Annotated in this window: 37 protein-coding genes and 1 pseudogene (1 of these 38 running past the window's edge); 5 read left to right on the top strand and 33 right to left on the bottom strand. The window is 62.5% G+C overall.

Annotated features, from left to right (window positions below; all coding sequences use genetic code 11):
• Positions 1 to 32: 32 nt before the first annotated feature.
• Together H6650_13250 and H6650_13245 are read left to right on the top strand one after the other, a co-directional pair.
• Positions 33 to 9,380 (top strand): AMP-binding protein, encoded by a 9,348-nt coding sequence (locus tag H6650_13250; protein MCB8952968.1) that lies wholly within the window; start codon positions 33 to 35, stop codon positions 9,378 to 9,380.
• Positions 9,381 to 9,519: 139 nt separating this feature from the next.
• Complete coding sequence (locus H6650_13245) at positions 9,520 to 10,257, top strand: 4'-phosphopantetheinyl transferase superfamily protein (protein ID MCB8952967.1); 738 nt, start codon at positions 9,520 to 9,522, stop codon at positions 10,255 to 10,257.
• Positions 10,258 to 10,350: 93 nt separating this feature from the next.
• Here the strand turns inward: H6650_13245 and H6650_13240 are convergent, their stop codons facing one another.
• From H6650_13240 to H6650_13230, 3 genes are all read right to left on the bottom strand, one after another.
• Positions 10,351 to 10,926 (bottom strand): hypothetical protein, encoded by a 576-nt coding sequence (locus H6650_13240; protein MCB8952966.1) that lies wholly within the window; start codon positions 10,924 to 10,926, stop codon positions 10,351 to 10,353.
• Positions 10,927 to 10,937: 11 nt separating this feature from the next.
• On the bottom strand, positions 10,938 to 12,047 hold the full coding sequence (locus H6650_13235; protein ID MCB8952965.1) for an aromatic ring-hydroxylating dioxygenase subunit alpha: 1,110 nt from the start codon (positions 12,045 to 12,047) through the stop codon (positions 10,938 to 10,940).
• A gap of 87 nt (positions 12,048 to 12,134) precedes the next feature.
• Complete coding sequence (locus H6650_13230) at positions 12,135 to 13,511, bottom strand: FAD-binding oxidoreductase (protein MCB8952964.1); 1,377 nt, start codon at positions 13,509 to 13,511, stop codon at positions 12,135 to 12,137.
• Between the two features lie 631 nt (positions 13,512 to 14,142).
• Here H6650_13230 and H6650_13225 point away from each other — a divergent pair.
• Complete coding sequence (locus H6650_13225; GenBank protein MCB8952963.1) at positions 14,143 to 14,460, top strand: nucleotidyltransferase domain-containing protein; 318 nt, start codon at positions 14,143 to 14,145, stop codon at positions 14,458 to 14,460.
• Positions 14,461 to 14,520: 60 nt separating this feature from the next.
• Positions 14,521 to 14,865, top strand: a complete 345-nt coding sequence (locus H6650_13220; GenBank protein MCB8952962.1) for a hydroxylase — start codon at positions 14,521 to 14,523, stop codon at positions 14,863 to 14,865.
• Positions 14,866 to 15,136: 271 nt separating this feature from the next.
• On the opposite strand, the gene H6650_13215 is transcribed toward H6650_13220, so the two are convergent.
• The 30 genes and pseudogenes from H6650_13215 to H6650_13070 all read right to left on the bottom strand — a co-directional run bounded on the left by H6650_13215 (position 15,137) and on the right by H6650_13070 (position 55,475).
• A complete protein-coding gene (locus H6650_13215) occupies positions 15,137 to 15,652 on the bottom strand; it encodes a hypothetical protein (protein ID MCB8952961.1) in 516 nt (171 codons plus the stop codon).
• Between the two features lie 5 nt (positions 15,653 to 15,657).
• Positions 15,658 to 19,218 carry a hypothetical protein gene (locus H6650_13210; protein MCB8952960.1) on the bottom strand — a complete coding sequence of 1,187 codons (3,561 nt, stop codon included), beginning with the start codon at positions 19,216 to 19,218 and terminating at the stop codon, positions 15,658 to 15,660.
• Between the two features lie 15 nt (positions 19,219 to 19,233).
• Positions 19,234 to 22,506: a hypothetical protein gene (locus H6650_13205; GenBank protein ID MCB8952959.1), complete on the bottom strand. Its 3,273-nt coding sequence runs from the start codon at positions 22,504 to 22,506 to the stop codon at positions 19,234 to 19,236.
• A 24-nt stretch (positions 22,507 to 22,530) separates the two neighbouring features.
• Positions 22,531 to 24,699, bottom strand: a complete 2,169-nt coding sequence (locus H6650_13200; protein ID MCB8952958.1) for an ATP-binding protein — start codon at positions 24,697 to 24,699, stop codon at positions 22,531 to 22,533.
• A 317-nt stretch (positions 24,700 to 25,016) separates the two neighbouring features.
• Positions 25,017 to 25,440: pseudogene (locus tag H6650_13195) on the bottom strand (GxxExxY protein).
• Positions 25,441 to 25,486: 46 nt separating this feature from the next.
• On the bottom strand, positions 25,487 to 27,046 hold the full coding sequence (locus H6650_13190) for a hypothetical protein (GenBank protein ID MCB8952957.1): 1,560 nt from the start codon (positions 27,044 to 27,046) through the stop codon (positions 25,487 to 25,489).
• Positions 27,047 to 27,090: 44 nt separating this feature from the next.
• Complete coding sequence (locus H6650_13185; GenBank protein ID MCB8952956.1) at positions 27,091 to 27,963, bottom strand: glycosyltransferase; 873 nt, start codon at positions 27,961 to 27,963, stop codon at positions 27,091 to 27,093.
• A complete protein-coding gene (locus H6650_13180; GenBank protein MCB8952955.1) occupies positions 27,963 to 30,221 on the bottom strand; it encodes a hypothetical protein in 2,259 nt (752 codons plus the stop codon). The genes H6650_13185 and H6650_13180 overlap by 1 nt, the downstream gene beginning before the upstream one ends.
• A gap of 168 nt (positions 30,222 to 30,389) precedes the next feature.
• Positions 30,390 to 33,278 carry a hypothetical protein gene (locus H6650_13175; GenBank protein ID MCB8952954.1) on the bottom strand — a complete coding sequence of 963 codons (2,889 nt, stop codon included), beginning with the start codon at positions 33,276 to 33,278 and terminating at the stop codon, positions 30,390 to 30,392.
• A gap of 431 nt (positions 33,279 to 33,709) precedes the next feature.
• A complete protein-coding gene (locus tag H6650_13170) occupies positions 33,710 to 35,677 on the bottom strand; it encodes a hypothetical protein (GenBank protein MCB8952953.1) in 1,968 nt (655 codons plus the stop codon).
• Positions 35,664 to 38,003 carry a putative baseplate assembly protein gene (locus H6650_13165; GenBank protein ID MCB8952952.1) on the bottom strand — a complete coding sequence of 780 codons (2,340 nt, stop codon included), beginning with the start codon at positions 38,001 to 38,003 and terminating at the stop codon, positions 35,664 to 35,666. The genes H6650_13170 and H6650_13165 overlap by 14 nt, the downstream gene beginning before the upstream one ends.
• A 57-nt stretch (positions 38,004 to 38,060) precedes the next feature.
• Positions 38,061 to 38,447, bottom strand: coding sequence for a GPW/gp25 family protein (locus tag H6650_13160; GenBank protein MCB8952951.1), 387 nt, complete (start codon positions 38,445 to 38,447; stop codon positions 38,061 to 38,063).
• A gap of 72 nt (positions 38,448 to 38,519) precedes the next feature.
• Positions 38,520 to 38,936 carry a DUF4150 domain-containing protein gene (locus H6650_13155; GenBank protein ID MCB8952950.1) on the bottom strand — a complete coding sequence of 139 codons (417 nt, stop codon included), beginning with the start codon at positions 38,934 to 38,936 and terminating at the stop codon, positions 38,520 to 38,522.
• Between the two features lie 77 nt (positions 38,937 to 39,013).
• Positions 39,014 to 40,321, bottom strand: a complete 1,308-nt coding sequence (locus H6650_13150) for a DUF2169 domain-containing protein (GenBank protein ID MCB8952949.1) — start codon at positions 40,319 to 40,321, stop codon at positions 39,014 to 39,016.
• Positions 40,322 to 40,389: 68 nt separating this feature from the next.
• A complete protein-coding gene (locus H6650_13145) occupies positions 40,390 to 40,899 on the bottom strand; it encodes a phage tail protein (protein ID MCB8952948.1) in 510 nt (169 codons plus the stop codon).
• The gene (locus H6650_13140) at positions 40,896 to 42,059 is read right to left on the bottom strand and encodes a phage late control D family protein (GenBank protein ID MCB8952947.1); all 1,164 of its coding nucleotides are present in this window, start codon (positions 42,057 to 42,059) and stop codon (positions 40,896 to 40,898) included. Before H6650_13140 ends, H6650_13145 begins: the two co-directional genes overlap by 4 nt.
• Positions 42,060 to 42,109: 50 nt before the next feature.
• Positions 42,110 to 42,796, bottom strand: a complete 687-nt coding sequence (locus tag H6650_13135; protein MCB8952946.1) for a LysM peptidoglycan-binding domain-containing protein — start codon at positions 42,794 to 42,796, stop codon at positions 42,110 to 42,112.
• A gap of 7 nt (positions 42,797 to 42,803) precedes the next feature.
• Entirely contained in the window at positions 42,804 to 42,989 is a 186-nt protein-coding gene (locus tag H6650_13130) for a hypothetical protein (GenBank protein MCB8952945.1), read from the bottom strand.
• 76 nt (positions 42,990 to 43,065) lie between these two features.
• The gene (locus tag H6650_13125) at positions 43,066 to 43,575 is read right to left on the bottom strand and encodes a phage tail protein (GenBank protein MCB8952944.1); all 510 of its coding nucleotides are present in this window, start codon (positions 43,573 to 43,575) and stop codon (positions 43,066 to 43,068) included.
• A gap of 66 nt (positions 43,576 to 43,641) precedes the next feature.
• Positions 43,642 to 45,786, bottom strand: a complete 2,145-nt coding sequence (locus H6650_13120; protein ID MCB8952943.1) for a phage tail sheath subtilisin-like domain-containing protein — start codon at positions 45,784 to 45,786, stop codon at positions 43,642 to 43,644.
• Between the two features lie 1,020 nt (positions 45,787 to 46,806).
• A complete protein-coding gene (locus H6650_13115; protein ID MCB8952942.1) occupies positions 46,807 to 47,238 on the bottom strand; it encodes a phage tail protein in 432 nt (143 codons plus the stop codon).
• Positions 47,239 to 47,374: 136 nt separating this feature from the next.
• Positions 47,375 to 49,846: a phage tail sheath subtilisin-like domain-containing protein gene (locus H6650_13110; GenBank protein MCB8952941.1), complete on the bottom strand. Its 2,472-nt coding sequence runs from the start codon at positions 49,844 to 49,846 to the stop codon at positions 47,375 to 47,377.
• 136 nt (positions 49,847 to 49,982) lie between these two features.
• On the bottom strand, positions 49,983 to 50,663 hold the full coding sequence (locus H6650_13105; protein MCB8952940.1) for a carboxypeptidase regulatory-like domain-containing protein: 681 nt from the start codon (positions 50,661 to 50,663) through the stop codon (positions 49,983 to 49,985).
• 4 nt (positions 50,664 to 50,667) lie between these two features.
• Positions 50,668 to 51,264 (bottom strand): DUF4255 domain-containing protein, encoded by a 597-nt coding sequence (locus H6650_13100; protein ID MCB8952939.1) that lies wholly within the window; start codon positions 51,262 to 51,264, stop codon positions 50,668 to 50,670.
• Positions 51,265 to 51,283: 19 nt separating this feature from the next.
• A complete protein-coding gene (locus H6650_13095) occupies positions 51,284 to 51,568 on the bottom strand; it encodes a hypothetical protein (GenBank protein MCB8952938.1) in 285 nt (94 codons plus the stop codon).
• 257 nt (positions 51,569 to 51,825) lie between these two features.
• Positions 51,826 to 52,707: a hypothetical protein gene (locus H6650_13090; GenBank protein MCB8952937.1), complete on the bottom strand. Its 882-nt coding sequence runs from the start codon at positions 52,705 to 52,707 to the stop codon at positions 51,826 to 51,828.
• Positions 52,708 to 53,115: 408 nt separating this feature from the next.
• Entirely contained in the window at positions 53,116 to 53,853 is a 738-nt protein-coding gene (locus H6650_13085; protein MCB8952936.1) for a hypothetical protein, read from the bottom strand.
• 110 nt (positions 53,854 to 53,963) lie between these two features.
• Positions 53,964 to 54,560, bottom strand: coding sequence for a DUF3105 domain-containing protein (locus H6650_13080; protein MCB8952935.1), 597 nt, complete (start codon positions 54,558 to 54,560; stop codon positions 53,964 to 53,966).
• 360 nt (positions 54,561 to 54,920) lie between these two features.
• Entirely contained in the window at positions 54,921 to 55,148 is a 228-nt protein-coding gene (locus tag H6650_13075) for a heavy-metal-associated domain-containing protein (GenBank protein ID MCB8952934.1), read from the bottom strand.
• Positions 55,149 to 55,196: 48 nt separating this feature from the next.
• Complete coding sequence (locus tag H6650_13070; protein MCB8952933.1) at positions 55,197 to 55,475, bottom strand: metal-sensitive transcriptional regulator; 279 nt, start codon at positions 55,473 to 55,475, stop codon at positions 55,197 to 55,199.
• A gap of 670 nt (positions 55,476 to 56,145) precedes the next feature.
• On the opposite strand from H6650_13070, the gene H6650_13065 reads away from it, so the two are divergent.
• On the top strand, positions 56,146 to 57,671 hold the 5' portion of the coding sequence (locus tag H6650_13065) for a hypothetical protein (GenBank protein MCB8952932.1). It continues 1,027 nt past the right edge of the window; only the first 1,526 of its 2,553 coding nucleotides appear in the window; its start codon is at positions 56,146 to 56,148; its stop codon lies beyond the right edge, outside the window.

Here is a 57,671-nt window from a genome sequence, read left to right as displayed (position 1 = left end):
CCTACAACCAGGACCCCTCGGAGTCTGATTGTATGCAGGAACCCAACCGCAATCCGCCCCCTAATTTTAGTACACTGGTCGAGGCTCTACGCTGGCGTGCTACGCACCAGGCGGCACAGCCTGCCTACACGTTCCTCGCCGATGGCGAAACGGACGAACAACGCCTGACGTATGCGGAACTGGACCAGGCGGCGGGCGCAATTGCGGCGCAATTACAGCAAATGACCGCGCCCGGCGCGCGCGTGCTGCTACTTTACCCGCCCGGACTGGCATATGCGGCGGCGTTTTGGGGATGTTTGTACGCGGGGATGGTGGCTGTGCCGGCATATCCGCCCCATCCCAATCGCCCCCTCTCCCGCATCCAGGCCATCGTCGCCGACGCCCAAGCCACCATCGCCCTCGCCTCCGCCCCCATCCTCCACGAAATCACCCGCCGCCTCCCCGACCTCCCCGACCTCGCCGCCCTGCGCTGGCTCGACGCCGCCACCCTCCCCGCCGCCCCAGCCTGGCACCCCCCCGCCATCACCCCCGACACCATCGCCTACCTGCAATACACCTCCGGCTCCACCGCCACCCCCAAAGGCGTCGTCGTCACCCACGCCAACCTCCTCTACAACCTCGCCTACATCTACACCGGCTTCGCCCTCGGTCCCCACAGCGTCTCCGTCTGCTGGCTGCCCCCTTTTCACGACATGGGCCTTATTGACGGCCTGCTCGAACCCGTCTACGGTGGCTTCCCCGGCATCCTCCTTCCCCCCACCACCTTCTTGCAGCAGCCCATCCGCTGGCTGCAAGCCATCTCCCGCTACCGCGGAACCCACAGCGGCGGACCTAACTTCGCTTTTGCCCTTTGTGCCGGCAAAATCACTCCCGCCCAACACGCCACCCTCGACCTTAGCTGCTGGGAAACCGCCTACAACGGCGCCGAACCGGTGCGCCACGACACCCTGACCCAATTCGCCACCACCTTCCGCGACGCCGGCTTCCAATCCCGCTTCGCCTACCCCTGCTACGGCCTCGCCGAAGCCACACTTATGGTCAGCGGCGGCCACGTCGCCGTCGAACCCATCATCCGCCACATCTCCGGTCCCGCGCTGGAGCAGCACAAAGTCACCCCCACCCCCGCCGCCGACCCCGCGGCGCGGACACTGGTCAGCTCCGGGCGCGTCTTCCTGGACACCACCGTGCGGATTGTCCACCCGGACACGCGCACCCCCTGCGCGCCGGACGAAATCGGCGAAATCTGGATCGCCGGCCCCACGGTAGCCCGCGGCTACTGGCAGCGCCCGCAAGAGACAGAAGAGGTTTTCCACGCCCGCCTGGCGAATGACGATGATGGCCCCTTCTTACGCAGCGGCGACCTCGGTTTCCTGCACGATGGGGAGTTGTTCGTCACCGGACGCATCAAGGACCTGATCATCGTGCGCGGGCGCAACCATTATCCCCAGGACATTGAGTTTACGGTGGAACGGAGCCATCCCGCCGTGCGCGCTGGTTGTGTCGCCGCCTTTGGTCTGGAAAATGCCGGCACGGAACAACTGGGCATCGTCGCCGAACTGCGGCGGAACACGGCACAACCGGACCACGCCCCCATCATCGACGCCATCCGCGCCGCCATCGCCGCCACGCACGACATCACCCCCCAGGCCATTACCCTCCTCCCCCCCTCCACCATCCCCAAAACCTCCAGCGGCAAAATCCAGCGACACGCCAGCCGCGCCGCCTTCCTAAACAACACCCTCCCCGCCCTGGCCACCTGGCAGGAGGAAACCACGCCCGCCCCATCACCCGCCCCGCGCCCCACGCCCCTCGTCTCGTGGCTGGTGCAGCGGCTGGCGCGCCAGTTCGGCATCGGTCCCCAACAAATGCGCGTAGACACCCCGCTGGCCGACTACGGGCTGGACTCCGTGACCGCGGTTGGGCTGTCCGGCGAGTTGGAAACATGGTTGGGACGTAAACTCCCTCCCACCCTCCTCTACGAACACCCCACCATTGCCGCGCTCGCCCGCGCCCTGGCCGGCGACGCCCCGGAGCCGCCGCCCACGCCAGTCACGGAATCCTCCGACGCGGTGGCGATTGTCGGCCTGGGCTGCCGTTTCCCCGGCGCGGATGGCCCGCAAGCGTTCTGGGACCTGCTGGCAAACGGGCGGGACGCCATCACGGAAGTGCCCGCCACGCGCTGGGATGCGGCGACATTTTACGCGGCGGAAACGCAGCCGGGGAAGATGACGACCCGCTGGGGCGGGTTCTTGCCGGCAATTGACCAGTTTGACGCCTCCTTTTTTGGCATTTCGCCGCGCGAGGCGGAGCGGATGGACCCGCAGCAACGGCTGTTGTTGGAAGTGGCGTGGGAGGCGTTGGAAGATGCCGGCATCCCCCCCCACCAACTCAGCGGCACATCCACAGGCGTCTTCGTGGGCATCTCTGGCATGGAATACGGCCAGATGCAGCTCAACGACAGCCAGATCAGCGACGCCTACATTGGCACAGGCAGCGCCCTCAGCATCGCCGCCAACCGCCTCTCCTACTTCCTCAACCTGCACGGCCCCAGCCTGGCCATCGACACCGCCTGCTCCGCCTCCCTCGTCGCCCTGCACTACGCCCGGCACAGCTTGCAGCAGGGCGAGTGCCGGTTAGCCCTCGTCGGCGGCGTCAACCTCATCCTCTCCCCCACCGTCACCGTCAATTTCAGCCAGGCCGGCTTCATGGCCCCCGATGGCCGCTGCAAACCGTTCGACGCGCGCGCCAACGGGTATGTGCGCAGCGAGGGCGCGGGCGTGGTGGTGCTGAAGCCATTGGCCCAGGCGCAGGCAGATGGCGATACGATTTACGCGGTGATTGCCGGCAGCGCCGTGAACCAGGACGGACGCAGCAACGGCCTCACCGCGCCCAACCGCGCCGCTCAAGAAGCCGTACTCCGCGCCGCCTATGACAATGCCGGCATCCCCCCGCAACGGGTGCAATACGTGGAAGCCCACGGCACGGGCACGGCGTTGGGCGACCCCATCGAAGCCGCCGCGCTGGGCCAGGTGCTGGGGCGCGACCGCACAGCGGACAAACCCTGCCACATCGGTTCGGTGAAAAGCAATCTGGGACATTTGGAGGCGGCTGCCGGCATTGCCGGCATCATCAAAGTCGCCCTCGCCTTGCAAAACGGCCAGATCCCCCCCTCGCTGCACTACCGCGAACCCAACCCGGCCATCCCCTTCACTAACCTGCGCCTGCGCGTGCAAGACACACTCACCCCCTGGCAGCCGGACGAGAATGGAAAGCGAATTGCCGGCATCAGCGCCTTCGGCTTCGGCGGCACAAACGCCCACGTCGTCCTCCACGCCCCCATCCCACAAGACGCCCCACGCCCCACGCCCCACACCCCACACCCCACCCTCCTCCCCCTCTCCGCCCGCGACCCACAAGCCCTGGCCGACCTGGCCCAACGGTACGCCCACCTCCTACAAACCGAACCCGACCTGACCACCGTCGCCGCCGCCGCCAGCCGCCGCCGCGACCACCACGACCACCGCCTCGCCCTCGTCGCCACCGACGCCGCCGCTGCCATCACTCACCTGCGCGCCTTCGCCGCCGCCCCCGACACCCCCGCCGCGCCACCCCTGTTCCGCGACGAAAAACACCCCAACCGGCAGGCGCGGCTCGTCTTCGTCTGCGGCGGACAGGGGCCACAATGGTGGGGCATGGGGCGGCAGCTATTGGCCGCCGAACCCGTCTTCCGCGCCGTCATGGAGCAGTGCGACCGCCTGCTGCGCCCCTACACCGGCTGGTCCCTGCTGCAAGAACTGACCCGCCCGCAAGCAGAATCCCGCCTGGACCAGACGGACATCACCCAGCCCGCCCTGTTTGCCTTGCAACTTTCCCTGGCCGCCCTCTGGCGCAGTTGGGGCGTCCAGCCGCACGCCGTCGTCGGCCACAGCATGGGCGAAGTCGCCGCCGCCTGCATCAGCGGCGCGCTCAGCCTCGAAGATGGCGCGCGCGTCATCTACCATCGCGGACGGCTAATGCAGACCACGGCAGGCCAGGGCAAAATGCTCATCGTCGAACTCACCGAGGCGGAAGCCCGCGCCGCCCTGCGCGGCTACGAAGCACACGTAGACATCGCCGCCATCAATCCCACCTCCGTCGTCCTCTCCGGCAGCCCCGACGGCGTGACCCAACTGCGCGCCGCGCTGGACGACCAGGGCATCCATAGCGAATTCCTGCGCGTCGATTACGCCTCGCACAGCCCACAAATGACGCCGCTGCAACCGGAAATGGTCGCCGCTCTGGAGGGCATCCAACCCCGCCGCCCGGCCCTCTCCCTCTACTCCACGGTCACGGGCGCGCGGGTTGCGGACGCGACGCCAGGCCCCGATTATTGGAGCGCCAACATGCGCCAGCCGGTGCAGTTCGCGGCGGCCATGCGCCAGATGCTGGCGGACGATTGCACCACCTTCCTCGAACTCAACCCACACCCCGTGCTGGCCCCCTCCATCAGCCAGAGCTTGCGGCAGCATGGACAGGCAGGCGTGGTCCTGACCTCAATGAAGCGGGACCAGGATGAACTGGCGCAGATGCGGCAGGCATTGGCGGCGCTGTACGTGCAGGGTTGGGAAGTGGATTGGGCTGCCGTACAGCCGCAAGACCGACGAATCCCCCTGCCCCGCTACCCGTGGCAGCGTCGGCGCTACTGGCTGCCCACGCCGCCGCCGTGGCGCGATCCCGCCGCACTCCCGGCGACGTCTTCCCCTCTTTCTTTTTCCCCCGATTGGCTATACGAAATGCGGTGGGAGCCGCTCATTGCCCCCGCCGGGCGCAACGGCAGCGGTCTGGCGCATCGCCACTGCCTCATCCTCGGCCCCGCCAACGGCCTCAGCCAGGAACTTACCGACCGTCTGCGGCAAACGGGCAGCTTCCCCCAACTGGTCAGCAACTGCCCCGCCGACTGGTCAGACATTCTGGACGCACAGCCCACTACGCATATTGTCTATCTGTGGAGCATAGACGGCGACCCGGAGTATTCCCCCGACCTGGTCCCGGTGCTACAGTTGGCGCAGGCATTGGCCCGCCGCCATCAGCCACCGCGCCTCTGGCTGGTCACGCGCGGCGCGCAGCCGGCCACCGCCGCGCCGCTGCGCCCGGCGCAGGCGCTGCTGTGGGGCTTTGGGCGCGCCCTGGCGCTGGAACACCCCGACCTGTGGGGGGGACTGGTGGACCTGGACCCCGCGCAACCGGAGGGTGAGGTGGACGCGCTGCTGGCCTATTTGCAGCATCCTGGCCTCGAACGACAGATCGCTTTCCGTGATGGGCAGGCATTGGCTCCGCGCGCGCATCCGGCCCCCCTGGAACCGCTGCCGCCGCCGCACTTCCCCGCCGATGCCACCTATTTAATCACGGGGGGATTGGGCGACCTGGGGCTGGCGCTGGCGCGTTGGCTGGCGCGGCACGGGGCGCGCCGTCTGGCGTTGTTGGGGCGCACGCCGCTGCCGCCGCGCGTGGAGTGGAATGCGGCCGCAGGAAATGGGCATTTCAGCCAGCCGATTGCCACGATCCGCGACCTGGAAGCAGCCGGCGTGACGGTGCTGCTGTTGACGGCGGATGTGGGCGACCGCGCCAGCCTGGAAGCGGCGTTTGCGCGGCTGGCGGCGCTGCAAGGGGAAGGATTGATGCCGCCGCCACGGGGGGTGTTCCATCTGGCGGGCGTGGCCGCGCCGCAACCGCTGACGGCGCTGACGCCCGCCGCTTTGCAGGCGGCGCTGCACGCCAAAGTGGCGGGGACGCTGCATTTGCACGCGCTCACGACGGAGATGGATCTGACGCATTTTGTGATGTTTTCGTCGCTGGCGGGGGCGTTGGGGTCGAAGGACCTGGCGCATTATGGGGCGGCGAATGCGTTTATGGATAGTTTTGCTCATTATCGTCGGCAGCGGGAAATGCCGGCATTGTCCGTCAACTGGGGCGCATGGGCGGACGGCGGCATGAGCGTGAAAACGGGGCAGGAAGCGTACCTGCGCCGCCTGGGGATGCGCCCCATGCCCCCCGCGGCCGCCCTGGACACGCTCGGGCAGATCTTGCGCGGCGGCATGACGCAACGGCTGGTCGTGGATATGGATTGGCGCACCTTCCGCGGCGTGTATGAAATGGGCGCACCCCAACCGATTCTGTCCCACCTGGGGGCGCAGCCGCCCAGCCCGCCGATGCTCCCCGCCAACACACCCATTCGCCGCCAACTGGAGAGTGCCGCACCCGCGGGCTGGCCCACGTTGCTGACGGATTATTTGCGGCAGCGGGTGGGGCATGTTTTGCGAATGCCGGCATCCGACATTAACACCACTCGCGGCATCGTCGAACTCGGCCTCGACTCCATCATGGTCATGGAACTCATCCGCCAGTTCCAAACCGACCTGGGTCTAAGCCTCTTCATGCGCGAGATATTCGACCGCCCCTCCCTCACCGACCTGGCCGCCTACCTCGCCGCGCAGTTGCACGACAAAGCCCCCACGCCCGTGCCCATCGCCGCCGCCCGTATCCTGGCCCCCTCCCATCCCGCGCCGCGGCTAAACGGCAAAACCAACCACGCCGACCATCCCCCCACCGTCAAAAATCCCCCTGCCGTTTTCCTCCTCAGCGGCCCCCGCTCCGGCTCCACCTTGCTGCGCGTCATGCTGGCCGGCCACCCTGACCTGTTTTCCCCGCCGGAGCTGCACCTGCTGCCCTATGCCACGATGCAAGATCGGCAAACCTCGCTGGCGCAAACTTATCTCGACCAAGGTTTGCAGCGAGCCGTGATGTCCCTTTTTGACCTGGATGCTGCCGGCAGCAAAGCAAAACTGGCTGCCTGGCTGCAAGCCAATCGTCCCATCCAAGAAGTCTACGCTGAACTACAGCAAGCCGCGCACCCCCGCCTGCTGCTGGACAAAACACCCTCCTACGCCTTCCAACGCGCCACCCTGGACCGCGCCGAAACCCTTTTCGACGCCCCCCGATACATTCACCTGGTGCGCCACCCCTACGCCGCTATTGACTCCTCCATACGCACCCGCCTGGATCGTCTGCTTGGCGACAACATGGGCGATCCGCTGCATCTGGCGGAAGAAATATGGGTGGCATCCAACCAAAACACGCGCGAATTCTTGCACAACATCCCCCCGGAACGCAAGCTCCTGGTACATTACGAGGAACTGGTGCGACAGCCGGAAGCCACGATGCGCCGTGTCTGCGCCTTTCTCGGCCTCCCCTTCCACCCCGCCATGCTGCGCCCCTATGAAGGGGATCGCATGACGGATGGCATTTACGCCCAATCGTTGCAAATCGGCGATCCCCGTTTTCTGGAACATCGGGGCATTGACGCCAGCCTGGCCGATGCGTGGAAAAACGTGCGCCTGCCCCGCCCACTGGGACCACGCGCGCGCCAGTTAGCCGCACGCTTTCAATACGAACTACCCCGCGAGATTGAACTGACCTCGCTGGTTCCCTTACACCCCCAAGGCAGCAAGCCCCCCCTCTTCCTGGTCCCGCCAAACGGCAGCACCGTCCTCACCTTCACCGAACTGGCGCGCCACCTGGGGCCAGATCAGCCCGTTTACGGTCTGGAGCCATTGGGGCTGGATGGCAGACATGCGCCCCACAACCGAGTGGAAGAGATGGCCGCCCACTATCTGCGCGAACTACGCACCGTGCAGCCACGTGGCCCCTATTTGCTGGGCGGGCGTTGTTTTGGCGGCATCGTGGCCTTCGAGATGGCGCAGCAGTTGCAGCGCCAGGGGGAAAAAGTGGCGATGCTGGCCGTGCTAGATGTGCTGGTTCCCCCGCACACCACGCTGCAAGTATGGCGCAGCGCCGACACGGACGGCGACGGCGTCTCCGCCGTCCGCCATTATCTCTATCGCGGCATGTATTTGCTGCGCCGGGGACCGTTGAAGCAGTTGATGTGGGTGCGGCGGCTGCGACAGATCAGACAGGAAGAAGGCATCCTGCCCAACGTGTTCGGTCCGCAAGCCCGCTACATAAAAGAGACTTCCGACGCGCACTTCCAGGCGCGCCTGAACTATGAGCCGCGCGTGTATGCGGGGCGGATCACGCTGTTCTCCAACAGTGAGGTGACGGGTGGGCGGCTGCTGAACTGGGCGGAACTGACCACGGCGGGGGTGGACATTCACATCATCCCCGGCAACCACCTGACGATGCTGCAACAGCCGCATCTGCAAGAATTGGTAAACAAACTCCGCCATACCCGCGACAAGGCACTGGCGGACAGCACCCAGGCGGAGGCGCGCGGCGGTCAGCCGCGGGTGGCTGCTCGCCCTGCGCCATCGCTGCCGCCAACCTCTGCCCCGGCGGCGCAACAAACGGGCCAACCGTCTCCGCCACACAGCGCTCTGGAGCGCCAGTTGGCGTCCATCTGGCGAAATATCCTGGGGCGCGAAGTGGGCATGACGGAGCGGCTGGAGGAAACGGCGGGGAATCCTTTGCATGCCGCGTATCTGTGCGCGACCATTCAGGAGCAGTTGGGCGTGTATGTGCCGTTGACGGCGTTGGCGCAGGCGGGGACGCTGGCCGGACTGGCGGCGTGGCTGGAGCGGGGCGAGGCGATGACGTGGCACGTTCTGACGCGGCTGTCCGGCGGCGATGAAGTGGCTACGGCACGGCCTCCGTTCTTTTGCGTGCCGGATGATGGGGGAACAGTATTAAGCCTGCTGCCGCTGGCGCGCCATCTGGGGCCGGAATGGCCTGTGTATGGGGTGCAGCCGTTGGGTCTGGAACCGGGGCAATTGCCGCATGAGACGATTGAGGATATGGCGGCTTATTATTTGCAGGCGGTGCGGACAGTGCAGCCGCATGGTCCGTACCGGATTGGCGGCCACGCGCTGGGGGGGATTGTGGCTTTTGAGATGGCGCAGCAGTTGTGGGCGCAGGGGGAGCAGGTGGCGCATCTGGCAGTGATTGATACGCTGATTCCGCCGAACGCGACGCATCATGTGTGGGATCCGCCGCGGTCGTTGGAAAATAAGGGAGCGGAAACGGGGAATCGGTTGGACCGGGTGATTGCGCGGATTGCTTACCTGGTGCAGCGACGACGTTTGCTGCGGGCTGTGCCCCCGCCGCCAGAAGGCACGGCAGGCGAGGGAGCGGCGCGGCGGATGCGGCATTTGCGGGATGTGGCGTTTGCGGCGCGTTTCCGCTACCAGCCACGCGCCTATGGGGGGAAGATCACGTTGTATGCGAATGCGATGCACACGGGGCGGCATCAGGTGAAGTGGGCGGCTTTGACGGATGCCGGCATTGAAATTGAAATCATCCCCGGTAATCACGAGACGCTGTTTTTACCTGAGCATATGGGCGCGTTGGCGGAGCCATTGTGCCGGCATCTGCGCGACAGCATACAATAGGGCAACATCTCAATATACCCGTACCCAACAGGCGTCAAAAGTGGTGTCCGATTTAGAAAATCGGACTACGGAGAATGTTGTCCGATTTGGAAAATCGGACTACGGAAAAAGTTGTCCTATTTGAAAAGTAAGGAACAGGATGTCAGACCTGACATGGCAGGCAGCGCCGGAAACGGCGGTGCTGGAACACAATGAGGTACACCTATGGCGGGTGTGGCTGACGCAGGCGGCAGCGGCGGACCGGTTATGGCCGCTGCTGGCGGCGGATGAAGCGGCACGGGCGCGGGCGTTCGTTTTTGCCCGCCATCGCCAGGCTTTTGTGACGGCGCGGGGTATGTTGCGCCTCATTCTCAGCCGCTACGTGGGCGAACCGGCCGCGGAGTTACGCTTTGATTACGGTGCGCGGGGTAAGCCGCGACTGCACGAGGACCAGGGCGTGCAGTTTAATCTCTCCCATTCGGGCGAGATGGCGCTGGTGGCGGTGACGCGGCTGGGGGCCGTGGGGGTGGATGTAGAGCAGGTGCGCCCGTTGGACGACATGATGGGGATTGCCGGGCAGTTCTTCGCCCCGGGCGAGCGGGCGCGGCTAGCGGAAATGCCCTCTCCGCACCGTCAGCGCGCCTTCTTCGATTGTTGGACACGCAAGGAAGCATATATCAAAGGGATTGGCCTGGGTCTCTCCCGCCCGCTAGACCAGTTCGAGGTCGCCTTTGCTCCCGGCGAACCCGCGCGTCTCCTCTCCGTCGCGCCCGACCCGGACGACGTGGCCCGCTGGTCGCTGTACGGGTTCAATCCCGCGTCCGGTTACGCCGCCGCTCTGGCGGTGCAGGGACACGGATGGCGTCTGCTGACCTATGAAAGTCGTTTGTCGCTATAAAGCATTAGGGGCGCATTTACCGACCCTTTTCAGATTGGTTCATTCCCCAAGAATGAACCAATCTGCACGCACTGCTGATGCGACCGGCAGGCTTTATTCGAGCAAGGCATCTAGCTCAAACAGGTCGAACGGATCGCCAGTACTGCCATCAAACGCCGCCGCCGCCGTCAGCGCCGCCCGCGCCACCTCATAGGCCGTGGCCGACGTCCCGTATAGGACGTGCATGGCTCCCATCGCGTAGTCGCTCCCCGATCCGAAGGCATAAAAACGGCTGTACTGCTGCACCGACCGCAGCGAATAGAGGCCAAAGATGCCGCGCGCATTCGCCAGCAGGCAGTAGAGGCGCGAATCCTCAAAGGAGTCTTCGTTGTCGCGGTGCGCGTTGAGGAAGTACCGCTCCTTCAACTGCTGGTGCAGCGATTGGGCCGTCTCAAAAATGGCCTCCACGCTGTGGAAGGCGGGCGGCTGTTCCCAATCCTGAAAGCAACTTGCCAGCACCAGCGGCCAGGAGGCGTGCCCCACGGAGCCGATATAGGTGTCGCCAACGCGGATTATTTTGGAGGAGTTGAGGATGTAGTCGGCGTGTTCTTTGCTGCCGCCAAACTTGGTCAGCGTATCCGCGCCGATGACGATTTTTCCTTCTTTTTGGACGACGACGATGGTGGACATAGGGAACCTCTTCAGACTGGCAGTTGCAGGGCGTGTAAGTAAGCGCGGTCGAAGGCGGCAATCATGCTTTCTAGTTCCGCGTAGGGGCCAGGCGTGTAGGCGCGGGAGCTAACGCCCTGCTGCGATAGTTCGCATACTTCCCAATCCTGGCGGTTGGTCATGTCCCAAAAGGCCACCGCGCCCTCGGGGTCGAAGTCGGGACGGGCCAGGGCGTCGGGGTGGAAAAGCCACTGGCAAATGACGCGGGTGCGATCCACGGCCAGCGGTTGCAGGCGGTGGATGAGGACGTAATCGGGGTGGAGGCTGAGGAACATGCCGGGGAACAAGGTGTAGTAGTAGACGCGCCCCAGGTCCGCGCCGCGAACGTCGCCCAGGGGCGGGGCGCATCGCTGCCCGCTGAGGGTCATGCTGGTCACGCCATCGGAGAGGGTCATGGGTCCGCCAAGTATCGCGCCTTCTTCCAGGTCGTTGCCGGCATTTCGATAAGGCGTCAAACGGTTCAACACGGGATGCAGCGTCGGGCAGTGATAGCACTCCGAATAATTCTGGAAGATCAGCTTCCAGTTCGCCGCCACCTCATAAACCGTCTCCCGCGCCACCACCAGTTCCGCCAATCGCCAGGCCGCGAACTTATCCCAGATCGGGGCCAGCGCCTGCGTCAGCGGTGGCGCGTCCGTCGCCAGATTGAGGAAAAGGTTCCCCTCCCACTCGGCCACGGCCACGGGAACCAGCGGGTAATCCGCTTTGCGGAAGTCGGCCACTTCGTGCATGTTGGGCGCGCCGATGAGGCTGCCCGCCAGGTCATAGGTCCAGGCGTGGTAGGGGCACTGGATGGTGTGGGAGAATTGGCCGGGGGATTGGGCGCAGAGGCGTGTGCCGCGATGCCGGCATACATTATAAAACCCACGCGCCACCCCTGCCTCATCCCGCGTCAAAATCAAACTCTCCTCCCCCACTTCCACCAGCACATACGCCCCTGGCGCATCCATTTGCGCCGACCGCCCCACATACAGCCAATGCCGCGCAAAAATCCGCTCCCACTCCCGGCGCCACACCTCCGCGGACGTGTAGTAGCCCCCCGCCAATGTTTTTGCCCCTTGTGCCGTGCGTCGTTTGTCCATAGTTGTTAACCGTTTATTGTACATGTACCAAGAAACCTTCCCGGAAGCTCGCAGACCCAAAACGTCCCATTATTCAAGTCGTTCAAACTACAACTGCAAACTTCCCGCCCAGTCCTCAATCTGCCGCAGGTAAGCGTCATCCTCATAGCGGCGCAGATCAAAAGCGGGCGCGTATGCCGGCATCGCCCCCCCCACAACATGCGCCGCCAGCAACTCCGCCGCCGCCAGCGCCGCCATCAGCCCATAGCCGGAAAGCGCCCCCAGAAGATACGCGCCAGACACGGGCAGCGGGCAACTCAACAGCCGATTTTCCCGCGTCTTGGTGTAGTAACCGCCATCCACGTAAGGGCGTGGCATCTGCTCAAAGTAAGCGGCAAGGCCCGGAATCATCGTCGCCATGCCCCGCAGCACCACCTCCGGGAAGGTAGGATCATCGGGCAACGGGAAAACGGGCGCGACCGCTTGCGGGTGATAGGCCCAGAGCATGAGCACGTTCCGGCTATCGCCGCCCCCCTCCGGGCGCGTATGCACGCCGCCGGGGAACGGCTCCAGCAGCCAGCGCGTATCCGTCGCCTCCGCCAGCCAGTCCCGCTCCGCGTCATTCCACGGCAAATACTGCGCGTCCTCCCAGATCAGCAGCGGCGCGTCGCGGGGGATAACGCCCAGTATGTCTTTGAATGACGCCTTAATGTGTCGCTCACTGAAAACGGGCAGGTCCACCCCCAGCAGCGCGGCCACCTCGTTCACCAGGGGACCGGCGGCGTTCACGAAACAATCGGTGCGCACATCCACATGCCCATCCGCCTGCCGCACGGTCACGCCCGCCACGCGCCCCCCCGCCTGCCGCACGGCCATCACCCGTCCGGTCATAAGCTGCGCGCCGTGCCGTTTGGCCTGTTCCAACAACAGCATGCCCAACTGCTGTCCGCTGAACCAGCCACAGCGGCGAGCGTGCAGCACGGCCACCGTCCGCGGCGAGAGATAGGGAAAGTGTTGACGGATGAGGCGGGGATCAAGCAGGAGGTCTACGCCGTCAGGCTGATCGGCGAAACCTTCAGCGACGACGGGCGCGTAGGGCGGATCCGCGGGCTGCCCCATGTGCTGGCGGATCTCGCCCATGTCCGTGGCGGCCACGGCTTCGGCGCGCATGGCCGCCGCGCGCGCGGGGTCGGCGGTGGCGTAGACGTAGCCGCGGCGGTTGAGGAGGAAGCGATTGTCGCTTCCCTGAGCCAGCGTTTCTAGCAAGTCGATGCCGCGGTTCATGAGCTGGCGCATGGCGGCGTCGGGGCCGGGCCACCAGTTGCGGTACGCTTCGGTGGATTTGTCGCTGGTGAGGGTGAGGGGCGGGCGTTCGTCAACCAGCAGCACATGGGGGACGCCCTGGTGAACGGTGAGGTGATAGGCGGCGGCGATGCCGGCAATGCCGGCGCCGCAAATAACAATGTCGGCGGTCAATTGCGTCATGGGGTGTCTTTACGGGACGAACCGCGTCCAGCGTTCCTGTAGAGAATGCAACGCCTGATCCAACTCATATACGCTTATTCCGTTGCCCCCGCCAGGCCAAGCACACGGGGCTTATCCTAAGTTTGTCGGTAACTACTAACGCTCTCTGGAGATTGGACCAATTTTACGCGCTCAATGACTCTTTTCGCCAGAGAAAATTGGTCCAATCTGGCTTAGCAGTTACGTTTGTCGTAGAAAATCACTCCTATTGCCATTGTACACAACATAGCTATTTGGCGAAAATAACATACAATTCTTCTGGGTCAGGTACATTTTTCGTGGATAAAAAAGCTCGGCGAGAGACGCCATTCTTTTAACGTTCCGCCTGTTCATTCAGAACAATGAGCCATACTCATTCCAAAATCGTAACTGCTAACGCTCTCTGGAGATTGGACCAATTTCACGCGCTCAGTGACTCTTTTCGCCAGAGAAAATTGGTCCAATCTGGCTTAGTAGTTACCCAAAATCTTCGTAGACTAAACGACGTTAGCCTGTCCCCCGATTTCACGAACAAGTTAAGCAGCGAGTTTTACAAGCTCTGCACCAGAGAATTTGCGGAGGGCTATTTCGTCAGAATCAAGGAGTTTATCTCATGGCTGACATCCCAAATCACATTCGACGAATAATCGCACAATACCTGACTTCACTCAGAGAGCATGGATTTCAAATTCAGGATGCAATCTTGTTTGGTAGTTATGCCAGCGGGCAGGCGAATCAATGGAGTGACATTGATTTAGCATTGGTTTCGCACGAATTCGAGGGCATTCGTTTCATAGACAAGAACAAAATTCGCAAAATCACGATTGCGGTCAGCACAGATTTGGAGGTCTTGCCTTTCAATCCTAAAGACTTCACGCCGAGCAACCCACTTGTAAAAGAGATATTGGATACGGGCATACGAGTTATTTGATGGGTCGCGCAAGGAAGAAAAAGCCTGACGGTGGCGTTAGACGTCAAAGGAGAATGAATCATGCAGATTCACTATCTGGAAATCGTGACCAGGGAGGTCGACGCGGTGTGCGATGCGTACGCCGCAGCGAACGGGACGCCGTTCGGCGATCCGGATGCCAGGCTCGGTAACGCCCGGACGGCCGCGCTGCCGGGCGGCGGGCTGGTGGGGGTGCGGGCACCCTTGCAGGAGACAGAGGAGCCGGTGGTGCGGCCCTACTGGCTGGTGGACGACATTGAAGCAGCCGTCTCCGCCGCGGTGAAGGCTGGCGGCGAGATCGCCCACCCGCCGTTGGAGATCCCCGGCCACGGTACCTTCGCCATCTACATCCAGGGCGGTATCCACCACGGTCTCTGGCAGCGGTAGGCGCGCCGATCCGTGATGCCGCCTGTGTCAGGGCTTGGGAACGGCTGCGCCACCCAAGAGAGGGCGGGCTTAGGGTCCATCCATTCGCGCGCACGGCGGGCGCCTGACCTCACCTCTGGCGCCTCGGCGGGGCCAAATGGGCGCGTTGTCAGGGGGGCAAAGTTCGTAAAGCAGGTGAGCGCAAGGGGTCAGGCAACATCACGGTCTGGAAGGCGTGGTTATGCTGGGGCAAAATGCCGGCATTCTCCCCCCCACCACAACAATCACCCCGCTACGGCCAATACCAGCTTTCTCGACCCAGATCCAGATCGCGGAATTCGTCTGTGGCAGCTATCTTCTCGGAAATGAACCGAATCAGGCCCGTTTCGCCAAACCATTTATGGGGGATGCTCCAAAAACAGACGCTGTCTTCATCCTCATAGAGAGCAAAAATGTGCGCTGCATCCGCTAACATGCCGGCATACGCTTCTTCCGTCACAAAGAAAGTATGATAATGCACGCCGGCCTTCCTGTCCGCTTCCCTGATTTCTACCTCTCCGGCACGCTCGTTTTGCGGTCGAATCACGTAGATGCTGCGAAAAGTGCTCCCCGCCGGGCATAACCAGACCGGAACGTGATGGTTCAGCACAACCCGGTAGTGACATCCGTGATGGCGCTCCGGCATCAAGCCAAACTCAAAGTAACGCTCTCCAGGTGCATACCCGTCTCGCAAGCGACGCCGCCAGTCTCCAAACACGCCCCCTTTGCGCCACATCTCCCGCAGCGTCTCAATGGGTATCCTCTCCATGCCCGCTACTCCTCGCTTCCCAGGTAGTATGCGCGTTCCCTGGCCTTTGCCGCTTCCAGTTCCCGGACAATGGCCGCTCTATCCTCCACCGAGAGAGAGCCATCCGCGTTGACCAGTTCGATCTCCCGATCATACGCCGCCCGCTCCATTTCCCACATCACTTCGGGATTCTCCAGGTAATGCCGCAGGCCAGGATAGCCGCCCGCCCTGTCGTCCACGAAATGTTTATACTCATGTTCCAGCGTGCGCAGGTCAACGTCACGGTGAACATTCATCTGACCCGGCTCACCCGGGCTTCTACCCGGTTGATAGCTCCCCGTCCACGGGTCGCCCGCATCCCGCACATTGATCTCGATGCCGTTGCGATCCAGTTCGGTAATGATCTCGTCAAAACGCTCTGGATGAAGCCGCCTGGCCGGCCCTTCATAGCTGGCGGCGGTCACCGGGCTGTTCTTGAACTTAAATCTTCCTTCGCCGCGCAGCCGCGCCTGGATCTCGGCGACTTTCAGGCGGATGCGGTTCAGGGCGGCTTCCAACACCTCCGCCGCGCGCGGCCCCAAAAGGGCGCGGACGGCGGCGCCCACGACCCGGCCCGCGCGCGACAGGATCGCCTTGCCAAAACGGGATGCCAGGGAGCCAAGCAATAACAACGCGCCAATAATAGCCAAAACCAGGCCGCTGCTGGCAATATCCTCATAGTCATTGTCGTTCTCCTGGGGGGTTTGCGAGCCAAATATCAGGTCATAGCCAGCTTTCGCCAACACAGCCCCTTCGGCGGCAGCCGTGGCGGCCAGGAGGCCAAGCCCAATGTCCGCCGCGATGCCCGCGCCCACGCCCATGCCGGCAATAATACCCGGAACCACCCCCACTTCCACACCCGCAATCCCCCCGGCAATCCCGTAGCCAATCACCAGCCCCAGGAACACCCATCCATAAAACAAGTTGGCGATATTGACAATCAACTGCTGCACGCGCAGGTATTTGTCCAGCGCCCGATTAAAATCCCCCGCCCAAACAGCGTCAAACGCCTCACCGATAGTATCCCACAGTTCCGGCCCCTCCTTCCAGATAGGACTATCCTCGTCAAACGGCCAGATCATAAACCACGCCGTTTGCTTGATCACCTCCCACCAGTTGGTCGCCAGATAATCCAGCTTCGGCTCCAGGTGTTCCCAAATGCCCTGCCAATGATTGGCGGGTGGGTCACTAAAAGTGATGGCCCCTCGCGCAATCGCCCTGGCCTGCGCCGGAACCTGGGCAATGAGGCCGCCCAGAAATTGCTTGATGGCTTCAATCGCCGGCTCAGGATTTTGAATCAGGTCCCAGATCGCCCGCATCATGGGGCCAATTTGAGCCAGCAGCTCAATCAGCTTTTGCAGCAGCCGTAGTAGCTCAACCAACCCTAACGTCAGGAACTCCAGAATATCCAAAGCCAGGTTGAACGCTGCCTGCAAGACAGAGAGTGCCGTGTCCAGCGCTTCGCCAACCCAGTCCAGAATCGTATCCGCCGCCTCTTTCAAGATTTCCGCGGCAGCATTGACGGCATCGACAGCCGAATTCACGCGCCGGTCAATCCAGTCACGCGCGCGGGCCGCCGCCTCGGGGAAAGCCGCCAGCGCCACCGTCACCAACCCTTTAAGAACAGCGCCAAAGCTCCTGATCAACCCCACGACGACCACGCGCGCCGCTTCAATGATGCCCCGCACCACCACTTTCGCGGCCTCGATAATCTGTTTCACCAGTTTGCGCAGCGCATCGAATATATCGTTGATGGCCCGCTTAATGGCCGCAAATGCATCGGAGACAGCCCCCTTGACCCGATCCCACCAGCTTCGCGGACGATTCTCTGCTTCCCGTCTCTTCGCCGCCGCTTTCGCCTCCGCCGCCACCCGCTCCTGCTCCGCGCGGTTCTCCGCGCGCGTCATCGTGGTGTCCGCCTCGGTCTCCGCCGTCCGCACCCTGTTCTGAATTTGTTGGTCAACTTCTTGCCGTCTTGTCGCCGATTGCGTGGCGTATGTTTGCTGAATTCTGAGGTTCTCTTCCCGCCAGCTTTCACGCTGCGCGGCCACATCCGCGCGCGCCTGCTCCTGCATTCCCTCCTGCTCCCCACGAACGCGCACCGTCTCATCGGCGATCTGGCGCTGGCCGCTGGCGCGAATTTCCGCCGACTGCTGCTCATAAACCATGCGGTTCTGCTGCCGCTGCTGCACCTGGTTCTGTACGTGCTGGCGCAGCCATGGCGCCGCGCCCTGGTCAAAGAGGGCGCGCGCCTGGTCGGAACCACCTCCGACCACCCCACCTCGCCCCATGGACGCCGTCGGCGGCGCAGGCCGGTAGGAAGGACTTAGTGTCTCCGTCGGAACCGTGGGATAGATGTCATTTTCGCCAAAAGGAACCAGGGAGGCGCCGTCCGCCGTCGCTCGCTGATGGGACATTTCCACGTCCGCGGCTTGTTGTTGTCGCTGGTTTTGATTCGGATCGGCCTCTCCGGTCAAATCTACCTGGGGGCGTGTGCCGGCATAAGTGGAAACCCCCGTATCGGAAATGGGAAGCTGGCTGAGAAAAGCACGCACCCGATTCACCAACCAGTCCCACCAACTCCCCTCATTCTCGCCCCCCGGTTCGGCAGCGGCGGTGGAAACCTGCGCGCCAGGAATCGGACCAACGGCAACGTCCCGGCGAGTCTCCGGCGCGGCTCCGGCGCGGCTCCCCGGACTTTCCGGCGCGGGCGCCTCACCCCGTCTCAGCGCAACAGGCGCTGCCGCCAGTCGCCGCGCTTGCCGTGGCAAACCCGTGGGGCGCTCAATTTGCGGGAAACTGGCCTGCAAAGCGCCTTTCTCTTGTTGCTGCACCTGCCCCGATGCGGCCCTTGCCAATGCGACGGCCTCCGGGAAAGCGCTGGGAGCGGCAGCCGCCAGGGATTCCAGCAAACGCTCCGCGCTGCTGGTGTCCACCGCGGGCGATCTGGCCGGCGCGCCCGTGGCAGGGGCCATCCCCCCACCCCCTATCATGCCCCCACCGATTTGGGGAACATCGGCGCCGACGCGGCCTCTCGTTTCCCGTTCTGGCGCGGCAGGCGGGGAACCCCGGCGGCGGGCGGGCGCGGGTTCCGCCGACGTGGGCGATTCCGTCGTGGTCGTGGGTTCCGCGGCGGTAGGGACGTCCGCTACGGCAGCGGACTCTACCACTGCAGGAGAATCCTCCGTGGCGGTTGGCTCCGGGGCTGGCGTTGGCTCTGGGGCTGAAGTTGGCTCTGGGGCTGGCGTTGGCTCTGACGTTATGGCTGATTCTGACGATGACGGGGGTTCGATTACCGCGGGTTCGGCAACCAGGGACACAGGCGTGGTGACGGCGGGTAACAGGTCGCCCCCGGTAGGGCGTTCTTGCGAGAAGAGTTGATTGACGGCTTGATTGCCGGCATCTCGCTGCAACTGCAACCAGGGACGACTCTGCCGCGCCAACCCGCTGCCCACGCGGCGACGATCCGTCCCCATACGGAGTGGCTGCACAACGCGCCGCGCCCCTTCTCGCTCCGGGGGCGCATGGGTCTTCGTCGTTTCCGCCATCAAGCAACCTCCCCGCTATGCCACGGGCGTTTCCTCTTCCGGTGAGACACGCGCAATCAACGCGATCAAGGTGACGGCGCTGGCAATCGCCAGCAGCACCCCCAGAACCTTATGGATCGGCTCCGGCACAGGCGCAACAATGGCAATGATTCCAACGATCAGCAACGCGATCAGCAACAAAATCGCTATGATCAGCGCCACCGTCGCCACAACTTCGCGCACGCCATCCCAATCAATCTCCTTCACCTTCTCCTTTTCCTTCTCCTTCTCCTTCTCCTTTTCTTTCTTCTTCTTCTCCTCTTCCTCCTTCTTCTTGCGCTCCTTCTCTTTCTCTTTTTCCTTCTCGTCATCCTTTTTGGGCTGGCAGCCACAGCCGCGGGCCATCAATTCGCTGAAGCTCGGTTTGCAGATGTAAGCATACAGGCCATCAACGGGCGGCAGCACGATCAGGGATTGCGTCGTACAGCCCGGCTGCGGGGAGAGCGTGGGGAATGGCATGGGGGAAATGACCGGGCGGCGCAATCGCCCTACTTCCACGTTGGGCAGCATTTTCTTCAGAACCTCTTCGTAAAAAAACAACTGCCCAAAACCGGCGGCCACCGCGCCCGTGTTGCCCGGCTTGATTTCGCCGATTTCAATTCTGTTGAAGCCCGTGCGCACCGCCAGGTCCAGCCGCCCACCGTCGGGCGGGGTGTCGTCGCCAGGGGCGCGAATGGTCACTTCCTTTCTGCCAAACGGGTTGAAGGTAAGGAACTGGGCCTGGATCAGGTTATGCGCGGCAATGCCCGCTGCCTTCGGTGTCCCATAACACAATCCACAACCGCCTGCCGGCATTCGCGGCCCCAATCCCCCCCCACTACCGCCACCCGCCGCCAGCACCACGCCCCCGCCCATGCCCGGCAGCGCGGCCATTTCCCCAAATGCCGGCAACCCCCCTCCGCCAGACGGAGAGGCCCCCACAGGAACGGGCAAACTCGCCTGAATCTGACCCACCAGCGCCTCCGGCGAGATCGGCGCGCCCCCCCCCGCCGCCTCCCCGCCAAAACCAAGCGACCCCTTCGTCACCGCCCCCGGCTTCAACCCCAACATCACCGCCAGCCGATCCAGCAGCCGCGCCAGCTTCCGCTCGTACTGGTTCGCCAGGCGGCGTAAGCCCTCCGGCAAGGGCAAATAAGGTTGCAGCATCTCATACAGACGCGCCAACATCTCCATCAATTGCAACTGCACCATCACCGCCGCTTCCATCACATCCAACATCAGGTTCGTCGCCGCCTGCATCGCCGACAACGCCGCATCCAGCCCCGCTGCCACCCCGTCCAGAATCCCGTCCGCTATCTGTTTCAGCGTCTCCGCCGCCTGGTTGACCACCTCCACCGCCCCATCCACCTGCCGGTCAATCCAGTCGCGCGCCTGCGCCGCCGTTTCCGGGAAAGCGGCCAGCGCCACCGTCACCAACCCCTTCAAAAACAGGCCAAACCCCTTGATGTAGCCGATAATCGTGTCGCGGGCCATGTCAATCAGGCCGCGCACCACCTGCTTCGCCGCCTCAATCGTCTTCTTCACAAACGCCCGCAATTCCGTAAAAAGCGTGTTCACCGCCTGGCGCAACGTCGTGAACACCGCCGCCACGCCCCCCTTCACCGATTCCCAAAAACTGCGTGGCTTGTTCTCGTACTCCTTTTTCTTCGTCGCCGCCTTTTCTTCCGTCTTCTGCTGCTCCGTCGCCGCCTCGTTCTCCGCCTGCGACAACTTCTCTTCCACGGCGCGGTCTGTGCCACTCACCTTGTCCGCGATCTGCTCGCCCACCTGGCTTTGCCGCTCCGTCGCCTTGCCCTCAAATTCCGCCTGGATTTGCCGATTCTCCTCCTGCCACTGCTGCCGCCGCGCCGCCACGCCCTGCTGCGCCTGCTGTTGCGCGGCCCCCTGCTGCGCGCGAATTTGTTCCGTTTCCGCCGCCAGTCGCTGCTCCCCTTCCAGGCGCGCCTGCCGCGACTGCTGCGCATACGTCATCTGGTTCTGTTGATAAGCCGCCATTTGCGGCGCGACCTGTGCCCGCGGCCATCCTGCCAGACCCTGATCCAACGCTGCGCCCGCTGCTGCCGGCATAAGTGGCACCACAATACCGCCCCCGCCCCCGCCCGCCGCCCCCGGCTGATAGGCGGATTGCAGCATCTCCGCCGGCACGGTGGGATAGATGTTGTTTTCGCCAAAATCCGCCGCTACGGCGCGGTCCGCCTGCGCCCGCTGTGCCATCACGCCCTGGCCCGCCTGCTGTTGGAACTGGCCCGCCTGCGCGGGATCGGCGGCTCCGCTCAGGTCCACGGGCGGACGTTCCCCCGCCGACGTGTTGACACCCGCGTCGCTGGTGGGAAGCTGTCCCAGAAAGCCGGAAACGCGCCCCACCAGCCAGTCCCACCAACTGCCCTCTTCCGCCTTTGGCTCCGCCGCTGCCGTGGAAACATCACCGCCGGGCACGGCTCCCACGCCCGCCTGATGATCCGTACTGTAGGGGGTTGCCGCGCCGCTGCCGGCAACGTCCAGGTCAGGCGCATCACCCGGAGGAATTTGCGTGGGCGCACCCCCGGCCTTGCCGCCCCTGGGTAAACCTGTCGGTTTTTCAATCACGGGGTAGCTGGCCTGCAAGTCGTTTTTTTGTTGTTGGTGTAGCGCACCGACTGTGCCGCGCGCCTGCACCAACGCTTGCGGATAGGCGCTGGGTGAGGTCGCCGCCAGCGATCCCAGGAAATCCGCGCCACCGTCGGCCACGGCGCCGGCGGGTTGGCCGGCAACGGCGCCACCGGCAACAACGGCGGCAGGGGGGGCGATGGTGGCTTTTTCTTCACGCGGCGGGGAGGGGGGAGATGCCGGCATTTCTCCTCCCCCACGTCCTTCTACCCGCCCCACCTCACCCTGGGTGCGCTGCATCGGCGGCGAAACCGGCATACCCGGCGCGGTGATTGCCTCCACCGCTATGGGCGGAGCCATCTCCGGCGCAGGCGGAGCCATCTCCGGCATAGGCGGAGCCATCTCCGGCATAGGCGGAGCCATCTCCGGCGCAGGCGGAGCCATCTCCGGCGCGGGCGATACGGCGGCGAGGGGCGTCATGAGCTGCCGCACCGCCTGGTTCCCCGCCTGGCGCTGCACCTGGGGCAGGTTGGCCGGCGCGCGCGCGGTGGCCGGCGCTTGCGCGGTCGGCGCGGGGCGCGTGGGCGGCGGGGACCGGCGCGCCACAGGCGGCTTTTGTATCGGTGGCGTTGCCGTCGTCGTCTTTATCAGCGGCGCAACCATAGGTGCTTTCTTACCTGTCGTGTTTTAGCGGCGGCGGGCCAGAGTGTAGTAATCGGCAAAGGCGGCGCGGGTGAGCGGACGGCCCAGTTTGTCCATTTCCCGCACCACGCCCTGGATCAGGTGCACCATGCCAACCGGTTCGCCCATTTCCGCGGCCATGAAGGCGGCAGCCAGGACGCAGTTTTTGATGTTGCCGCCGCTCAGTTCAAACTGGGCGGCCAGGAAGGGAAAGTCAATGTCGTCGGCGCAGGGGGCTTCCGAGGGAAACATGCCGCGCCACAGCCGTTCGCGGTCTTCGATGGTGGGCAGGGGGAAATCAATGACGAACTGCATACGGCGGGTAAAGGCGTCGTCAATGTTCTGGCTGAAGTTGGTCGCCAGGATGGAGACGCCTTCGTACTCTTCCATCTTTTGCAACAGGTAGCTGATTTCGATGTTGGCGTAGCGGTCGTGGGCGTCGCGCACTTCGGAACGCTTGCCAAAAAGGGCGTCGGCTTCGTCGAAGAAGAGGATGACGTTGGCGGTGGTGGCTTCTTCGAAGATGCGGCTGAGGTTTTTCTCCGTTTCGCCGACGTATTTGCTGACGACGCCGGAGAGGTCGATTTTGTACATATCCAGACCGAGGGAGCGCGCGAGAATGCCGGCAGCCATCGTCTTCCCCGTGCCGGATGAACCGGAAAACAACACATTTAGCCCCTTGCCTAACGCCAGCTTGCGCCCGAATCCCCACTGTCCATAGACGACGTGCGCCTGACGTACCTGGCTTTCAATCGCCCGCAGTTGCGCGAGCTGCGCGCGCGGCAGCACCAGGTCGTCCCAGTCGTAGGGGGAGACGATCTTGGTCGCCAGTCGCGCCAGGGCGGGGTTCGATTGCTGCCGCGCTCCCTCGAACCAGTCCTGGCGCGTGGGAGCGGCGTCGGGGCCGTCGCGCAGCCAGGCGCGTTGTACGGCGAGGGTGGCGGCCTGGGCGATCTGGCCTGGGGTGAGGCGGAATCGGGCAGCAAGTTCCGACGGCACTTCCGCCAACAATGCCTCCCCAGTCACTTGCCCGTTCAACCGCGCCGCCCACAACCGCTGTCGCAGCGGCACATCCGGCACGGGAAAATACACCACCACCGGCGTAGGCGCGTAGGAGGGCAGCATCCACGGCTGGTCCGTGGAAATGATCACGCCATTGGGCCAATGTCCCCAAATAATGGGGCGCGCCGCTTCCGGCAGCGACTCCGCTTCCGCCAGGTGCAGCAGCCCGCCATACAGGCGCGCCTCGCGCACCGCGGCCCGCCAGCAGGCGGTAATCCGCTCCTCCGGCAGGTGCGCCAGGCGCGGCGCTTCCACCACCAGCAGCGCGCGTTCGCCTAATGCCAGGGCCACCGCCGCCGCCCCCGCGCGGCGTCCGCTGCCCGCGCGCCCACAGAACAGCGCCGGCGGCGCGCCGGGCGCGCGCCACAGCGCCGCCAGATGTTGCAACGCCTGGCGCGTAGACGCAGGCACGGCCAATTCCGCAATGGCCTCCTCCACCTGCATCCAGTAGGCGCATTCCATCAGTTGGGGGTCAAGCGCGTCCTGCTCCAGCAGAAATTCGGCAATGCGGTCGTCCAGCTTGAGGGAGCGGTCAATCAGGGGGAGCAGCGGCTCCGCTTCACCCGCGCCGATGCGCAGCAGCCGCTCATAGACGAGGGGGGAAGCGGCGGCAAAGAGCGCCCGCCCCGCTGCCTCGTCACCGGGCAGCAGACGCAGCGCCAGCGCGGGGGTGAGCCAGCGGCGGCTGACGTCGTCCTGCAAGTAGGCGTAGACGCGGCCAAAGCGGGGGTCCACTTCCGGGGCCAGCAGCAACAGCGTTAGTTCCAACGCCAGCGGCGACAGGCCAAACTGGCGTGCCAACTGTGCCGGGCGCAGCGACGCCGTGGTCGCCGCCAAACGCGCGGCGATGGCCGACTCGTGGGTCTGTATCGCCGCGTCCAGGTCTACCACCTGGTCGGAGTGGGGCAGCGTGACGCCGTGCAGTGCCGCGAGTATCTGGTCTACCTCCGGTTCGGAGAGGAACAGGCCGAGGAAGGATTCGTTGACCCCCTCGCCGCGCAGCAGCCGCGCCAGCAGTACCTCGCGGTGCAGCCGCAGCGCCAGCAGCCCCAGATAGTCGCGCAAGTAGTCGCGTGTATCGGTGTAAGTCACGGAGAGCAGGTTGTCAGTCATCTTTTGTCACAGATTTCGCAGATTTCGCAGATTTTTTTCAGGTTGGCGAAGGGTGTGTTTCAAATGCGTTGGGAGCGTAACTTTTGTAGGACAATTTGCCGAATTGTCCCTTTATGTATAGGACAATTTCGCAAATTGTCCTACGCCTGCAACTGAAATGAAACGCACCCGTTGGCAAATTGCTCGTATTGCACGGGCGTTGCTCCGAGATTTGGGTTGTCTGTCATCTTTTGTCACGGATTTCGCAGATTGCGCAGATTTTTTGGGTGTTGGCGAATTGCTCGTACCGCACGGGCGTTGCTCCGAAATGCAGGTTGTCAGTCATCTTTCTTCACAGATTTCGCAGATTGCGCAGATTTTTTCCAGGTGTTGGCAAATCGCTCGTATTGCAGGGATGTTGTTCCGAAATTTAGGAGCAAGCCCCGATTCAGGTCGGCGGCTTTGAGATAGTTGAGTATCTACGCTTTTTCTTTACCAGTTATTGCCGGCATGGCTTTCAGTTCCACAATGATGTTGCCGAAACAGACAAAATCTGCTCGATAGGTCTTGCTTAAGCGACGTCTCTTGTAGGAAATAGGCAAGTCCACTTCATGCTGAAAAGGAATTTCTCGATCCGTCCGTTAATTCTAGCGCCAGCGCCTCATGATAGACGTTTTCTAAAAAACCCGGGCCCAATTCCCGATGAACCGCCATGGCGGCTCCAATCACTGCGTAGGTCTGGACATCCCTCTTGTTGTGCATCCTTGACTCTCCAATCTGCGAAATCTGCGCAATCTGTGATGAGAAATCATGGCAGAATGATACGCAGTTCGCGGTTGTCCAGCCAGGGGATGCGTCCCTGGGGGCCGTCGCGGGAGGCCATGCGCAGGATGATGCCCAGGGGGGCCTGGGTGCAGCGGATTTCTATGGCGGTGGGGGTGATCTGTATCTGGCCGGGGAGGTGGATGAATTGACGGATGAGGGTGGCGGGGGAAATGCCGGCATATCCCCGCAAACCCCTCGCAAATCGCCGCAACAAAAACAGGGCCGCGCCGCTACCCGGCCAATCGCCGAAGATGGCCGCCTCATCCGCCGACGCCCGCCAATCCACCGCATCCCCCCACGCCATCACGTCAGGCCAGGTCACCGCCTGCACCCGTGCCTGCGCCGCCAGATGATCGGGCACGCCCGCCAGCCACGCCGCCGCCCCATCTGCCCAGGCCAGCGGCGCATGATCCCGCCCCACCAGCCGCAGCAGCAATTGGTACAGCCCGGCGTGGTCCAACGACTCATACCAGCCCAACTCACGCACAAACGGCAGCAGCAGCCCCAATCCGGCAAATGAAGTCGCCAACGAACGGGCGGACGCCGTTGCCGGCTGCGCGTCTTCCGTTTCCCGCTGCGTGTTCCGCACCAACCGCCCGACGTAAGCGCGCCCCTGCTCGCTGTTCATGACCAGCGTCAGCCAGCGGCGCGGCGCATCCAGATCGCCATCCAATCCATCCAACAACGGTTGCAGAGGAGCCAGACCATCGATTTCCTCTCGCGCCAACGCCTGCCACAACAACGGGGCGGGTCGCGCCGCCCATAATTGATGCAGCCAGGCCAGGTGCGTGCAGGTCGCCGCCGTCCAGCTTTGCCGCGCCAGTTCTGGTTGGGGCAGGGTCGCCGCCAGGAACAGGCGCAGCAGATTGCGCGCCAGGGCGTCCCGCCCCCCTCGCTCCAGAGGTATGGCGCGCAGGCGGGGCAGGAGCGTGTCGAGTCGTTCCGCACTGATGACGGCAGCGGGTTCTTGCCAGTCTAACGCTTTTGCCAGTAAGGCCACGTCCGCGCGCGTCATCTGCCGCAGCAGTGGCTCAAGTTGGTGCGCCCGGTGCAGGTGTTGGGCCACGGGCAGGAGCCATTCGGGGCGCGCGCTCAGGAGGGAGGCGGCACTTTGCCCCATGGCCAGGCCACGCAGGGGCGCGAATTCGGCGTACACCCAACCTCTGTCCACCGACCAGGCGCGCCCGGCCAGTAGGTCGATGAGAAAGGCAGCGAGGTAGTGGGCGGGATCGTCGAAGCGGACGACGTCGGCGGGGCTGCCGGTGAGGAGGGCCTGGGTGACGGTGCGCAGCAGCAGTTGGCTCCAACGGCGGGCGATGTCTGTGTCGCTCATGCCGGCAATATCCACCCACAAATCAATCTCCAGATGGCGAATACGGTAGATGGCGGTCTGGTCGCGGGCGAGGGGGTGCAGGCGTCCGTTTAGTTCGGCGGGCAGGCGCTGCCGCACGAGCGCGTCCAGGCGTTGTTGCGTGCGCGGCGTGTCGGGGGTTTGTGCCGGCAAAAAATAGTTCGCCGTGAGCCTGTCAATCGTCAGCGTCATCCTATTCCCAGATTGGTTCAATCTTCGAGATTGAACCAATCTTGCTAGATTCCTATTCCAAAACGACCGCAGAACCAGTCCATGTCCCGTTGCCGACGGGCCAGCAGACAGGCGCGGCGGCTGAGGGTGTCATCCAGGAAGGCTTGCGCCAGACTGTGGGGAAAATCGGCATACGCCATCATGGGTCGCAGCGCGCGCGCCAGCCGCTCGCGGTCAAAATGAACCAGGAGCAGGCGCAGTTTGTTGTAGAGTACCTGGCTCATGTCTACGGCGTAGGGGTGGCGGGGACGGAAGAGGTGGAAGACGAGGCTGGCGGGTTGGGCCAGGATGCGGTAGCCGCTGAGCCAGAGACGGAGGCAGAGTTCGATGTCTTCGCTGCCCCAACGGGTCATGCCTTCGTCGTAGCCGCCGATTTCGTGGAAGATGGGGGTGGAAATGGCCTGGCAGGCACCGATGTGGAAGGGGACTTCGCTGATGCCGGTACGCGGCGGCAGCCAGGTATTCTCTAAACGGGCGTCTTGCCAGGTAATGCCACAGGCGCGGACGGTGATTTCGTGAATGCCGGCAAAAACCGGTCCCACCATCCCCACATCCTCCGCCTCGAACGCCTCCACCAGCGGCGACAACCAGCCGGGCGGCACATAGCAGTGCGCGTCCAGGAACACCAACACCTGTCCACGCGCCCGCGCCGCGCCCAGATTGCGCGCCCCCGCCACGCCCAATCCCGCGCCGCGCACCAGCCACAGCCGGTCTGTCCCGTGCCGCGCCAGTGCCGCCTCCGCGCTGCCGTCATCCGACCCATCATCCACGACGATCACCTCCATGTCCAGGCCATCGCTGTTTTGCAACACGTACCCGACCGTGTCTACCAGGTTTTCCCCTTCATTGTGGTTGGGCAGAACAACGCTGACCTTCATCAACCGCGCCTCATCATCTCAATCGCATTATGCTTCAACTCCGCCACGCGCACCTCCGAGATGCCCAGAATCCCCGCGGCACGCTCCACCGGCAGCGCGGCGAACTCCAGCACACTGGTGATCCCGTTCTGGCGCAGCTTGCCGCCGCGCACCTCACCCACGCCGATCACGTCCTCCACCGGGCGCGTCGCCCCGCCCACCAGGTCAAACTCATGTGGATCAAAGCCAAACCCCAGCGGCGGCCCGGTCTCGATAATGCCTGTGGGAACGATGCCCGTCGGCAGAATGCCCGTCGGCAGAATACCCGTCGGCAGAATACCCGTCGGCAAGATGCCCGTCGGCAGAATACCCGTCGGCAGAATGCCGGTGGGGACGATGCCCGTGGGGATGATGCCCGTAGGAACGATGCCTGTGGGGATGATGCCCGTGGGGACGATGCCCGTGGGGACGATGCCCGTGGGGACGATGCCCGTGGGGACGATGCCTGTGGGGACGATGCCTGTCGGCGGTGGAGTTGGAGGCAACCACATTCTGCTAAGCGACAGAGTAACATTGAAGTCGGCGCTATTGAGGTCGGGGCGATTGCCGGCAAAGTGAATGACGAAAGGCAAAACAACGCTTTCAGTCAGCGGAAGAATAGTCAGGCGGACAGCAAGTTGGGAGTCGGCGCTGTCCCGTATCAAGGCCGTCACATGGTCACTGTCAAAAACAACGCCGGTAGCCTCGCGCAACCCTTCCCCCTCGATCACGGCTTCTACTTCTAATGGGTCAACCCACAACTCTTCTACAAAGAAAAGCTCACCTGGTGTAATCCGCGTAATTTGTGGCAGCGTCACGGACAGGGAGACGCCAAAGTCAAGGCTATCGAGGGCGGGGCGGCCATCGGCAAAAATAACCAGGAAGGGCAGTTGGATCGGCTGCGGCTGCGGGAAAACGGTGAGCAGCAGCGCGATCTCCGTGGGACTGCTGTTCGTGATGCTCGCGGTCACACCACCGCCGAGGAAGACGACTTCCGTCGCGCCCGCCAGGCCCTGTCCCAAAATGCGCACGTTTTCGTAGGTGATGGGCTGCTGTGGGTTGCCTTCCACCTGCGCCGGTTGGATAGCGTCAATCCGGCCCGGCGGGGGTGGCGTTTGCCCGCAGTGGCAGCGCGCAAATTCTTGCAGCACCCATTGGCTTAACAATCTGCGTCGATCCGTCCGGTCGTCAACCGTCTCAATGCCGTTGTCCCCGACCGTGATGGTTGCTAATACCAACCCGTTATCGTTCGCGTTTAATGCCGGCATACAAGGCACATGCACCTGTCCACAAACAATCGCTTCCAACTGCTCACAGGTGAGAGCGTGTTGGTGCGAGCCGGGCAAACAGCAGGCAACTTCCAGCCGGTAGCCCTCGCGTACACGGATATTGCCATATTGGCTACCCGGAGGCGCGCATTTCTCCGGCACGAGCGGCTGCGGGCACGTTTCCGCTTCTTCAGGATACGCCACCAGGTACACCTGATTCCCCGCTGCCGCCCCTTCCCAGCATATTTTCAGCAGCAACGTCTCATTCTGCGGCGCAGTGATCACCACCTGCGTGATTCCCCCCCCTGCCAGCCGCACCGTTTCCGCCTGGCCGCCCACCCCGCTCGTCTGCGCCGAATCCACCGGCGCCCCTGTCGCGTCATACGCCTCCAGAGATGTCGGTCCCGCACCACACATCAGCGTCAACGTCACGCCGCTCGTCGCTTGCGGCAAGGCCACCGTCGTTTGCAGGAAGCAGTTAAAGCCGATGAATTCCCCCCACCCCTCAATCCGCGTATGCGGGACCAACACGCCACTGCGCCAGGCCGAAAAAACCGCGTCCGCAAACGCAATCGGGTTCGCGCCTTCCGCGCCTGGCTCCATCTGGGAAAAATCCACGCAGGTGACGAGCGGTTGCGCGCCAGGGGTGACTACTCCTTCGGCGCACGGGTCCGGCGCGCCCAGGCAAGCCTCCACGCCCGCCTGAATGTCAAACGGAGGCGCATCGGCGGGAATCACCAATTCATCCCCCCATGGCGTCAGACCATACCCTTCCGCCACCCGAACCTGCCAGGAAGCGCCATCCACGCGGCTGACCGCGGCCCCGCACACCACGCCCCAGCCATGCAGGGCGCGATTGTGCCGCCGCAGCCGCTCGCGCAGATAATTCTGGCCCAGGTTGAGGTCTGTTGCCGTCAACTGCTGCCGCTCAACGTATCTCGGCCTGAGCAGGCCGCTGCCATTATTTGCCATCACCGCCTCCTAATCCAGCGCAGCACAAGCTGCCCGCTTGCTGCCTTCTGAATTCGTAACTGCTAAACCAGATTGGACCAATTTTCTCTGGTGAAATTGGCCATTGAGCACGTGAATTTGGTCCAATCTCCTGAGAGCGTTGGTCGTCACCGAATTCTGCCATTTGTCTTACCCGCCAACCGTCAGCCAGCTTTCAAACGTCGTGCCCTGGCGACCATTGCCCGTAGGCAGCCGCCCACCAATGTGATTACCGTCAATGGCCCGATCTTCTTCGTCCAGAGCGAAATCGGAGCGGAACACAACACGGAAAAACGGGTTTTCCAACTCCATCAAGAAGCCCCAGGGAACCAGGTCATCGTCGGGAACGAAGACCAGCCGCACACCAATGGCAACTTCTTCATTTTGCAGCGGTCGAATCGCCGTGATCAGGCCGTTGCCATCCGTGTCGTACTCCACCGGCTGGTGAAGCGCATTCGGGATCAGGCATTCACACAACAGGCCGCGCTGGTCGCGGTAACGCACGTAAAGCTGGAACACCTCGCTGCGCGTGCGTGTGTCCGGGTCGCCGGGTTTATCCTCGTGGAAGATGGAGCGCATTTGCGCCAGTTTGGGGTCGCCCTCCACCGTACCAAAACCAATGACAAACCCCATGTTGCGGTCCCGCGGATCGTTGGTTTGCCATTCCGGGTCGGTGAAGAATTCGGCAATGAACTGGTCCATGGGCATTGCCAGGCGGCGATCATGCCGCCAACTGAGGGCAACAATGCGCACCAGGTCCTCGTCCCCGCCCTGTCCGGGCAATCCCTGGGGGATACCCAACACTAGCCGTTGGTCCCCTTCCGGGTCGCCAACAATGGGGACCAGTTGCGCCGTCGGTTGCGCGCCCGGAAGCAGGGGGTGCGCCTCGGCCTCCGTGATGCCCGGACCGCGCCCACCCGGTGCGCCGGGCGCACCCGTGGGAATACCCAACACCAGCCGCTGATCCCCTTCCGGGTCGCCGGCAATAGGAACCAGTTGGGCCGTCGGTTGCACGCCCGGAAGCAGGGGCTGTGCCTCGGCCTCCGTGATGCCCGGACCGCGTTCGCCTGGTGCGCCGGGGAGTCCCGATTCGCCGGCGGGGCCGCGCGGTCCCACCAACCCTTCGGCCATGCGCGTCTCCAACATGCAGCGGATGACTTCCACGATGTTGTTGGTGCTGGGAACCAGGGGACGGTGGGTGAAGTTGTCAATAGCGTTGTCCCCCTCTTCGGCATCTTCCGCATCTTTGATCGGCTGGCCGAGATGGTAATGGGGCACATGCGCCAGAATAACGCACTGCTCCGCGGGGTCTTCGGCGCAAGCAGGACACGCCTCTTTGACCACATTCGTGAACAAATCATCGCAAGCGGCTTCTTCCACGTTAAGAATAGCAACGAGGCCACGCGCGGGCTGGTTTTCCGATTCATCGTCGGCGGCGACGTAGAGTCGCCCTCCCTGCACGGCCAGCCGCTCGCTCCGGGCCAGCCCGGAGACGTTTTCGCGCGTGCCCAGAATGTCTTCGGCGAACGAATCGCCAGGGGCGGCGATGGCGTCCACGTCAATGGTTTGCACCTGGGCCTGGCCTTCGGCGGAGGTCTGCAAAACGTAGGCCCAACGCTCGTTGGCAGCCATGGCCAGGTCTTGGGGCGTGGTCAGCCAGGTTCCGCCGCGCCCATCCGGGCGCAGTTGCAGGGAGCCGAGGCTGGTGTCCAGGGCGTAGCGCGTCAGGATGGCGTGGTCGGCGTCAGCCGTGAGCAGGTAGAGATATTGGCTATCGCGGCTGGTGAAGACGGCAACGGGTGCCTGCGCGGTGTTCAGAGGGGTCAGTTCCGTCATCGTAGCGACTTCGACGACGCGCACCTGGTTGTTGGCGGCGTCTACAATAAAGATGTAGCGGCCATCGAGGGTGATGCTGAGGGCGGATGCGCCGCGCAGGGCGGGGCCATCAGGCTGGCTGAACGATGTGTTGAGCGCCAAAGAGCGAAAGTCTGCGGGGCCGGCAAGGGGGGGATCGGGAAGGGCAAGCCAGTCGCGCAGGTCGGCTTCGCTCCAGGTGATCAGTTCGCCGCTGTCAAGTTGGAGGGCGAAAAGGGCGCCGGTGGCGGGGGAGATGACGAGGCGGGCGGGTTCATTGAGGTGGATAACGGCGCTGCTCTGCGCTTCGTACCGTATCCGCGACTCCTTGTAGACGGCTATTCCGGGAGCCAGGGGCAGCGGATCGCCCCCCTCTTCTGGCGGCGGCGCGGGCAAACCGTCCGTAGCCAGGAAGATCAAATCCCCCAGCAGCGTCAAAGCCAGGTCCGTGGGATTCACGCCCCCATCCACCGCTGTGATCAGATCATGCGTGTCCGCGCGGAAAGCGTACAGCCGCGCCCCCAGTTCCCCAGGTTCCCCCGCCTCGCCCTCGTCAGGCGACACGGCCTGCGCCGCCACATACACCTGCTGCAACTGATCATCCGCTGCCAGCGCCCGCGGACTCTGCCGGTCCAGCACAATCGTGTGCAGCCAATCCAGCTTCGCCCGCAGCGGGGGGCGTACCGGCAACCTTTCTCCGGCGGGGCGGCCAAACAGACGCAGTTCGTACCCCTCGCGCACGCGGTTGAACGCCTGGTTCTCCTCCGCGCAGTCGCAGTCGGGCAGAATGACGGGGACCTTTTCTTCCAGTGACTCCTTGTAGCAGAGACTGATAAACAGGTCCTGGTCGCCCTCGGCGTCGAAATCCGCCGGGTCAATCAATTCCAGCACGGGGACGAGCAGCCGCTGCGTAACGATCAACTCTCGCCCGCAGCAGTCCAGCGCCGCGCCGGGTTCAATGTACACAAACTTATCCTGGCATTCCGGGTTGGGGTGGGCCACCACCTTCAGACCGCATACGGTTCCAACGCCATGTAGCAGGCTGTTGTGCAGGCGGTCCTTGCCCACCAGGTACGCCTGTTCATCGCTGAAATCCCGCTCCACCAGCCACTTGCCATTAAAGTACGTATTGCGGCGGAACGTTTGTAAGCCGCAAGGAATGCAGTTAGGGGTCTGGTTGCTCATAAACGACTCCTTGAAGGTGTTGTTAGTTGCCAGCGGACCGTTGCCAGCGACTGGCGTTATTTCTTGTCAGTTTCAGATTGGTTCATTCTGGGAGAATGAACCAATCTTGGGGAAACTGCGTTCTGGATGCCCACTTAGTAACCGTCCGAAAATAACTTCACACTTTTTACGGACGGTTACTGCCAAGCTGTCCGCACATTTCCGCTAAGTGACTATACAGGTCATCTGCCCAGATTGGACCAATTTGCTCTGGTTGAATCTTATTGATGTCTACAAAATTGGTCCAATCTCTCGGAGACGTGAATAGTTACTCCGCTAATTTAATTGCGGACAGCCACTTAGAACTGACGATGAAATAAAGTACGGAATTGCATCGTCAGTTTGAAGGAACGGTAAGGAAACAACTTCGTTGTCATATTTATTTCCGTTCCTTAGTTGCCCATTGTCAGATAGGACGCGCCCAGGCGCGGGCGGGTGGGCGTTTGTGGACCGAGAATGTTGCCCGGAGCCAGCGCCAGCAGGCCTAGCGGACGCGGCGGGGGACTGCCCAGCAGCATATCCACGCCAATGGTTGACTGGCAGCCGATGACAATGCCGGGCGAGACCGGCCGGATTTGATAGCGGGTGTGGGCGGGTTTTTGCGCGTCAATCAACTGCCGCAGCGTTTGCAGCGCCTCGACGTCAGCCGCCGCCTTTTGCGGCAGCACCAGCGTAAAATGATGGGCGATTTCGCCCACGTGTGGGTCAAGTGGCGCGCCGGCCAGGTAATAGGGGCCGGGCGGATCGCTGGCTTCGCGGCGGGCGGCATAGTCGCGCAGGCGGAAATGTTCGATGATGACGGGATGTGGCGCTGGCAGCCCTGTGTGCAGGCGAAGGATGGCTTGCAGCCCGGCCAGCGTACCCCGCTGCTTGTAGAGGGCAATGGCCTGGCGCACAAATGCGCGGCGGGTGGCGTCGGACCATTCGGCGAGGAAGGTGAGGTCGAGCCAGCTTCCCAACCAGGCGAGAAAGTCTCCCGATGGCACGCCATCGGGATCGAGATAGCCGGTAAACACCGCGATCAGGGTTTCGATCTCGTCGAAAATCGTGTCAAAATAGCTGAGGTAGCGGTTCAGGAAGTCGGCGCTGACCGCGTCCTCGCGGAACACGGGCGGCAGGTAGTTCAACGACGACTGGCGCGGCGCATACAGCGTCATACTCCGGATCAGGGGCGTGGCCGTGCCGTTGCCGCGCAGTTCGACGTTGAGCCAGAGACAGGCCCCGGGCGAACTCTGAATCAGCAGTTCGGGCAGGTCGAGTGGGCCAATGGTGATCGGCGCGGACCAACGGGCGGGCGGCAGGTTGGCGATGTGGTCCGCGTCCAGTGGCGTGGGCGCGGTGTAGGTGCGGACGGTGAGCGACGTGGCGTCGGGCACGTCGGCATCCAGCACCAGGCGATGCCAGGCGCAGTTATAGATGCGGCTATCCAACGGTTCGGAGAGGTAGCGACCACTGCGCGGATAGGTGACACCACCGGGGCGAGCCAGGAGCATGAGATTGGAGCCGGCGAGCCGCCCGCTACGGGTGACAGTCAGGCCAGGGAGCGGGAGCGCGGGGCAATTGGGGCGATCTTCTTGCCGCAGCCAGAGGCCGTTGCTATCCAGATGGAGCGGCAAGGGGAAACGGCGCGTGTACAGGGGCGGGTCAATGGCGGGTAACGGGTTGCCCGGAGCGTCCAGCGCGACGACGCGCCGCTGGCTGGTGTCCAGCACGAGAAGGCGGTCCTGGTCGTCTATTGCCAGATGCCGGGGAGCCAGGAATGCGTCCGCGCCGCCAAGATAATCCAGGTCTTCGCGCCAGAGGCGGTCAAATCGGCGCACGCGCCGGTGGAATGCATCGGCCACGTATAAACGCCCGACGCTGTCGTAGGCCACGTCCCACGGTTCCCCGTCTTCCAGGTCAATGATGTGGCGGGCGACCAGCATGGGCCACGCATAGAGGATGAGGCGATGATGCCCGGTATCCGCCACGACGAGGTCGCCATCCCGGCTGATGGCGATGCCGCGCGGCGCGGAGAGGGCGTAGGGATCGGGCGGGACGGCGGCGGCCCCCATCCACAACGGCGTAAAGCGGGCGGCGGGCGGCGTGTAGGTGAGGATACAGTCATTTTGCGGGTCGGCGAGGAAGAGTCGCCCATCAGGACCGATAGCCAGACCGGTGGGGCGGGTGAGTCCGCCAAATGTGCCGCCCGGCTCCGTGGGCAGGATGGCGGTGGCGTTTTCGTCTCCCAGGCGTAGCCCGCCGGCGGCGGCATCGTCGGAGATGGCCTGGCTCTGGGCGGACATGCGCCAGCCGATGCGGTCATCCAGTCGCCAGAATGTGGGCTGCACGGGGCGCGGGGTGGGTTTAGTGGTCGTCATAGCGCACGTCCAGGGTGATTGACGCGGATGGCAGGTAAATCAGCGTGCCATCGGGGACCGTTATCATGTCTTCGCATTCGGGGGTGGGGGTGGTTTGTGCCGGCATTATCTCCAGACAAATCACGCGACGCACACCGGCCACAGCCAGAAACTGGCGATACACATTGCCCAGGTAAATGTCCGCGCCAAACGGCCAGCCCTGCCCATCCTCACCGCCGCGCAGAGGGTGAAAATAATCCAGCAGCACCGTCGTGAGCGCATCCTTGACCGCTTTCAGGTCTTTGTCGCGGCTGACGACCACGGCGGCATCCAGCTTGATTTCCAGGTAGCGCGGGCCGACCACGTACAGTTCAGTCGTGATCAGGCGGCGCTGGTTGAGGTGGGCGCAGACAAGGCGCAGTTGGTCCGCGGTGGGCTGGGGGGTGTCCTCCTTGTTTTCGGGGAGGATGACGACCGTCACCGCGCCGGCGGCGTCCGACTGGAAGGTGGGCGGGGTGGTGTCGGGCAAAACGCGGGTAAGGGGCAGCGCGTAGGCGCGATGGAGGGGGACGCCGCGCGTTTGCCGCGCCAGTTGGGCGAAGTCGTCGGCGGTGACGGCGCGGTCGCGCATACGCAGGTCGTGCGGGGCGCGCAGCATCACTTCGTCCAGCGATTCGGCGTCCCGACCGCCAGCCGCCGCGCGCACGTTGGTCACTTTGTCTACGTTGGGGAGGGCGCTTTTGAGGGCGGTGATGGTTGCGGCGCCGGCGTTGCCCACCGCGCCGCCGCCATAACGATAAGAGCGGGCCACAATTTGCGCCCCAGCCACGGGAATTCGCCCATGCAGACCGTCGCCGAAGGTGATTGTGCCGGCATTGCTGTCTACAAGAAAAACAGCCGCATCCGGTCCCGCGCCATAAAAATCTGGCACAGCCTCCCACGCCTCCGCCCGCCCCAGCTCTTCGATTTCCAACGTCAAGGCGGGCCGCAACGTCTCCACGTCAACCAGCAGCGGGCGGCGGCGAAGCGAGAACTGCTGATTGGGTCGCCCATCGCTGGCCCCCAGGATTTCCTCCACGCGGGTGACGGCGGCGGTGGCGGGGACAGTGTTGAGGAGGAAGTGGCTCACCTGGGGCGGTTCCTGGGGCATTTGCGCCAGACGCGCGCGGAACCAGACGAGTTCGTAAGGGACGGGGGCGGTGGCGTAGCCTGCCTTTTTCCACGCCTTGTCGTCCAGGGCGGTGTAGTCGAGTTCAGTAGCGTTGATCTGGGCGATGAGGGCGGCGATGTTGTCCACTTCGGCGTCGGCCAGCCCCAGCTTGTCCCAATCGAGGTCGGCGGGATCGAGGAAGGCATCCGGTCCGTTAAGATCGTCAATCAGTTCGGCGTCGGTGGTGGGGGGCTTTTTGCGTCCTTCCAGTTCACGCCAGAAGGCGCGGTCGAGGTCGTTGAAGGAGATGGCGGGCAGACCACCGGGCGTTTGCAGGTAGATGTGGCCGCCGCGTGTGAAAAGGGCGGTGTCGTCGTGGGTGCTGAGAGGGGTCCAGTTGGCGGCGTCGTGGGGGAAGTTGGCGTGTTCGGTGCCGATGTATGCTTCCCAGATGATGCCGCTGCTTTGGGCGGCGACCTGCCAGGGGAAGAGGCATTCCAGACTTTCGGGGCCGGTGATGATTGTGCCGGCAGCGTCCTCCTCAAACACCTGTGGAATCAAAGCCGTCACGTCCAGTTCGCCGGCGGGGAAACGGTCCAGGCCATAATCCTCCTTCGGCTTCCGATGCGGGCGCAGCATGACGCCCAGCAAGCAGTATGCCCCCACGACGGGCGTCTCCCCAAAGGGGTAGAAGGGGTGCTGAATTTTCACCTCAACCTTATCGGGATCGTATTCCGTCACCAGTTCCAGCGGATTGTCGCCGCTGGCGGGAACGATAATGGTCGCCAGGACCGCGTTCAGCGCCGTCAGTGTGCGCTCCGTTTCAAAAATCAGCGGCTCGGCCAGGTCGGGGTCATTGACGCCCACTTGCGTATTCTTGGGGATGAGGACGACGAGGGGATCGGTGGGGTTGTTCAGCTTCTTCAGGGTAAAGGTCAGTTCCGCCGTGGCCGCCTCCGCCGGACGTGGCGGTACATTCAGGAGTTCCAGGAATTTGATGTAGTTCAGGTCGGGCAGCCGGTTCAATCGGTAAAGGATCGTTTCCGTCATCCAGGCGTGCAGCTTCACCAGCGTCATACCGGGATCGGCGTCATTGAAATTAGTCCACTCAGGCGTGTAGCGGGGAATACGCGCGCGCGCTTCCGCCACAAGCTGCTCAAAGGTGCGGTCGTCCAGATTGGGGGTTGGAAGTGGCATAGCTGTGTCCTTGCCAGGAGCAGATTGGTTCAATCTTGGAGATTGAACCAATCTAAACTATTCGTTGATGTAGAACGGATAAACCAGGTTATGCAAGGCGTTGTTGGCGCGAATGCGATAGTCCACGTGGATGAAGAGGGTGTTGGGCGATTCGGCGGGGTTTTCGACGCGCACGTCGAGTACGTCGATGCGTGGTTCCCATCGTAGTAATGCGCGGCGGACTTCTTGGGCAATGCCGGCAATCGTGTTCGCGTTATTTGGAGCAAAAACATAATTATGGATGCCGCAGCCAAAACGCGGCTCCATGATGCGACTGTTTGGTGGCGTACTGAGAATGATCCAGATCGCCTCCGCCACGCTGTCCGCGCCGCTGACGTAGGAGAGCCAGCCGCGCCCATTGACGCGAATAGGAAATTTCCAGCCTGTGCCCAGGAAGTCGGCCATTTCAGTTTCCTTTGCCTTTCGTTCAGATTGGTTCATTCTTGGAGAATGAACCAATCTGGGAGAACTTAATCCTTAGTCGCCAACGAGGACGGTGGGAAAGGCGCTCAGCACCGTGCCCGTTGCATTGGCGGTTCCGCCGACGATGTTTTGGTCCGTGGTGTCGCCAAAACGGGCGATTCCTTTCTTGCCAGAGCCATACACCACGCTGCCGCTGCCCTGGGTGATTTTGCACGATCCCATGATGCCGTTGCTCTTCACGCCGCCGACGGAGCCAGCCTCGTCCCCGGAACTGGTGGGTACTTCGGAATCAACCAGCAGTGCCTTGTAGCTGGAAGGACCGATGAGAAGCTGGTCGGCCACGTTCTGCGCCTGGTCGAGTTGGGCGATATTCGGGTAGGGAATGGGCACGGGACCGCCCGGCGTGGGCGTTTTGCATATGTCAGGAAAGGCAAAGGCGATTCCGGTGGCGGGGGCGATGGGTTTGGACATGAGAAATGTTGCCGGTTGGTGGTTGGTGAGCGTCTCCCAGATGGGTTCATCCTCCAAGAATGAACCCATCTGGTTACTTAGTTGGCGGTGACGAGGAGGCGGCGGTAGGCGTCGGGGGGGTGGGCGTCGTAGTCCCAGAGGCCGCGCCAGACGCAGGTGCAGCGGTCGTCGTCCGGTTCGATTACCAGGGTGTCCAACGTCATGGGAATGGGCTGACGATGCCAGCGGTTGGCCGCGTCGGGGCGGTCGCCGGTGTGGGTGTAGAGGGTGGCGTTGATGGTTTCGCCGGGCAGGGTAAAGTCGTAATCCATTGTTCCGTCCCGCTCAATCTGGATGTGGGCGGCGGCAGGCGGGTGGGGCGGAGGCGCGCCCGCATCGCGGCGATAGCCGTTGTAGAAGCGGTTGTTGAACGCGGCGGGCAGGGGATCGCGCGCGGGGTTGGTGATGGGCCATTCGGGCGGCAAATTGTTTGGATCGTCGGTGAATCCGCCCGCTTCCGCCTCGCGCGGGCTGTTTACGCGGGGTTCCCAACCAAACAGGGCTTTCTGGTCGCTGCTGGTGACGTTGCGGGAGAGGCGGGCGGTTCCATCCACGAGCAGGCGGCAAAGGCCGGTGACGGTGGCAAATCCGAGAACGATGAGGTCGGCGGCGGGTTTGTCGGGGGCCAGGTCGTGTTCGTAGCGCAGGGTGCTGTTGTCGTTCCATTCGGTGAGGGCGCTGCCTTCCTGCACCTGGACGCGGTCGTAGTAGGCGATGCGGGTGTTGCCGGGGGTGTCCGGGTCGAAGGCGATGGGGAGGATGACGTCCATTTCCGTGGCGGTGAGGTCGGCGGACCAGGTTCCGGTGGTGTGGCGGCGCACCAGGCTGTCGCTGAGGTCGCGGTTGATGACGCAGAGGCTTTGCCCTTCTGCTTCCAGGCGGGCGTTTTCGATACGTGCCGGCATTGCACCCAGGTCCGTCTTCACATAAAAGCTCAATCGAAACGCCCGCCCGCCCACTGGTTCAGGAAAAGTGATGGTCTGCGCCACCTGGCCCGCGGTATTGCTCCCCGTGAGAGAGAGCGCACGGCTGCCGCTCTGTCCCTGGGCAGCGGCGCGGGCGGCGGTGACGTTCGTAGCCGTCCAGCCGCCAGGGGGATTGGCGTTGTTGGTGGGCTGGAAGTCGGCATCCAGTTCAAAGTCGCTGTTGGTGAGGGTATTTGCCGGCACATCCTGCATAAACACAGGCAAAAAATCAGCCGCCGGCGTGAGAACCCCGCCGCCATCAATGTCGTAGGTCCGCTTCAAAATAACGGTCCCCGTGCGCTGCGTCGCGCCGCCGTTCTTGCGAAAGCCAATCATGAAAAAGCCCTGGAAGCCTGTTTCGGTGGGAAAAATCGTTTCCATTTACTACCTGCTACCTTCCCGGAAGCTTTACCGGAGAAACCGGGTTTTTAGGAAAAACCCGGTTTCCGTTATGGGTTCAAGTGAATCGGGTTGCCTTTGGCCGCCAGTTTGGCCGAGGCCTCAATCGTCACGTTTGTGCCTTTGATGGTGATGTCGCCGGCGGATTCGATGGTGATGCCATCGGCGTTCATCGTGATCTTGTTGCCGCTGGCGTCTTCGACCGTGATCTGTTCCGAACCGCCGGTGTCGTCAAAGACGAGTTTGTGACCGGAGACAGTTTGCAACATGCGGATGTGGGGGTCCGTTTCCGGCGGCTTGTTTTCACCGCTCCAGAGGTAGCCGAGGATGTAGGGACGGCGGATGTCGTCCAGTTCAAAGGCGACGAGCGCTTCGTCGCCGATTTCGGGTTGGAAAAATGCGCCCAGTTGGGGACCGGCGAGGGGGACGGCCACGCGCGCCCAGTCACTTTCGTTGCTGTCGGACATCCAGGGGAAGCTGACCTTGATGCGGCCCAATTCCTCTGGATCATCCACATCGGTGACGAGGCCGATGACGACGCCGCGCATGCGCTGGCTCATGGCAGCACCTCCATGCGGGCGGAGAAGTCGGTGGTGTAGCCGCTGCCGCCGATTTTGTGCGTGGTTTCGGTGATGACGTAGCGACCGCTGTACCGCAATCCTAGACCGGTGATGACGATGGTTTTGCCGGCACGTAAATCCGGCAACCCCACCGTCGAACCACTGCCCGTCACCAGGCTCTTAATCAAATTCTCCAAAACCCCACGCGCCTCCTGGTTCGCCTCCTCCCGTGAGGAAATCGGGTGATCAATATCCGTTTCATACGTCTCCGCCAGCGAAGAATCAATGCTGGAGAGCAACTGCTGATCCGGCATATCCGGCCCCAGGTCGCTCCAGGTCGCCTCGCCCGTGATTGCGCGGTCATTCCCAGAAGCCGTCGGATTCCAACCGCGCACCACCACCTTGCCCACCTGCCCGCGCACCTTCAGCGTCGGCGTAAATTGAATCAACGAACGCCCCCAGGTGAGTTCATACGTCGTCTGACTGGTGGGCGTGCGGCCAAAAAACAGTTCCGGTTCGTCCCCATCTTCGGGAATCGTGACGTAAATGTCGTAACCTAAGCGCCGCGCTCGCCGCATGAGAAAGAGGATGGGCGGCTCATTCTTCATGAGCAAATGCGCGTAGCGCGTCTCCTCGCTGGACTGGCCCGGCGGAATCCGTGGCGTGATGTTCAGTTCATTGGCAATGTCCGTGGCGATCTCGCTGTCCGTCTTGTTCTCGAAAACACGCACGTCCGCCGCCGTTTGCAGGGTATACAGCAGGCTGAGGGCGCGCACCTTCAGCGTGGGCGTGCCGCTGGTGGGAAAACTGGGGGAGAGAGACACCACCTGCCCCGTCATCATCAGACGGGGTTCTTCCGCGCCGTAATACCCCATACGCAGCTCCACTTTGGCCCCCGGCTCGAAGTTGGGGACGGGCGAGCCGTCCTCCAGCGTGAGCAGGTTGCTGTTTTCGTCAAAGGGGCTGCTGTACCTCGGGCGCAAGTTCACGGGGTCCCAGTCGTTCAGGGTGATCTCAAACGAATCCAGCTTATCCAGGCTCTCGCGGTAGCTCACGTCCAGCACATCCCGCACCACGGCGCGGCTCAAGTTCTGCCCGCGCAGCTTGATCTCAAAATGGGGTGCGTAGAAGTTCTGGTCTTCGTAGATAGGTGTTGTCATGGTGAGACTTGAGAAACCGGGTTTTTCCAAAAAACCCGGTTTCTAACCCTCTAGCCCGTCGGCGGCAGTTCCAGCGCCATGCCGGGGGTGAGCCGACGCGGATTGAGAATGTGGTTGTGGTCGGCAATGAGCCGCCAGCGAGCGGGGTTTTCGTAGGCGTCGTAGGCGATCTGGGGCAGGGTTTCGCCCTCGCGCACGACGTGAACGCGGGTGTGGTCGGCGGATTGCAGGTTGAGTTCTTGTAGCTGTTCCTCCAACGTCTTGTACTGGCGCAGCGAGAGGGTGACGGTGGCCCGCAGGGGCACGCCATCGCTGTTGAAGAGCGTGAACTGTCGCTGCACGTTGTCAATGACGCAGTCAAACACATGGCTGGCGCTGGTGTCCCACCCGGAGGCAGTGTTGGGAAATTCGCTACCCCAGGTGAGGCGATAGATGGCGGGGGCGTGCAGGTCTTTGTCAATTTTGATGAAGCGGTAAAACGGGTCGGTGAGGGTGGTGACGGGCGTGGCGGTCGCGCCCGTGCCGTCTTCCGTGGTGTCGAAGAAGAGTTCGAGCGAAATTTTCTCGCTGTCGCCGCGCACGAATTGGATGATGGGGCTGTCCAGGCCGGGAATGCTGATCTCGGCGAACTGGGAGCCTTTGGTGAGGCTGTATTGGGTGGGGTTAAACTGCACTTCAACGGGATCGCCCTGAGGGGATTTATTGAGGTCCAGTTTTTGGAAGGTCATTTTGCTCATGACGGCCTTAATCCGTTTCCGTGGTGGAGGGGCCAATGCGGGTGTCGTGGTCGCGCTCTTTTTGCAGCTTGTTTTCGGCCTCCAACCGGCGCAGCACGGCTTCCACAATCTGGGAAAGCACCTCCGGGGTGAGCATGGCGCGGGCGTCGGTGGCGCGGATGTTGCTGGTTACTTCGTTAATGCGAACGTCCATTTCTTTGATACGACCTTCCCGGAAGCTGTTTTGATGTGAAATGTTCTTGGCCTGAAACCGAGCTTCCGGGAAGGTTTTAGAAGATCGCGTTGATGGCGCTGTCTACCAGTGCGCCGGGCGAGACGATGAGTTCCAGTTTTTCGTGGGCAATTTCCAGGCTCTCGATGCTGATCTCGCTGGCTTTGGCGTTGAAGCGAGGGCCGGTCCATTTGACGGGAATGCCGCGGGAGAAGGCCCAGATTTTGATGGGAATTTGCAGGTCGTTTTGCAAAATGATGAGGCCGTCGCGCCGTTTGCCTTTGCCTTCGACGAAGTCTTGATGCCAGAGCCAGAGGTTTTCGCTGAAGCCGACGCCGCGGGTGAGGGTGATGTTGCTGTAGCTGAAGCGACCGGGGAAGCGATGGACGCGGTCGTTGACGCCGCCTTCGAGGTAGTCCACGGTTTCCAGGGTGGATTCGAGGCCGGTGCATTCGGAGAAGCCACCGAGGACGAGGCCGGCGACGCTGGCGATGGTGCTGAAGGTGCTGCTGGTGTCGAGGAGGGTGATGAGGAAGTTAAATGCCGGCAGCGGGTCCAACCGAGGCAGGGACATATAGATGCTCCTCGTTAAGAACATAAAAGTCTGCGAGACTTTTGTATGCGGCGAACCGGGTCACTCCGTTACCTCTATGGCTTCCACGGTGCGGCCCAGGCGGAAAATGATGAACTCAAACGGGACGGTGGGGGCGACGGCGATCTCCGCGAGGACTTGTCCGGCGTCCACGATGTCGGGCGGGTTGTTGTCGGCGTCGCACTTTACCTGGTAGGCTGCGTCTGGCGTTTTGCCGGCAAGCGCGCCCCGCCGCCACAATAAATTCAAGAAACCGTTCAGGCTGTACGTCAATGATTGGCGCAGCACCTGGTTATTCGGCTCAAACACCGCCCACTGGTGATACGCCTCAATCGCCTCCTCTATCATCAACAGCAGACGGCGCACATTCAGATACCGCCACGCCGGATCACTGCTGAGGGTGCGCGCGCCATAGACGCGCAGACCACGGCCGGGCAGCGCGCGAATGCAGTTGATGCCCAGCGGATTGAGAATGCCCTGTACGGCGTCGTTGACCTCGTGGGTGAGCGCCTTGACGTTGTGCAGCACGTCGTTGGCCGGGGCGCGATGCACCCCTTGCGACAGATCGGTGCGGGCAATCAGGCCGAGTACGTGCCCCGACGGCGGCACATCCCGCACGCTGCCGTTTCCGCCCGGCTCGCTGACCGTGAGCCAGGGGTAATAGAGGGCGGCGAAGGCGGTATCGAAGCGGGTGCGCCAGGTCTGAATTTCTTCCAGGCCCAACGCGGACGCGGGCGGATCGAGGACGGCAACGCGGTAGAGACCCGCCTGCCCTTGCCGGATCATGGCCGATTGCACGTCGTACACGTCGTCGGCGCTGAAGGCGGGGGGCAGGGTGATGGGCGTGAGGAAGAAGCGGGCGGGTTCCTGGGGCAGAATGGTGGTGGCTTGCGCGGTGACTTCGAGATCGTGGTAGCCGGCGCGGGTGAGCAGGAGGGAGACGCGGCCTACGGGTAGTTTTAGGAGTTGAAATTCGCCGTTTGTGTTGGTGAATGCCGGCATCAACGCCTCACCCACCACCACCACCTGCACACCCGCTATCGGCGTATCATCCTCCTCCGTCACCAGGCCGCGCAGGCGACCGGCGGGCGGCGGGGCAATGACCTCGCAGGAAAGCGCGGGGGATTGGGCACGGACATTTAGCGGTGGCTCCCGCGGCGGCAGCACCAGATCGGGCGCGGCCAACAGGCTCACCTCATCCACATCCGCCAGCGCCGCCAGCCCGGTAAGAAAATGCGCCTTGTTCACGCCCGCCAGCCCATCACTGCCCCCACGCAGCGGCATTTGCTCCCCTTCCACAGGCCAGCGGTCCGGGTTGAGCAGGTCGCCGGCCTTCGCGTCCAGCAGCAGGTCCGCGTCAAGGAAGTGGGAATCGGCGCGCACCACGTCCGGCAGGTAGCGCGGGTGCGGCGCGCTCAAGCCAAGATTGGCGTGCTGCTCCACAATCTGGCCGTCGAGGTGAACAAGCAGGGTGAATTCTACGCTTTGTAGCAGAATGTCCGCCGCGCCGGGGCTGAGATCGAAGCCGACGAGGGGCGCGTTCCAAATGAGCTGGCGCAGCAGCGGGTCGCGGGCTGTCACCTGCCGGCAAGCGGCGTGGCCGTTCTGGCTGAGTTGGACCACCGCGCCCACGTCGAAGCCGACGAGGCTGCGCACGAAGCTGCTCCAGCCATCCAAAGGTTGTACGGCGGCGGGATCGGTGCGCGTGCTGCCAATGCCGTCGGTTTGCCAGGAGACGGACAGCCGGTTGCCCCATGCGCCGGGGCTGTCGTAGCGGGCGGGCGCGCCGTCGGCAGCCACGCGCGGGCTTTCAGTGATGGGGTCGGTGAGTTTGCCGTGGCTGGCCCACAGGCGCAGCGCGGGTTTGCCATCCGCGCCGGCGAGGGTGATGGTTGCGGCGCGCGCGGGGCTGTAGGGCGCGGCGGCATCCGGGCTGGCGATGCGCACGACGTAGCAGGCGGCTCCGCCGTTGTCGAAGAAGCCGCGCAGGGTGTCCGGCAGGAAGGCGAAGGGAAGGGGGTCACCAAAGATGGCAGTGAACTGCCGCCAACTGGTGATTTTGACGGGAACCAGGAGAGGACCGCGTTCGGTGTAGCCGAGAATGCCGGCAATATCCGTTCGCAACGGGCCAATCGCCGGACGCCCTCTATCTACCTGCTGAAAGTACACACCCGGTGTCGTGTACATACACTATCCTTGGGAGTTTGCGAGTTTGCGAGTTTGCGAGTTTGCGAGTTTGCGAGTCTGCGAGTTTGCGAGTTTGCGAGTTTGCGGGTATGCGAGTTTGCGAGTCTGCGAGTTTGCGAGTTTGCGAGTCTGCGAGTTTGCGAGTTTGCGAGTTTGCGAGTTTGCGAGTTTGCGAGTTTGCGAGTTTGCGAGTTTGCGAGTTTGCGAGTTTGCGAGTTTGCGAGTTTGCGAGTTTGCGAGTTTGCGAGTTTGCGAGTTTGCGAGTTTGCGAGTTTGCGAGTTTGCGAGTTTGCGAGTTTGCGAGTTTGCGAGTTTGCGAGTTTGCGAGTTTGCGAGTTTGTTTGCGAGTCTGCGAGTTTGCGAGTTTGCGAGTTTGCGAGTTTGCGAGTTTGCGAGTTTGCGAGTTTGCGAGTTTGCGAGTTTGCGAGTTTGCGAGTTTGCGAGTTTGCGAGTTTGCGAGTTTGCGAGTTTGCGAGTTTGCGAGGTTTGCGAGTTTGCGAGTTTGCGAGTTTGCGAGTTTGCGAGTTTGCGAGTTTGCGAGTTTGCGAGTTTGCGAGTTTGCGGGTTGCGAGTTTGCGAGTCTGCGAGTTTTTGCGGGTCTGCGGGTCTGCGAGTCTGCGGGTCTGCGGGTCTGCGGGTCTGCGAGTTTGCGGGTCTGCGAGTGAACTCGCCACTCGCCACTCGCCACTCGCCACTCGCCTCGCCACTCGCCTCCGCCACTCGCGCACTCGCCACTCGCCACTCGCCACGCCGCCGCCCTCGCCACGCCACTCGCCACTCGCCACTCGCCACTCGCCACTCGCCACTCGCCACTCGCCACTCGCCACTCGCCACTCGCCACTCGCCTCTCGCCACTCGCCTCGCCACTCGCCACTCGCCACTCGCCACTCGCCACTCGCCACTCGCCACTCGCCACTCGCCACTCGCCACTCGCCACTCGCCACTCGCCACTCGCCACTCGCCACTCGCCACTCGCCTCTCGCCACTCGCCACTCGCCACTCGCCACTCGCCTCTCGCCCCTACACCAACTCCAGCCCTTCGTGGACGATTTCCAGCGCTTCAATCGCCGTTTCGTTGGCGGTGGCCTTCAGCGCGGGGCCTTCCCACTTGATGATCCAGCCCTCGCGGAAGTTCCAGCGCAGCACCTCGTTGCGTGCCTCGTCCAGCAGCACAATGGAGCCAGAACGTCGCTCCGTGACGCCATCAATGGTCGTCTTGCGCCACTGCCACAGTTCCTTGTCCTGGGTGAAGCCCCGCTTCAGGGTAATGTTGCTGTATTTGCGCAGGCCGGGCAGTTTGCGCACCGTGGCCGTTTCATTGCCTTCGCGGTAGTCAATGGCGTCTTGCTCCGTCGTCAGCCCGCCTATTTCGGTGAAGCCGGCGCGGGTGACGCCATCAATTTCCACGAGAAAGTTGTATTGTGCATAGGGATCAATGCGACCGGTAGCCATTTACACGCTCCTTCGGGAATAGTGAACAGTGGGTAGTGGACAGTGGGTAGTGGACAGTTGACAGTTGGTGGTTGGTAGCACCTGTTTTTGCACCTTCTGATTTCTGCCTTCTGCCTTTTGTCTTTTGCTTTTTGCCTTAGCCAGTCGCCTCGCGGGTTTTTTGGCTGATGCGGAAGATGACGAATTCGGCGGGTTTGACGGGGGCGATGCCCACGAGAATGATCAGGCGGCCATTGTCGATGTCGTCCTGAGTCATGGTGGTGCGGTCCACCTTGACGAAGAATGCTTCTTCCGCTTTTGTGCCTTCCAGCGCGCCGCTGCGCCAGACGGTGGTGAGGAAGTTGGTGAGGCTGCGCTTGATGGTTCCCCAGAGGGGTTCGGCGTTGGGTTCGAAGACGGCGAACTGCGTGCCCCGTTCAATGGATTTTTCCACGAAGAGGAAGAGGCGACGCACGTTGACGTATTTCCATTCGGGATCGCTGCTGAGGGTGCGCGCGCCCCAGACGCGCAGGCCGCGATTCATGTCGCGGAAGTCACGCAGGCAGTTGACGTGCTTGGGGTTGAGGATGTCCTGCTCCCCTTTGGTAAGGCGAACTTGCAGGTCGCGCACGCCCATGATGACTTCGTTGGCGGGCGCTTTATGGACACCTCGTTGCACGTCGCTGCGGGCGTAGATGCCGGCAACACACCCACTCGGCGGCAGGTTCAACACATCCCCATTCCGCCCAAACGGGTCACTGATCACCACCCACGGATAATACAGCGCCGCAAACGTCGTGTCGTACAACTGCCGCTGCGTCTGCACCTGCTTCATCTTTGCATTGGGCGCCGAATCCAGCACCGCGAAGCGATAGCGCATCTCCGTGCAATGCTCCACCAGCTTGTTTTGCACATCCTGGTCCGTTTGGCCGGGAACGGCCACAAGGCTGATGTCGTCAATGCTCTTCATGGCAAAAATGCCCGTGCGCTCGTCCGGGTCATCGGCGTCCGCGCCAATGTAGATCGTCTTATCAATCGTCGCCAGGTCATCGTCGCCGCCGCTGAGCGTGCGGTTGACGCCATCGTAGGGCAGCAGGAGGCGCAGCGCGGGCTGGTCGCCGGCGGGGGCGCTGCTTACCAGGTCTTCCAGGCGGAGCAGTTCCGATTCGCCGGCTTCTTCTGGTTTGTTTGTGCCGGCATTAAACACACCCACAATCTTCGGCGCATACCGATTATGCGCCGGGTCCAGGCCCAGGTTGAGGAAAGCCTCGCTCTCCACCACCTTCCCCTGGCCATCCAACCGCTCCACGATAATGTCGAACTCCAGTGAAGCGGCGGTATCGTTCGCCAGCAAGTTGGCATCCGCCCCCCCTTCCACATCCACCTCGTTCGTGGCCGTGCTCACGCTAATCACGCGCTCGCGGGCGATAGGCGAACCGGCGCGCTGGATGTCCAGCACGCTGCCCGTGCCCAGGCCAAAGGTCGCCGCCAGCTTGATGGGGTTGGCATTTTGGGCCACGTTGGCGCTCACCGTGGTGTCCAGCACACTGCTATGACGGATGGAGAGGCGCAGGTGGTTGCCCCACTGTCCCTGGTAGTGCGCGTAGGCGCGCAGCAGGGGCACTTGCTTGATCACGTCTACGCCGGCGGCGTGGGCGGAGGCGGTTTCGGACGTGACGATGGAGAGGGAGGAGACGACGTTGCGCACGACCTGGAACTCGCCGCCAAGCTGCAAAATGGCATCCGCGGCCAATCCGACGGTGTCGTTCAAGGGGAGCATGAACGCGCCTATGGCCACATCGGCGGTCAGGGTCTTGGGCGCGCCGGCGACCAGGGTGACGCGGGTGACGGTGGTGGTGGCCGCGGGATGGGCGTTTTGCAGGGGAAGGGTGAGGGTGGCGGTGTTTGTGCCGGCATTGACACTGTCCACCGTCACATACTCCGTCAACGCACTATTCCCCGTATCCGCAATCCGTAAAACCTCCGCCGCCGCCAGGTCCAACACATCCACCAGGGCAATCGTCATCGCCGCCGCCGCAAAATCACCATTGGCGACAAACACCTGGTCATCCGTCGGCGTCTGCGGCGTCACATTGTCCCCATTGTTGTGCGCCGCCTGCAACCGCCCATGAATGCGCACGCCCGCCGCCACCGGATCGCTCTGCGCCGTCACATACTCCGAGCGCGTGCCATCCTTGATCAACAGGACATCATCCTGCGCAATGTTGTTGCCGCTATCCAACAGCAGCGTATCCGCGCCCGCCGCCGCCAACTGCGTCAGGGTCGTGCTGGCCGGATTGCTGCGCGGCGAGCCATATAGCTCGGCCTGGGCGTACCGGGCATTGGTCCCCACCACGCGCGTCACATACAACCGCTGCCCACCATTGATGAAGAACCCTTCCGCCGCGTACGGCAGGGCATCACGGTTGTTGGTAAACACGCGATGGTCGAGATAACCGCCGAATTTGCGCACAAAATCCGCGTAACTGGTTGTCAGCGTCGGCTGGTTGACAGGGCCGCGCTGCGTGACCCCCACCATCCCAGCCGTGCTGGTACTGACGCCTTCGATGGGCTTATTACCAGAAGGCACCTCTTCAATATAAACTCCGGGGGCTAGATACTCTGGCATGTGCAATCTCCTTCGCAAAAACCGTTGTAGGACGAGTTTTCGACTCGTCCACGCTTTCCGAAATGGACACGGGTGGACGTCTAAACCCTGAAAATGGGGCATTCTCCCAGAATGAACCAATCAGACGATCATTTGGTTACTCGCTGTTCAGGGCGAAGTTCAATTGGTTCACGGGCTGGCGATAATCCAGGCGAATGGTTTGCGTGATCGTCTCGTACCCCACACGCCGCGCACGCACGGAAATTTCCTGGGCCAGGGGCATGTCCTTCAGCATGTAGAAGCCATCGGCATCGGTAATGGCAGGGCCGCGATTTTCCGGGGTGATGACGCGCACGCGCACATTAGGGATGGGGTTGTGCGGATCGTCCGCTTCCACGACGCACCCGCCGAGGTGGACGGGCTGCGGCAGCAGCGCAATATCCTGCGTACTGACAGGTGCGTTGAGGATGTCCACCAGCACTTGTCGGTCGCCGATGGTGCGCATCACCTTTTGCAAGGCCAGGTCCGCGCTCGTGAGGCTGAATGGGATTTCCTGGGTTTCGTAGCCGGGGGCATTGGCGATGAGGCGCAAGTCGAGCGTGTCACCGGGCGCGAGGCGCGGGAACGCGGCGCGCGGAGATGCGGAGAAGACAAACAGCCCGCCGGGAAAGAGGCGTGGTGTCAGTGGGTAAAGGCGAAGGGGTTCGTCCGCCGGCCCTTGATAGGCGAGGGTGAGCGTGGGCGACGTTAGCAAGGCGTCCCCGGTGAGCGCGTCCGTGATGCGCCCCACAATCAGCGCCTGGGAAGACAATACGGCGTCCATCACCCGCAAATTCATGCCCCTACTCCTTCAGTCCGACGGCCATATGGGCGTCGATGACGCGGTGGGCGGCGCTGACCGCTTGCGCGGTGTCAATAGTGACGACGCGGAGCAGGTAGGAGAGGGAGACGCGATACCCCACGTCCAGGGCGCTCCACACCTGCGAAAGTTGCTCCAGGCTCAGTTTTTCCAGGCTGAGGCGAAGCTGGTTACTGTTTCCGCCAAAGCTGTCGTCCAGCGGCGCGCCATTGAGGCTGTCCAAAAATGGCTCGTCATGGAAAAACTGGATGACGCGCCCCAACATGAGCTGGTTCAGCCGCTCGTCGTCATCCAACGGCGTGATCAGATAATGGACGTGCAGCGCCTCCGGCGGAAACCGCAGCCCTGTATCCCCCGCCGCCAGGCGTGGCTGATTACGCAGGTCGTTGCTGACTTCGACATGGTAGAGATAGAGGGAGAGCAGGGGGCTACCGGGCATATTGGTGCTGGGGGGGGAGAGCGTGATGTCGGATTCGGGGGTGGAGAGGTTAAGATCGGCGTCGGCAGCAGCGGAGAGTGCCGCATGAATGCGGCGGCGGAGTTCCAGGGTGGCGTCGTGAAGGATGGTGTAATTACTCATGCCATAAAGGAGTTCTATCTCAGGTGCGGCGCACCGCCGACAGGCTCTTGTCGGGTCGATGGCGTTGCCGCCAGCGGGCCAGCCACCATTTTATGCGCCATTTCATTTGCAGTTTGACACCCATTTCCACGAGATAAGGCAAAATAAAGAAGATGATTTCGTCGGGTGTTTGTAAGTAGCGGCGTTTTTGGGTGAGCAAATGGGTGATATGGCCGCGCCAGACCGTTTCGCTTTGTTCCTGGGCACTCTCCTCCAGCCAGAGTCGAATGACGAAGGTGTGAGTATGCGGCTCATACGGGTCCATAAATACTCCGGGCTACCAGGCGAACCTGGTTGGCATGTGGTATCAAGGAACGGTCTGCCAGGGAAGGGCGCGACGACGCGCACCGGTGGTGCGTGCACCGGTGGTGCGTGCACCGGTGGTGCGTGCACCGGTGGTGCGCGCCCGGATGGTGCGTGCCGCACAATGCGCGCGCGCGCTGTTTGAGTACACTGGAGGCAGTGTACAGTGGGGGAGTCTGGGGGGCGTCTCTCCGGCGTCTGGAGAGCGTCTATGGGGAATTATTCGTGCAGGGCCTGCCGGCATGCTTCCAGACAGGAATCGACTTGCTGTTGCAAAAGTGTGAGCGTGGCGCGCATTTGTCGCAGGCGGGAAATGGCTTCTGGTAGACCTGTTGGCTCCGGGTTTATGCCGGCATTCAACCCATCTTCATCGTCCGCCAGCACCATGAGTATCGGGTCGTCGGCGGCCAGCGTATCGGCGCGGATTTGCTCATTCAGGACCAGCGTACCGCGGGCGGGGCGCACGCCCAACTCGCGTGACAGCGCCGCTTCGCAGCGGTCAAACTGGCGTAGCGCCTCCGTGCGGTTGCCGGCCTGATAAAAAAGACGTATGAGGCGGCGGTGCGTGCGCTCGCGGGCGAGGTCATAACGCAAGATCATCTGCCCATAGCGGATGCCGTCTTCGTAAGCCCGGCGGGCCTCGCTGTACCCCATGAGTTTGTCCAACATGCCCAGGTACATATGCAAGAAACGCTCGCGTTCATAGAGACACCAGTCGTGATACCACCCTTCGAGGAGGTTGCCCTGGTAGAGTTGGGTCGCCTGCCGCAACTTTTGGGCGTCGTCGGCGCTGAGTTCGCGTCCCGCCGTCCCTTGCGCCAGGAGGAAGGTTTGCTCAAACAAGGCGACATCCAACCAGAAGTCGTCGGTGGTGTTGACCTGTACCCATTCTGGTTCGACATGAATGACCTGGGCGCTGTGGGCCTCATCCAGGGAGGATTGCAACTGCCAGAGCGTCTGGCGCAGGTGTTTTTTGGATTGGGCGGTGGTGGTACTGTCCCAAAAGAGGGAGGCGAGTTTCTCGCGGGCGTGGGGTCGGTCACGGTGCAGCAGGAGATAGGAGAAGAGTTGTTGGACTTTGCCGGCATCTATCCCTGGCACGGGTCTTTCATCGCGGCAAACACGGAATTTACCAAAGAGAGAGATACGTAACAAAACCACGATCGCCATCCTTTGTGAAACGGCAAAAGGGAGCCACGGCATCACAATGTAGGGCGTAAACGCCCATTATCACCAAACGTGGGCTGAAGGAAATAAACGGGCCTGCGCTTAACGGCAATGAGCAACAGGCTCTACCCTGTATCGGGTGGCTTGAGGGCTAAATAACACGTCACGAGTAAGTGTGCGGCACAAGGTCGCACACATATCCGGTTTGCGGAAACGATCTCTTCTTCACCAACGCAAACGGATAACCGCACTATAGGATAGGCGTACTGTGTCAGCAGTATAGCAGTTGTTGCGGGGTGTGTAAACTGCCCTACAGAATAGGAGGGAAGCAGGCGTTGAGGGTCAGTGGCCTTCCTTAATTAGGTAGGCGCGGGCGCGGTGCATGAGGTACAGGCTGGTGGCGGCATAGTAGACGACGTAAAGGAAGGAGGCCCATACAAGCCATGTGGGGTGCTGGGGGTAGGAGAGCAGCAGGGCCACGACCGCGCCGCCCCAGAGGAGCGTGAGGAACATCGTGAGGCGGCGAAAGGCGGCCGTGCGGGAATGGTAGATGTATTTGATGGGCACGAATACGAGCGCGCCGAGGAGGACGACGAGGAGGAAATTGAGCCACGCGGGCAGCGCCATGACAAAGAGGTAAAAGGCGACGACGTTCCAGTAGGAGGGGAATCCTTTGAAGTAGTTGTCGTCGGTTTTGGCGTCGGCCTGGGCGAATTGGTAGGCGGAGGCCAGGGTGATGATGATGACGCCGAGCAGGGCCAGGCGCGGAGGGAAGAGTTGGCCCTGGTAGAGAAAAAGTGCCGGCACAATCACATACGTGAAGTAGTCCACCATATTGTCCAGCAGCGCCCCATCAAATCCCGGCAACACCTCCTTGACGCGAAAGCGGCGGGCCAGCGTACCATCAGAAGCGTCCACCATCGTGGCCGCTCCCATCCAAATCAAGGCGGGAATCCACCGCCCCTGTATGATCGCCAGCAGCGCCAAAACGCCCCAGACGATACCGCTGGCCGTAAAAAGATGCACTCCCCAGGCGGATAGCTGGTTGGCGCGGGTTGCGGAAGGTGCGGGAGTTCTCATAATGGTTCGCTCAAAATCAGGGGCATCGCCCTTCTACCGTATGCGCCCGAATAGGGGGGGGCACCCCACAACCAATTGGCAACAATAAACGGGAACTATCCACGATTCTTCTACCCGGTGGGATTCCCCACGGCGCTGGGGCCACCGCAGCTTGCGCCCAGTTCCGGCGTTTGCGGTCCCTGGATATAGCGGTCCATGAACTGCTGAATGCGTTTGTCTTTGGGTTTTTCCACTTGCAATTGCAATCCCCAGGCCGTGAGGGCGATGGGGGATGTTTGTCCGGGGAAAGGACTCATAATCACGAAGTTTTGTCCGCGCGCGTACTGTTTCAATTCATCCACTTCATCTGCCGGCAAATCTGGCTGATACGTCAACCAGACCGCGCCATGTTCTAGCGAGTGAACCGCGTTTTTGGAGGCCACCGGGGCATCATAAATCCCGCAGTTGAGCCAGTTGTTGGCGTGGATGCCGCCCGCCGGCGGGAGTCCCGTGTCCGCGTAAGTGGCGTTGTCGTCGTGCCCACGTTCCTGCACGCCCAAATTCACGACGCCTTCCAACGCCTTCGGGTCCTGCAAGGAGAAAATCAGCAGGGCCAGCAGACCAATGATGCCCAAACCGACAATACCCCCAATGATGTATACACGACGATTGCCGCTGTCGGCTTCCGGCTGTGAAACCACGCGGCGTGGAGTTGTTTTTTGTGCCATGCAATCACTTCCTCAAGTTTCGTAGGCCGTGATTAAGCGCCAATGCGCCAGAATCGCGGCAAAATTAAATGGATATCGATGGGTACACATTTTGCGCGGAGGGGGGGAGAATGCCGGCAGCAATTATGCGTGACAGAGACGGTTGATCCGCGCAATTTTAGGCAAAGCAGTGCCTGCCATTTTACCCAACAAGGATGTGAATGCCAGCACCAGTTGAGGCGTCGCGCGGAACTGTTTAACCAGGACTCATGCAAACGCGCCACTGCCGCGAGGCAGCATTCCGGCTGCTTCCGCAACAGTGGCGCGCAAGTTCCCACACCTGGTCCGATAAGGATCAGACAAGAAGAAGGAGGCGCGATCTCAGGCGATGTTCACCTGAATCAGGTCGGCGGGCGGATAGTTGATCTCGCGCAGCAGCGCCTCGATCTTCTCCCAGGTAGCCGGTTCCTGCCAGGAAACGGTGACCTGGCGGCTTTGCTGGTCCGCTTTCACGCTCTGGACGCCTTCCAGATCGCCCAATTCCAGTTCGATGGTGTGGGTGCAGTGGCCGCAGTGGATGGCGGGGACAAGAAAAGTCTTATGAGTCATGGGGCATATCCTCTCGTTTTGGACGGCACGAGTGTCTCCGGCGCGGCGTCATTTGCCTTGCGTGACGCTGAAGACGCTGGTCACTTCGGCCAACATGCGCTCCCGCTCATCGGGGTCGTCTCCTTGGATTGCGGTGGTGACGCATGTGCGCAGGTGGTTTTCCAGCAGCAGGGTGCTGACTTTGCTCAAGGCGGCCTGGACCGCCTGAATCTGGCGAATGATGTCAATGCAGTAGGCTTCTTCCGCCACCATGCGTTCGACGCCTTTGAGGTGGCCGGACGTAATGGCCAGGCGGCGGCTGATGGTTTTACGTGTTTCGTCGTTCATATGTCGTCACCTGTGTTAACCTACCCCCCTGGGGGGGATTCGCAGGGTATTGTAGGAAGAATGCCGGCATCTGTCAACACCCAAACCTACACACACGTTCTGGTAAATAGCACGCGGAAAAGAAGCAAGAATTGCGCCACAGTCGGGAATAAACCGATTTGCAGATCGTACGCCTTATCTGTAAAATTCTTCAACTTAAGCGTTTTTTCAACGCTTTTTGGCGTTTCGTGACCGATGAAAGGGAGGAGCTTTTTCTATAATTACCCCAAAATGGGGGAAGCTCGTTCCTAACAGGAAAGAAAACCGAATATCATCTGGTAGTAGGACACCTTTGCGCCCGTCGCACAGAAGAACGTGCTTCGTAACTATTCACGTCTCCGAGAGATTGGACCAATTTTGTAGACATTAACAGGATTTAACCAGAGCAAATGGGTCCAATCTGGGCAGATGACCTGTATAGTCACCGTGCTTCTTCATATCTTATCGTCTTGCCCCGGCCTCTTTTGGCGGGCCACCTGTCTGCGTGAACAAGGTTCTCCACTCCGCCACAATCCGTTTATCGGAACGGGCACTTCTTTGTCGCGGGCACATGCCGCCGACATTGAACCACTTGCTCACCGCTCCCAGACACAACAGCGAGGCCGATCTGCCAGGCGAAAGGATTGCTCCCATGAACGGATCGTTGCCCGCGCGCTTGTTTCGCTTCACCGCTAACCTACTCGTTTTCGCCCTGGTGGTCTTGCTACTGGCAGGCATCATCCAGGGAATCCGTGGCGGAGCCTTTGCCGTGGACGCCACGCCCGAAGGACCCGATGCACCCGCTTCCGGTTTCTTTCTGGAAGAATACGGCAGCGTCGTGATCGAAGCCGAACATTTCACCGGAACGGAGCCAGGCAGCGGAGCCGCCGCGGATCACAACTGGTTTTCAACGACGGCTTTCGTCGGCTATAGCGGGGCGGCAGCGTTACAAGCACTCCCCAACAGCAATGTAGATACGGGGTTGACCACGAACGGGCCAGCCTTGTTATATGACGTGTACTTCCAAAATGCCGGCACATACTACGTCACCATTCGCGGCCAGGCAGACCTCCCCTGGCGCTGGCGCAACGACGCCATCCATGTCGGCCTCAACGGCACCCCCACCACCACCGACAGCGGCGACGGCCTCTCCCCCTTCGCCGCCGACAACTTCAACTGGCTCAACCGCGCCAACGGCGGTCAACTCGCCCTCATCGAAGTCCCCTCTCCGGGCATCCACACCTTCGACATCTGGATGCGTGACGACGGCGTTCTCGTAGACAAAATCTGGCTCAGCCTTGTCCCCAACATCATCGACAACGGTAGCACCGACCTCGGCCCAGACGAAAGCCCCTTCCTCACCGAGCCACCACCACCGCCCCCGACACCCCCCCCCGGCCCCACCTTCCTGGAACAGGGCGGCGACGTGGTCATGGAAGCAGAACACGCCACCGCCATCCTCCCCGGCGCGGGCCTCGCTGCCGGCAACGTGTGGGAACCCTCCACCGCCTACACCAACTACACGGGAGACGCCGCCATGCTCTCCCAACCCAACTGGGGCGCAAACACCGCCCTGGAAACCATCGGCCCCTCCCTCAATTTCAACATCGAGTTTGAAACCACCGGCACCTTCTACATTTACATGCGCGGGCGTGCCGGCTTCGACCCCAGCGAGGAAAACGACTCCGTTCACCTCGGACTTGACGGCCTCCCCTTCACCAACGCCAGTGGCCTGGGCGTAACCGGCTTCACCAGCAGCGACTTCACCTGGCAACGACGCCTCAACTTCCGCCGCCTCGCCGTGCAAATAGACACACCCGGCCTACACACGCTCAATGTCTGGATGCGCGAAGATGGTACGCTAATCGACAAAATCTGGCTGAGTACAGACCGTTTTGCCATTGACAGCGGTAGCACCGCCCCCGGCCCCGACGAAAGCGAAACCCTTCCTCCCACCCCGACACCCACCCCCACACCACCGCCAGGCAACACCCCCACACTCACCCCACTCCCCACCGAAACACCAACGGCCACACCTCTTCCCACCAGCACCGCCACGCCGCCGCCCACAATAACAGCAACGCCCCCCCCCACCGAAACAACCACCAACACGCCCACGCCAACAGCAACCAACACGCCCACGCCAACAGCAACCAACACGCCCACGCCAACACCAAC

The sequence above is a fragment of the Ardenticatenales bacterium genome (assembly GCA_020634515.1).
Classification (GTDB): domain Bacteria; phylum Chloroflexota; class Anaerolineae; order Promineifilales; family Promineifilaceae; genus JAGVTM01.
This window is presented reverse-complemented; position numbering and strand designations above follow the sequence as displayed.

What these genes read in the sequence shown, in the direction of transcription:
- H6650_13250 (MCB8952968.1), top strand. Translation starts at nt 33, where the DNA reads ATGCAGGAACCCAACCGCAATCCGCCCCCTAATTTTAGTACACTGGTC.
- H6650_13245 (MCB8952967.1), top strand. Translation starts at nt 9,520, where the DNA reads ATGTCAGACCTGACATGGCAGGCAGCGCCGGAAACGGCGGTGCTGGAA.
- H6650_13240 (MCB8952966.1), bottom strand. Translation starts at nt 10,926, where the DNA reads ATGTCCACCATCGTCGTCGTCCAAAAAGAAGGAAAAATCGTCATCGGC.
- H6650_13235 (MCB8952965.1), bottom strand. Translation starts at nt 12,047, where the DNA reads ATGGACAAACGACGCACGGCACAAGGGGCAAAAACATTGGCGGGGGGC.
- H6650_13230 (MCB8952964.1), bottom strand. Translation starts at nt 13,511, where the DNA reads ATGACGCAATTGACCGCCGACATTGTTATTTGCGGCGCCGGCATTGCC.
- H6650_13225 (MCB8952963.1), top strand. Translation starts at nt 14,143, where the DNA reads ATGGCTGACATCCCAAATCACATTCGACGAATAATCGCACAATACCTG.
- H6650_13220 (MCB8952962.1), top strand. Translation starts at nt 14,521, where the DNA reads ATGCAGATTCACTATCTGGAAATCGTGACCAGGGAGGTCGACGCGGTG.
- H6650_13215 (MCB8952961.1), bottom strand. Translation starts at nt 15,652, where the DNA reads ATGGAGAGGATACCCATTGAGACGCTGCGGGAGATGTGGCGCAAAGGG.
- H6650_13210 (MCB8952960.1), bottom strand. Translation starts at nt 19,218, where the DNA reads ATGGCGGAAACGACGAAGACCCATGCGCCCCCGGAGCGAGAAGGGGCG.
- H6650_13205 (MCB8952959.1), bottom strand. Translation starts at nt 22,506, where the DNA reads ATGGTTGCGCCGCTGATAAAGACGACGACGGCAACGCCACCGATACAA.
- H6650_13200 (MCB8952958.1), bottom strand. Translation starts at nt 24,699, where the DNA reads ATGACTGACAACCTGCTCTCCGTGACTTACACCGATACACGCGACTAC.
- H6650_13190 (MCB8952957.1), bottom strand. Translation starts at nt 27,046, where the DNA reads ATGACGCTGACGATTGACAGGCTCACGGCGAACTATTTTTTGCCGGCA.
- H6650_13185 (MCB8952956.1), bottom strand. Translation starts at nt 27,963, where the DNA reads ATGAAGGTCAGCGTTGTTCTGCCCAACCACAATGAAGGGGAAAACCTG.
- H6650_13180 (MCB8952955.1), bottom strand. Translation starts at nt 30,221, where the DNA reads ATGGCAAATAATGGCAGCGGCCTGCTCAGGCCGAGATACGTTGAGCGG.
- H6650_13175 (MCB8952954.1), bottom strand. Translation starts at nt 33,278, where the DNA reads ATGAGCAACCAGACCCCTAACTGCATTCCTTGCGGCTTACAAACGTTC.
- H6650_13170 (MCB8952953.1), bottom strand. Translation starts at nt 35,677, where the DNA reads ATGACGACCACTAAACCCACCCCGCGCCCCGTGCAGCCCACATTCTGG.
- H6650_13165 (MCB8952952.1), bottom strand. Translation starts at nt 38,003, where the DNA reads ATGCCACTTCCAACCCCCAATCTGGACGACCGCACCTTTGAGCAGCTT.
- H6650_13160 (MCB8952951.1), bottom strand. Translation starts at nt 38,447, where the DNA reads ATGGCCGACTTCCTGGGCACAGGCTGGAAATTTCCTATTCGCGTCAAT.
- H6650_13155 (MCB8952950.1), bottom strand. Translation starts at nt 38,936, where the DNA reads ATGTCCAAACCCATCGCCCCCGCCACCGGAATCGCCTTTGCCTTTCCT.
- H6650_13150 (MCB8952949.1), bottom strand. Translation starts at nt 40,321, where the DNA reads ATGGAAACGATTTTTCCCACCGAAACAGGCTTCCAGGGCTTTTTCATG.
- H6650_13145 (MCB8952948.1), bottom strand. Translation starts at nt 40,899, where the DNA reads ATGAGCCAGCGCATGCGCGGCGTCGTCATCGGCCTCGTCACCGATGTG.
- H6650_13140 (MCB8952947.1), bottom strand. Translation starts at nt 42,059, where the DNA reads ATGACAACACCTATCTACGAAGACCAGAACTTCTACGCACCCCATTTT.
- H6650_13135 (MCB8952946.1), bottom strand. Translation starts at nt 42,796, where the DNA reads ATGAGCAAAATGACCTTCCAAAAACTGGACCTCAATAAATCCCCTCAG.
- H6650_13130 (MCB8952945.1), bottom strand. Translation starts at nt 42,989, where the DNA reads ATGGACGTTCGCATTAACGAAGTAACCAGCAACATCCGCGCCACCGAC.
- H6650_13120 (MCB8952943.1), bottom strand. Translation starts at nt 45,786, where the DNA reads ATGTACACGACACCGGGTGTGTACTTTCAGCAGGTAGATAGAGGGCGT.
- H6650_13115 (MCB8952942.1), bottom strand. Translation starts at nt 47,238, where the DNA reads ATGGCTACCGGTCGCATTGATCCCTATGCACAATACAACTTTCTCGTG.
- H6650_13110 (MCB8952941.1), bottom strand. Translation starts at nt 49,846, where the DNA reads ATGCCAGAGTATCTAGCCCCCGGAGTTTATATTGAAGAGGTGCCTTCT.
- H6650_13105 (MCB8952940.1), bottom strand. Translation starts at nt 50,663, where the DNA reads ATGAATTTGCGGGTGATGGACGCCGTATTGTCTTCCCAGGCGCTGATT.
- H6650_13100 (MCB8952939.1), bottom strand. Translation starts at nt 51,264, where the DNA reads ATGAGTAATTACACCATCCTTCACGACGCCACCCTGGAACTCCGCCGC.
- H6650_13095 (MCB8952938.1), bottom strand. Translation starts at nt 51,568, where the DNA reads ATGGACCCGTATGAGCCGCATACTCACACCTTCGTCATTCGACTCTGG.
- H6650_13085 (MCB8952936.1), bottom strand. Translation starts at nt 53,853, where the DNA reads ATGAGAACTCCCGCACCTTCCGCAACCCGCGCCAACCAGCTATCCGCC.
- H6650_13080 (MCB8952935.1), bottom strand. Translation starts at nt 54,560, where the DNA reads ATGGCACAAAAAACAACTCCACGCCGCGTGGTTTCACAGCCGGAAGCC.
- H6650_13075 (MCB8952934.1), bottom strand. Translation starts at nt 55,148, where the DNA reads ATGACTCATAAGACTTTTCTTGTCCCCGCCATCCACTGCGGCCACTGC.
- H6650_13070 (MCB8952933.1), bottom strand. Translation starts at nt 55,475, where the DNA reads ATGAACGACGAAACACGTAAAACCATCAGCCGCCGCCTGGCCATTACG.